Consider the following 45,739-nt stretch of genomic DNA (forward strand, 5'->3'; position numbering starts at 1 on the left):
GCAACGGCGCCAGCACGTGGTCGAAATGGTCCGGCCAACCGGTCACCAATGCCGCCGCACCCAAACCTGTCACCGCGCCCGCAGTGCCATGCACCAACCCGAGCGCCAATCGGCTGCTTTCGATCCGAGGAAACACCTTCGGCGCGACCCGGCCCGCGATCATGCCGCCCAACGCACCACCTGCGCCCGACAAGGCCGCGACTTTGATCGATGTCAGATCGATGCCCGTCGGATTCTCGCCGTCCGGTCCGATCACGGCGAGGGTTCGATCACCTGACCCGACCTGCAGCGCCTGCACTCCCGCGTCGACACCTACCGGCAGCGCCGCGGCCTTACCCAACGTGACAGGCAACCGGAGCGGCCCCAGCGCCGACAGCCGGGCGGCCGTCTTCATCGCGCCCGCCCTGAACGCCTGCGCCAGGCCCGCACGCATCACCGCGACACTGCCGCGGCCCTCGACCAGCATCGACTCCACCACCGGCACCGCCGCCACTTCTCCGGCAGGACCAGCCGCGGCCGCACCGGACAGCACACTGAAGATCCGCCACGCCAGCTCGATCCCGAAGACGAACATCACACACAGCGTCTTCTCCGCATCGTTGGCTGCGGCCTGCACCTGATCGGCCAGCGCCAGCGCGTCGTCACCGAGCCTGGCCGCCCCGGCCTGGTGCAAACCCAATGTCTCGCGCAGTCGTTCGGCAAGTACGCCCACCGAATCATCTTGTGCCAGTAGGTCTTTCGCATCCTTCGAATGATCGTCCAGCGCAGCTGCCTTCGCCCGGAACTCCGCAGCCATCCGGCGCATTCCGGAAATATCGGCACGTGGCAACTCTCCCCCGAACACCACCATCTCGATCGGACGCCGCACCAGATCGGGCAGGTCCTCGAACGAGTTGCGCAGCTCCACGACCGGGTTCAGCGGCAACGAACCGTCCACCGGCACCGCCTACCCCGGCCGAGAGGCCGCGTCGACCAGCACCGCATGCAGTATTTTCGCTTGAACGCCCGCATCGCTACCGCGCTGCACTACCTCGGCGAACGCGGCGCCGAAGGCTCGACTCACGTCGAATCCGCCTGGGGCCGTGGCATCCCCGGTCAACTCGGCACGCCAGTGCTGGTAACCGTGCACCACCTCGGCGAGTGTGCGGTGTCGTCCCGGCTCCCGACGCAGATACTCCGCGAGCAGGACGCGCTGCGCCTGCCTGCGCGCGAGACCGCCACCGATGCCATCGAGCGCGCGGCCGAACTCACGTAACGTGGCCTCGTAGATACCCAGCTCGGCACCGGTTTCCGCGGTTTCGGTAGCCTCCATCGGCTGCTGCGCGGTCCGCTGGTCGAGAGTGATCGAGCGAGCCGCGCCCCAGGATTCGTGCGGTTCGGCACGCCACCGCACCATGCCCGATTCGGCGCCGAGTTCTGCCACCGCGACGACATCCAGGGCGATCACCGGGTAGTCGGTAAGCACCCGGTCCACCGCGGCCACGAACTCCCGCACCGCCGACACCTGCAGCCCGGGCGTATCGAATCCGGCCACACGCACGTCGTGGTGATCGGCCAACGTCCGCGCCAGCCATCCGACCATGGGATCGGAAGCCGGCCGCCCGCCGGAATCGCGCCGGCCACGCCCGCGCTGCTGTTCGTCGGTGGGCTTGTTCGATCGCGGCGGGGAACCGTAGCGAGGGCTCGAGGGACTCGGCTGGGCGCTCGCCGGTGGGCCGGGTGTCCGGGGCTGTTGCCCGGTCCACGGGGTGTCTCGCCGCCCCATATCGACCACTGGCCGCGGTCCGGCGGCCATGCCCGGCAACCGGCCCGCATTCCGCGCGGCGGCTGGGGGCAACACTGGGGAGGACGGGGGCAACACGGACGAGGGCCGCCGACCGGAGTCGCCGACACGGTCGCCGGATTTGGCACTGTCCTCTCGGCCTGCCCGATCCGACCCCTGGCCTGTCCGATCCGCAGGATCCGGGCGCCGCCGACCATCCTGCGGCGTGGACCGCCCCGAGGAAGCGTCCGGCGACCGCGGACCACCGGGCGCGGATCGTTCGGTGGGCTGCGCCCGGTCCGTGGAATACGGCTGACCTGCCGCTGCCGGAGATGTCGCCGCGGGGTCGTACGTCACCGGTGAGTCCGTACCGGCGAGCGCAGGCGTGCCGCCGGGGCCGTCCGACCGCTGCCGAGCCGTCTCGCCGATGTTCGGGTCCGTATCCTCGGCTGCGGTGCCTACCTGGCGGGCAAGGTAGGCGTCTTGCGCCTCGAATTGGCGTGCGGCGTCGATGATTCCGGCGGCCGTGCCGTGCAGGCTGTCCTGCATTGCCCGCACATCGGCCAGCAACTGATCGGCGTGTGGCTTGAACTCCTTGGCGAATGCGAGGCCGATATCGTCGTCGCCCCAGCTGCCTTCGGACTGTGTCACGCAATCGCGCAAGCCCGCATAGGTCTGCCCCACCCGGTCACCGAGTTCGGCCAGCCGCGCTCCACGATGTCGCAGACTGTCCGGATCCAACCGAACTTCACCGTTCATGTCCCACCCCGTCGGTCAGGCTCGGCCGCTGCTGCGCATTCGGAACCGTCGCTCGAAATCGGCGACGAACACCGACAGCGGCACCGAAGAGGTGGAGCGCTCCACGACGCCATCATCAGCGACATAGAAAACGGCACGGTCCAAAGCCATTTCACCGTCCGGCACCGGCGAACGCACCAACCAGCCCACGCTGATGCGATCGGCCCGCAACGTCGACAGCGAGTAACCGGTGGTGTCGTAACTGCGCTGGCGGACGTGATCCCGTACCAGATCGAGCGCATCCACTTCGCGGATCCCAGTAACGTGATCGGCAACCAGATCCGCGAGCATCAACTGGAAGAGTCCACCGGCGATGTCGACTCCCTCGCCATCGCCGACGACCTGCACCAACGCCTCGCGAGTCACCGCGCCCGCCTGCGCCGCCGAAACCAACAGTTCAGCGGCTTCCGGACTTGCACCCGACCGCTCACCCAGCAGGCTGCCGATAACGCCCGCAACCGTCGAGACCGTCCACGCCGCAGGCAGCGCCGGCGCGCACTCCGGTATCGGAGCGGACTCGCCCCCGTACCATCGACCGTCCTCCCACCAGTAACAAAACGACAGCAATCCGGTTACCGCACGCGGATTGAGCACCGGGTCCGCCACCCAGTCCGGGGCTCCCGCAAACAATTTCGGCATCGCGCCGCTTCCGTTGTACGCGGCCTCCAAGACAGGGGCATCCCACACGCCGCCCGACAGCACCGCCCGGTCACCGGGCAGCCGAGTCAAGGTCGAGCCGCTGCGTCCCGCACTTTCGAAGATGCCCACCGATGGTCCTATCCGCGGGCCCCGCCTCGATCCGACCGCCACGAAGGCCGCAGCCAGCACCGCCCACCGGGCCCACAACACCGCCAGCTCCGGTAGCTCGCCAGCCACGGCCACCGCCCCAACACCGGCACGCCGGTCCGCCCGCATCCCCTCCACGGCAGCCTGGGGCGGCCTCGACTGGCGTTCACCGCGCCCGATGTAAGCCGCCAACCACACCGGCAACCGACCGCGCGGATAGCGTTCCAGGTCAGCCAGATAGGCATCCGGAGTAAACAACTGCTCGCCGGGGAATGGCTCCTGCGCACCTTGATCCGCGACGACATCGACACCGTCCGCGTCGATGCGCACCAGCAACCGCCACCACGGCCCACCTTCCGAACCCGCAGACAGCCGCCGATGCCGACGCACCGTGTCCCACACCGCATCCGAAACCTGGTACCGAATCGACCGGCTGCCATCGTCGACCCTCAACAGCGCCGATTCGGCGACCACGGTCATCGCGAACCATGCCGTCAACTGTTGCCACCCGGGCGGGGCGAGCCCGCGCAGCCCCTCCGCGATCCGATCAGCCAACACCGCGAGATCCTCACCTCCGGAACTGGTCACCGCACCCTCCGATATGCTCGCAACCACGGGTTCTGCTCGCCCGGCACTCCGCTTCGTGGGCGAGGTCAGCGTTCAACTGCGCCATCTCCTCGGCGAGCTGATGCAGCTCCGGTGTCAACCTGCGCAACTCATCGGGATCGACCCACAATGGTGGACCCACCTGATCTCCCTTCGGAACCTCTGCCCGCGCGTGGCGCCAGTCATGTCAACATGCGTGACGACGAGGCACCAATTATCTTCACATCAGTTGATAATCGTGATTGCAACATGCCCGGCGTTGTCTGTCAACGGTCGTCAAGCGATAATGGCTCGTAACCATTTCAGTTGACGGGAAGGCGATCGGTGGACGAAACAGCCTCAACGTTGGCGTCGAGATTGAGCCATCTGTTCGACGTCGTGCGCAGGCCCGACGGTCGCGAGTTCAGCAACGAGGAGGTCGCCACCGCGATCGCGCGCCATCAGGGGGTGAAGTTGTCGGGCTCGTATGTCTGGTACCTGCGTACCGGTCAGCGAGACAATCCGACCTTTCGGCACTTGAGCGCGCTGGCTCGATTCTTCGGTGTTCCCCCTGCGTACTTCTTCGACGACGAGACCAGTCGCGAAGTCGACGCCGAACTGGGTCTGCTGACTGCCATGCGCGACGCAGGTGTGCGTGATGTGGCGCTGCGGGCAGCGGGCCTTTCTGCCGAAAGTCTGGCAGCGGTCACCGACGTGATCAACCGTTTTCGCCGATTGGAGCGACTGCCCGCAGGCTCACCCGGCGACCAATAACACGCGAAGAACTCCGACCTAGCCAGGGTGTCAGACCACAATCGGGTTGTCGGGAGCCGCGTTGCTGACGGGTTCGACGGTAGTGAAAACCGGAGTCGTGCGCGAGGCCGCCAAGTATGGGGTGCCCTCGGTATATCCAGTGCCACTGGCACCGCCGAGCATGCGCACTGCGAGTCGATAATGAGTAGTGCGCCAGCGGAGCAGAGCGGCCGAGAAGCTTGCCATTACCTCTGCCAGCCGCTCCAGTTCGGATCCGGCGATGTCGCCCGAGCGGCTCGCACCGGTGTAGGCATCGTCGAGCGTGCATTCCTGACCGGCGAGGACCCGGCCGCGCACCTCAGGCACCGAGTGGTACGCGGGTGAGTCGACACGCTCGGCGTCCGGGCGCCGACACAGCGACTCGACGAGCTTGTAGCTTCGCGACTGGATCGCGCTGGCGCCCTCGGTAAACTGACGAAACGTCCTGAAGGACTCGACCTGCATCGTGGCAAGCATCGAGAACAGCGGTGCCGCCTCGCGCAATGCAGTCGTCGAGTTGCTGATGAAGTAGACCGCTCGGCTCACTTCGCCGGCCGTCAGTGCCGCCACGGCACCGCGCAGATGCATGGCCAGCAGGGTGAAGGTTGTTTCGAAGGTCTGCAGCACCCGAATAAACAGGTACTCGTCGTGCATGGTGTAGACGGGAAGGATGCTCAGCTCCACCACACGCCGCTCCGCGAAGGACATATCGGCGTGCACGAGTGCGCTGACTTGCTGCGCCCGGTCGACTGCCCCGCCATCGGTCAATCCGCGGTCCAGTGCCAATCGCGCCAACGCTGGCTGGATCGCACGCAATCCATGCCGAATCCGCTTGTCGACCATATCGCGTGGCGGACGCATTGTCGGCAGCACCGTGGTCCGCCCCTGCATCGCGGCTAGTTCGAAGGCTAGAACATCCGCGAGAAGTTGCACTGTGCGCCGATCACACCGAGACTGCGCGAAAAGCGCCAGCTCTATCGGGTCATCGATGACGGGCAACTCGAGCAGCCGCAGGGCCAGGTAAGTCGGATAATCATATCGGTTATCCAGTTTATCCAGCGCACTGTCCAGAAATGCGGATAGGACTCGCACCGGTGGCCAAGGACCACCGAGCCGCGGCAGTATCGCGCGGGCCCGGTCGAGCAGTTCCAACGTATCGGTGGGCACGAAGTGCTTGCCCACACTGTGATACCGGCGAAGGACTGCATCGTAGGGAAATTGTTCGGCGGCCGGCGCACGTAGCCACGACATGAGTTCAGCGGTGGACATCAGAGCCTTTCTATCGATGCAAATATTCAGACGTACGTCGGATGTCGCGCAGCGCTGCGCATAGGGCGATGATGTCCTCGACATTGCTGTAGTAATGAAAAGAAACCCTTACCACGTCGTGACGTGGGCTGACCGCGATGTCATATCCGGCCAGTTGGCGACCGAGTTCGGCGGGGTCGGCGTCGATAATTCCGATATGCGCGCCACGGTGCTCGAGCGGGACGGGGCGTACATGCTCACCTTGTGCACTCAATTGCGCGCGAGCCAGTTCGCCCAGGTGTCGCACGTGATCGCGAACAATTGCGAGATCCAGCTCACCGATAAGTTGCAGTCCTGCCACGGCCGCATAGCATGCAGGCACGGCCGGTGTACCGGTTTCGAATCGAGTCGCCGATGCCGGGTAATCCAATTGCACGGGGTTGAAAGCATGCGGGTCGACTCGCCCGAACCAGCCTGTCAAAGTCGGCATGTGGTCGCCATATTCGGGCGCACGGGCGTAGAGGAAAGCGAGGCCGGGCAAGCCGAGTAAATACTTCGACGTACCCGCAACGAGGAAATCGCAGCCGAGGCTTCCGACGTCCACGGGATCCACACCAACCGCCTGATAGGCATCAACGAAGACTTCGGCACCGGCCGCATGCGCGGCGTGGACGACTTCGACGACCGGCAGCCGGATCGCGTGCTGATAACTGATCAAAGGCACCGAAACCAAGCGGGTTGTTCGGTCGATGAGTGCTGTGAAGCTATCTTCGGTATGACCGGCGTCGACAACCTCGGCGCCGCGCTGCCTCAGGGCCCGCCAGACATGGGCAATAGACGGAAATTCGACTGTTGTGGTGACGATACGAGGGCGAGTTCGCCAGCTCCGCGTAGCGGCGACTTGGAAGGCGCCGATCGATGCGTTGGGCACTACCGCCACTTGGTCGACCCGCGCGCCGATCAGTGCCGCAAACCGATTTCGCGCCACACTGATCTGGTTCTCGAATGCCTCCCAAGCTGCGCCGCCACGAGTCATCTCCGCCAGCATCCGAGCCACGGCGCGGTCGAGTTCCACGGAACGAGCCCCAAGACTGCACGTAGCCAGATGTACTGCGCGTTGCAACATCGGAAAGTGAGATCGGAATGTCTCGGGAGACATCGGCCGACTACTCATCTCCGACTTTCCGGGTAGGTTCGGCATTCGGCTGCGCCATCGGCCCGGTCTCGGTAAGGAGACTTCTGATTTCCCACAGTTCGGGAAAGAACCTGTGCGAGATCAGTTTGGTCAGCATTGCGACCGGCGTGCCCTGTGTGCCGGTGGCTTGATGTCCGATCAACCGTGCGGTGATCTTGAAGTGGCGGACCCGCCACAAAGATACCCGCTCGTCCCATTCAATCAGCGCCTCGGCCAGGCGGTGTATCTCGGAATGCTGTTCGTTCCGATACACTTCGACAAGGTCGATACGCCGATTCTGCACGAACGTGGTGAAAGATTTCCCGATAGTCCGACTATCCCGCCGCACCGAAATCCAGCCCGGCGAATCCGATCCCGAACCGTGGCCGAGAATGGTACGGATAATTTGGAAGTCCCACGGGGACAGATGGCGCATCATCTCCAACTGGTCGGTGATAAGCCCCATTGCCAGCGATGCTCGGGTCAACAAAGCGATTGCGCTGTTCAGATCGGCATTATCGATATCCTCGGCCGCCTTGCATAACTCGGCACAGGCCAGCTTGAGCCACAACTCGGTCGACTGATGGACGATTTGGAAGAGTAACTCGTCACGGTGCACGCTCTCGTCGGGGCGGCGCTGCAAATCCAGCAGTCGATCGGTACGCATGTAACGGGCATAGTCATTATCGCCCTCGCCACTCAATATCTGCTGGGAGTAATCCTTCATCGCAACACCTCGATGCGAAACACTGTCTCGATGCGTCGCCGACAAGGCTGATTTCCATCTGTTATTTTCCAGCCGATCGAGCCTAGCTTGTTGTCACCGGAAATCTGGGTAGCCATATCGACCCATAACGGTTGACCCACATGATCTCCTTCGGAACTCCCGTCCGCGCGTGATGCCAACCGCACGTACGTCGACCGTCACCGGCGATATCGCACTGCAGTCGGTCCCCACCGGCCGCGGTGCCGGGACTGTGTTGTATTCGGTGGACGGCCAGGGTCGTGGCCTCCTCGCGAGGACCCGCCGACGATCGGCCTCCGGTGTGGCTCCTGCCCACTGCCGGTCTTCTCGCCACGACATAACGGGTCTGCCAGCATGTCAACATGTGTGACTATTGGACCTAAATTTGCTTCATACCAGTTGATGAGGCTGATTATTGCCACGGCTGGCACGTCCTGTCAACGGTCGTCAAGGAATAATGGATTGCAACCATTCCAGTTGACGGAAGGCGATCGGTGGACGAGGCAGCCTCAACGTTGGCGTCGAGATCGACCCATCTGTTCGACGTCGTGCGCAGGCCCGACGGTCGCGAGTTCAGCAACGAGGAGATCGCCACCGCAATCGTGCGCAACCAGGGAGTGACGCTGTCGGGCTCGTATGTCTGGTACTTCGACGTGATCAACTGTTTCGAGCGCTGGGAGCGACTGCCCGGCGATCCGTCCGGCGCCCGGTAGACGTGGAGACTGCCATGTGGACTACAGATTTGCGCAAGCGCTGCGAAAGGCGCATCGATGTACTCGGGCTACCGGTTCGTTTCGGTATCGACGAGGTGCGCGAGGGTCTGGCGAGACATGTGAGCAGACGGATCGAACTGATCCCGATGGCCTTGCCACCCGCAAGTCCACTCGGATTGCTGATCACCGACGAGCACGGGCATTCGGTCATCTACGAGGAGTCCGCCAGTCCGATTCACCGCCAGCAGATCATCTTCCACGAATTCGCGCATCTGCTCTTCGGTCACCGGGGTCGGCCGATCGGCGATGATCGACGGCACTGCACGTTCGTGCACGTCGCCCATGAGATCCAAGGACAGGTGCTCGCCAGGTCCTGCGGATCGACCGAGCAGGAGACCGAGGCCGAGATGACGGCCACGCTGCTGCTGCGGCGCGCGCACCGGTCGAGCCAACCGGTCACCGTCGCTGCCGATCCGGCGATCGCCGACATAGTCCGCCGCTTGGATAATTCACTGTGACCCCCGACCCGATTCTCCTGATCTTGCTCACGGCGTTCGCTTGCGGCGCGGTGCTGGCCATCAAGGCTCGCGACATCATGCGGGACTCGGACAACGGGATGCACCGTGCGAGTGCGCTTTTCGTGGGCGCGATCCTGGCAACCATGATGCTCTGGCTCGAATCCGATGCCATCGACCAGCACACCCATATCCAGACACTGGGCATCCTGCTCAGTGACGTCGCGGCTATGCTCGCGGTGTGCGCGAGCCAGATATGGTTCGTATACCTCACGACCCCGATCGAGATCGCGCGCCGCAGGTCACCGCTGTGCTACGCGGGATTCGCTATTGTCGTCGTCGCGATCGTCGCACTGTTCGCCGCGTTCCCGCCGTCGTCCGCGAACGATGCCCAGTATCGGTATCTGTTCATCTGCTACGTCGGTGTCAGCGCCGTCGCGGCGGTAGCGTTCGGGTTCCGCTACGCCGCGCTCACCGCGAAGCCGTGGCTACGGATCGGATTCCGGGTCATCGCATTGGGCGGCATCGCCGTGATCGCGCGCCTGGTCTTCCTCGGATATGTGCTCGTCGCCGCCGATCTCGGCCACCCACCCCGGCCTGTGTACGCCACCGTGGACGGGCTACTCACCGTGACCGGCCTACTCACCGTGATCACCGGTTTGGCACTGCCCTCGGGAGGTGAGTTTCTGGAGGCGCTGCTGCACGCTTACCGATGTCACCGAGCTGAACGACAACTCGGTGCGCTGAGCCGGCACCTGACATCGGCCACCGGCACGGCGAGCGCTGTGCCCCTGCCCGCCGGTCGCGAATGGAATCCTATGCGGGACGCGGAATTTCGGCTCTGTCGTCGGGTCATCGACATTCGGGACGCGCAACTGGCGTTGCGCGGGTATGCCGATCCACGGGCGCGACAACTCGCCGCCGAGCGGTCCGACGCGCTCGGCTTGCCGGACTATGAGCGTGGCCCGATGATCGAGGCGGCCGTCATCGCCGCCGCGATCCAGGCGAAGCGGGCAGGCATACCGCCTCGGCACAACACGACGATGACCCTGTCCGCTGAACATGGTGGCGCTGACACACTGCTCGACGAAGCCAGATGGCTCGGACGTGTCAGCCGCGCCCTGCGATCTTCCGAGATCGTACGTCACAACGCTGAGGTCTAACTGCCACGACAGCGACCGCGACCAATCCACCATCGCGTCGAATCGTATTGAAGCACTTCTTGATTCGGCCACATCCACGACACAGAACGCACCGCTGGCGGAGCCGGTCGAGACGTTGTTACCGGCCTGTCCGAATCTGCGGATAGGCCGGCAGCCCAACGCCTGGCTGCCGGCTTCGATAGCCCGAGCATCGTCGACGTCGATACCGGGCCGAACGCTCGCCGATCGCGCGGATTCGGGTTGAGCAGCTCGTTAGCGGGTGTCGCGTTGACGGGATTCGCGGCGGCGGCGCGGTTGTCGGTCACGACTTTTCGTCTCCGTGATCGTTCCCGCCAGGGGCGGGCGGGAAGACCGGCAGGTCATCCGGGATGCACTGGCCGAGGTTTGGTCGCAATCGTTGGTGGCCGCCAGCGGGTGATCAGCAGCTTCGTGCCCAGTTTGCCGGCCAGGATAGCCAGTCGGTTCGGCACCAGGGCTGCTGTAGCGTCCCTGATGACGTCCACGAACCTGGACGTGGGTTCGGTAACCAGGGTCGCGCGCCCCGACAGCCAGCTGATGAGGGCGACCCGGCGCCGCCGGGCCTTGGAATAGGCGGCTAGATCAGGTGCATAGGCGGCGAGGGTTACGGCGTCCTCGATCGTCATCCCGGCACCTTGCCCGAGCGTGGGATGCATCCCGTGCGCGGCGTCGCCGATGAGCGCCACCCGACCACGTGCCAGCGACTTGGGGACGCGGATATCGAGTAGCTCGTTCTCGAGAACCCGCCGCGGGTCCGCTGCCGCCACCATGGCCGGCACGGGTTCGGGCCAGTCCTTGAAATGGTCGAGACCCTCGACATCGGAGTGAGTGCCCGCGAAGGCGTAGATCCGGTTGCCCGTCATCGGCAGGATGCCGAACTCGGCCCGATACCCCAACACCAGGCCCACCCACTCCGGCGGCGGAGCGTCGACGATCCATCGCCAGCCGGTGATCCCCGTGTGCCGGACCGCGTCCGCCTCCGGCCAGACTTGGCGGCGGGTGAGACTGTGGATGCCGTCCGCCGCGACCACGAGATCGAATTGGGTAGTGCCTTCGGCGGTTTCGATGTCTCCGGACGCGTCGACGCGGACAACCCTGGAACCGGGACGCAGGCACTCCGACGGGAGCGCGTCGACCAGGACAGCGATGAGATCGGCGCGATGGACCACCACGAGATCGTCGCCGCCGATTACGTCATTCACCCGGCCGAGCACCAGTTCGCGCCCACGCCGGCTACGGAGCCCGCCGATGTGGTCCGCCATGGCCTCAGCTCGGATAGGTTCGCCCACCCCGATCAGATCGAGGGCGGCCAGCACGTTCGAGGTCAGCATGACCCCGGCGTCGACCTCGGTGAACTCGGCGGCTCGCTCGTAGACCGTCACCTCCCAGCCAGCCGCTCGCAACGCGATCGCCGCGGTGAGCCCGCCGATTCCGCCGCCGACTATCCCTGCGCGCCTGATACTTTCGGCCAACTACCCCCCTACGACGATGGCATGACCGTGGATGCCAGCACCCACCATATCGACGCTAGTGCCTCATCAAGCAAACTTCGTAGATAATCCGGGTGCCGGATCTTTGAGTTGACGGCGAAGTCGCGGCCGGATGAGGAGTGGGAGCTGCGCGACGATTTCACCTCGACCGCAGTCGAGCTGGCCGACGCACTGCGCAGCCCGGACGAATACGACATCACGACCCCGCATCAACCAGCCGATAGCACATCCCGCAGCGGAACACTTCGACTCCGGGCCACCTGAGGGGCCAGACCGACCCTGACCACCCACCGTAGGAGACAAGTTCCGTCCCGTGGTGGAGACGCGGCAGGGCCCTCGCGATCACTGCGGTAACGGCAGCGCTTGTCGGCGGGGCCGGCGAAGGCGGCGCCGAACTCATCGACTGGTTGTTCAGCTGAACAGCAACGTGCCCGGCGGAGGTAGTACAGGGCTATGCCTTCGGCGCGGATTGCATAGCGCCGCACCACCGCTGGTGCAGCTGCACATGGAAGAGGCCGCCGTCAGGTAGCGGTCCTAGGTTTGTGGGCTATGACGACCGACTCCCCAGACAAGGCGGAGAACCCGGCCCACGTGGAGCTCGAGACGTCAGTGGATGACCTCGGATCGCGACAAGGTGCGAGCAATCCACCGCACGCCCGGCGTCGAATCACTCGACGGTTACGCAAACCGCTTTTCTGTCGGGTGCTCATGAGCCCCGATCACACTGGAGCCCGATCGACGAGCAAGAAGTCCCGGGCCTGATTCGTCTCGCGGCGTCCCCGGACACAGGAGGCAGGACTTGGACGAGACGCTGAACACGGTGACCGATCCCCTGGTCGCCGTGAGTATGCGGCAGTTGGTCAGCGAGATCCTGTTGCGCTACGGGTCGATCGACGCGTTCTGCGCACGGCTGCACCGGCTGCTCGACGAACCCACCGTCCAGATCCCCGCCGTGACCGGCTCCCCCAGCACGCACCCGCAGGGCCGCCACCGGCTGCGGGAAAGGTGAACCCGTGGAATACCCAGCGGCGTAAGCGATTTCACCGGATACAAAGCGATACCGTTCGCCCATCTCAGGGTCGCCGTATCGGCCGAATTTCGGGCGGATATGGCGTAGTGGGCTGGTAGAGAGCGCGGTTTTCGCCTGGTCGCCCAGTACCTGGGCTGGCGACAAGCCGGTCAGCTGTAATTCAAGGAGCTCGACGAGTTGCCGATGTCCGTCTCGCGTGACCAGCTGCGCGTCAGTCCGGCAGCCAGTGCAGCTCGTGTGCCAGGGTTTTGGCGACGGCACGGATGCGGCGGTGTAGTGGTGACTGCACGCGCGGGAGGACCAGGTGGATCGTCAAGGTGGGTGCGCCCCGCAGCGGTCGCCACGTGAGACCGGCCGGTGATGTCGTGACCGCGGCTTCACCGGCCGGGGCGAGGGTGAGCCCGTCGTGTAGGTCGCGCTGAGACATGTCGAAAGAGACTGCGGGCGTGTGGAATCGGGGGTTCGGCCGGGCGTCGCGGAACAGTGCGGACAGCTGATCGTGGATCACGGGGTTGGCCGCACGGTCGGGGAGTCGCAGCGGATACGTGGCCGCGTCGGCGATCTCGATCTCCGGGTGTTCGGCCAGCGGATGATGCTCTGCCAATTGGACCCCGACGCGCGCGCGCCGCAGCAGGAACCGGCGCACGCCACGCCCCGGCTGTTCACCGCGGGTGATCCCCGCATCGATGCGGCCGTCGGCGACCGCGGGGGAGATCTCCGGTGTCGCCATCGGGACCGCGCCGACCTCGAGTCCCGGGCTGCTGCGAATGAGCCTGTCCACCAGGGCCGGTGCCGTCTCGGCCCCCGCGCTGAGGCTGTATCCGATGCGCAGCGTGCCCAGTTCACCGGCCCCCGCGCTCCGGGCGGTGTCCCATGCCCGGTCCAGCGCCGCCAACGCGGGCGGCGCGGACTCCGCCAAAGCCGCACCGGCCGTGGTCAATACGACGCTACGCGTGTTGCGAACCAGCAGGGCCGTACCGAGTTCCGCCTCCAATCGGCGCATCCGGGCGCTGAGTGCGGGCTGTGCGATACCGATCCGTGTGGCCGCGCGGGTGAAGTTCAACTCCTGCGCCAGCACCAGGAAGTACCGCAGGCTCACCGTATCCGGCGCCACGTGCCCTCCCTGTCGATTGATAACGATCCGTTCTGAGTCTATCGCGGACCGGTCTTTCCCTCGACCGCACATCAAGTCCTAACCTGCGCATATGACGATTCAACTGACCGCAGTACCCGTCGCCGGGATCGATCGATCCGAGTGTCAGTTCGAAGTCGGACGTGTCCGGCCGAACACAGGAGGTTTCCATGGCTAAGGGCTACTGGGTCAGTGTCTACCCCGCCATTTCCGACCCTGAGAGGCTGACTGCCTACGACAAGCTGGCCGGTCCGGCTGTCCAGGCTGGGGGCGGGCGCGTCCTGTCCCTCCTCCCGTCCCGTGGCGGTCGAGTCGTCGCCCACGAGGCCGGAATCACGCAACGCGTCGTTCTGATCGAGTTCGACAGCTTTGAACAGGCCGTCGCGGCATACGAGAGCGAGGCATACCAGAAGGCGCTGGTGGCCCTCCCCGACGACGTCGAGCGCGACTTCCGCATCATCGAAGGCATCGACTGACCGGCGGGCCCAGCCATCGCTGGGCATCCGTCACCTGATACGCACACGGTGCTCAACGACGACTCACGCTGAATTCGCCCGCAGCTACGGACATCCGTCGACCGTGGTATATCCGATGCTGGCGCTGTGCACCGTCGTCGGGCTGTCGGTGGAAGACCTCCGCCGACATCTACGCCGACCCACACACCGCCGCGCGGGAAATGCTCGTACCGATCGAACAACCCGGCAGCGACACCCCGGTTACCGTCGCCGGTCAGCCCATCAAACTGACCCGCACACCCAGCCGGGTCTACGGGCGCGGCCCAATGCTCGGTGAGCACGATGTCGACGGCATCATCGCCGAGTGGAACTTCACTTGACGCCATCCGCAAAACCTCTGTCCGACACAAGGATATCCACTGGGCGAGGCGATCTCGGCGCACAACCAACGGAGTAGACCGATGCTCGAGGACCACGTGACTGGAGGCCGGAAGGTCATGACCCCGGACCATCAGATCGGCCTGTTCGCCAGTGGCACAATTGAAGTGCTCGACCCTCTCGTAAGGTTTCGATCCGCCGGTGTGCTGATAGGGCGAGCAGACACTGGCAAACCTCTGGAATTCAAGCACAAACATCGCCCACGGCCGCCATGTCAACGACCAGCTCCACCGACGCGAACCCGACACCCAGGAACTCCAACTCCAAGTGCGACCGTCACCGCCGCGCGGATAGATGGCCGTTGGATCGATCGCCGCCAACCCGACGGGCGATCGATGGCGAGAACGCACGACCGGCGATCGGTGGGTGGGCCGCCGATCGCCTGTCGTAGGTATGGATTTGTCATCGCGACAGCGAGTTGCGCAGATCGGTGATGGTGGCGCGGCGCGCGTAGGCGATCCAGGCGAAGATCGCGGCGAGCACCAGTGGGAAGATCCCCATCAAGGGCTTGTCGGCGATGAAAGCCTGCGTCCCGGCGGCGAGCACGGTGAGGACCGACAGACCCGCGGCAGCCAGGGCACTGAGCCGTGGCACCATCAGGCCGATACCGCCGGCGACCTCCGCAACTCCGATGAAGATGAGCAGCCCGAGGGGGATGGTCAGATTCTCGGGGGCGTTGTCGGTCAGGGCGTTCGGCACAACGAGCTTCGGCCCGCCGGAGGCGATGATGAAGAACAGGCCGAGCAGGATCTGCAGGGTCCACAGGACGCGGTTGCCGATCTTGCCGGGACGGTCGGTGACGTCGCTGGAGAAGTCGGCGGAGGGGTTGGCGGTGGTCATTTCTGGTCCTTCTGGTCGGTCGCGCCGGGTTGGTAGCGCGTTCAACAGATAGGACGGAGCACCGTCCGAGGACTCATCGCTGTCCGCGAAGATTTACCACACCGAGGGCACCGGCACCGAAGCCTGGATGACACCAGCATCGCCCGCAACGATCGACTCATGAGCGATTGACCGGCCCGGGTACCGGCATCGCGACGCTCAGACCGGCGACATGTCCACGACGCCCGCCGTTTTCCAGTTGCCCATGGCGCTGGCTGCCCGCCGCCACATCGCGATGCGATTGGGCCTGCCCGCCCACATACTCGGCGTGACAGGCCTAGACGATGCCGAATACCGGGCGATGCTCCAATTCGGCGACAGCACTGTGCGACTCGCTGAGATTGCTCGCAAATCCGGGCACGCCGTCGAAGCCGTTGACGAGCTGTGGCGCATCCTGCGTCGGGTCGCGGGCACCGAACGACCGGTGCATGTCGGTTCATCGACGATGACGGAAACGAAGTCGACGAAAGCTCCATGGCACTGATTTCGACGGCCGCCTCCCCCGGCCGGAAGTAGCGCAGCTTTCAGATCAGACGCGACCCTCCAGGCTCCATGACCGGACGCGAACGAACGAGGCAGGCCCTACGGCCCGCTCCGTGCAATTCGGAGCAGGCGGCCTTCGCCGGCGGCCGCCGCGCCTGACGGATGGTCTGGTTGGTGATCCGCGCATAGTGGGCGGTCATCCGGGACGACTCGTGATCAGGGAGAACGCGTACGACTTCCTGCGGGACGTCACGGTTGATCAGTCGGCAGGCAAAGGTGTGCCGGGTCCTCATCGAGGATCCCAAGAGAGCAGTTCGACAGCTTATCGACCTGGTTTTCGCAGGTCGATCTGTGTGTTTAACGCATGTGTCCCTCTCCGGGCACAGACACTACGTCATGTCACCCGTTCAACCTGCGGTTATGCAGGAAGGGTGGCTGGCGGCGTCGAGCCGATCGGCGCAGAACCGCAGGTGGGAGCCCTGGGGGTTCAATTCGGGTTCAGCTGAGAAAATCCTGAGTAAACCGGCATGTCGCCCGGTGAATCACGGGCCGTCATATCACGGAATTCTTTCCAGCTCTGCGGATATCGGTCGAGGCCTTCACTCGATCTGAGATACGGCCCCGCTCGCCACGCCGATCAGCGGGACCTTCTGCGGAACGTTCGCCCGTTCGCCTCCTCGGTCGAGACCGCCCGGTCGACGCTCACACGCCGATCGCATGACAGCGCGGGATCAACGGAACTCAGAGTCGTCGTCCCCAAAGGATCCACCTGACTTCATGCCGACGCTGCTCACGCCCTACTGCACCTCCCCCAAAATGCCGCGGAGGGACCTCGGTTCGGCCAGTTCAACTTATGGCTGGCCGAACCACCCGATCCGTCACCGACCTGTGAACAGCTCGGCGGCCGTCGGCGGGTCCGCTCCGCGGCGGCCGCAGGTCAGCGCTGCGACCATCGTGGCCTCGTCGAGAATGGCGGTGAGGACGTGCTTCGGGATGGCACGCAAGGCTTCTCGGTACGCGGCACCGAGCAGATGGTGATCGCGCAGACCGGCGAGAATGCCTGCCGTGAACGCGTCTCCGGCGCCGACCGTGTCGATCACCTCGACGGGGCGGCCGGGGCGATGGATGGGAGTGGCGTCTGCGGCAGTGGCGGCAAGTGCGCCGTCGGGGCCCAGTGTCACGATCACGAGAGCAGGGCCGCGGGCGGACCAGTCGGCGACCACCTCCTCGGGGTTGCGGCCCGGGTACAGCCAGGACAGATCCTCGGCGCTAGCCTTCACGATGTCGGCACGGGCGATCATGGCGTGTACTCGGTCCAGGGTGTTGTCGCGAATCATCAACTGCGGGCGGAAATTCGGGTCGTAGCTGATGGTGGCGGTAGACCGGGCACGGTCCACCAGGCGGGTCAAGGCATCGGCGCCAGGGGGCACGGTCAGCGCCAGTGAGCCGGTGTGCAAGGCCAGCACGCTGCCGTCGAGCGCGGTGGACAGTTCGGAGTCGGTCCACTGCCAGTCGGCCGTGCCGTTGACGCGAAAGTCATAGTGCGGCATGCCATCCGGGTCGACATCGACGATCGCCAGTGAGGTCGGCTCGGTGGCGTCCACGACATGATCGAGGGCGACGGCGTTGTCCCGCAGGTGGTTTCGGATGCGATGGCCCAGCGGGTCGCCGCCCAAGCGGGCCAGCATCCGCACCGGCACGCCCAGCCGGGCCAAGCCGACGGCCACGTTCGCGGGGCTGCCGCCGGGCACCGCCTGGAAGCGATCGGGGGCGCCGGCTAGCACCAGGTCCACCAGCGCCTCCCCCGCGACCGCGATCAGGCCGCGATCGGCCACGGCCTCAGTGGTGGACACGGTTGTTGTCGACCTCCGCACCGGCCATCGCGCCGGTCATGATCGCCACCGCATCGGACATGGAGAATTCGTGCGGGCGGATCACCGCGACTCGGCGGCCGAGCCGCTGGATGTGCACCCGGTCGGCGATCTCGAACACGTTCGGCATGTTGTGGCTGATCACAATGACGGCCAAGCCGCGGTCGCGGACCTCGCGGATCAGATCCAGCACCATACCGGTCTCCTTGACACCCAGCGCTGCCGTTGGCTCGTCCATGATCACCACGTGCCGCGCGAAGGCCGCGCCGCGCGCGACCGCGACACCCTGGCGCTGGCCGCCGGACAGTGTCTCCACCGCTTGCTTCATAGATCGGATCCCGATCTTCAGATTCGACATGTGCTGCTGCGATTCTCGCACCATGCGATCCTTGTCGATCATCCGGAACACCGAGCCGAGGATGCCGCGGCGCCGCAGTTCCCGGCCCAGGAACAGGTTGTCGGCGATATCGAGGGCTGGTGCCACCGCCAGCTCCTGATAGACGGTCTCGATACCGGCCCGGCGGGCGTCGGTCGGGCGCCGGAAGCGCACCCGTTTGCCGTCGAGCAGGATCTCGCCCTCATCCGGGATCAGCGCCCCGGACAGCGCCTTGATCAGCGAGGATTTCCCGGCACCGTTGTCGCCGATGACCGCGAGGATCTCGTTCGGCAGCAGGTCGAAATCCGCGCCGTCGAGCGCAGTGACCTGACCGTAGCGTTTCACCAGGCCCTTTGCCTGCAGCACCGGCTGTACCGCGGCCTGAGCTCCGTCGCCTGCGGTGGTGGCGTCGCTTGCGGTGGCTGTCTCGCTCATTTCTGCCTCCTGCGGTTGAGCTGGTCCACGGCCACCGCAGCAATCACCAGGATGCCGGTGATCAGCGTCTGGTAGATCGACGGCACCCCCGTCAGTTGCAGGCCGTTACGGATGATGCCGACGATGAGCGCGCCCAGTAGCGTGCCGATCACGCTGCCACGTCCGCCGAACAGGCTGGTGCCGCCGAGTACCACGGCGGTAATCGAGTCCAGATTGTCGGTCTGGCCGGCATTCGGGTCACCGACGCCGGTGCGGGCCACCAGCAGCAGCGCCGCCAAGCCGTAGATCAGGCCCGCGACCGTGTAGACGGCGAGAAGCACACGACGAGTGTCGATGCCGCTGAGCCGCGCCGCCTCCGGGTTATTGCCTACGGCGTAGACGTGCCGCCCTGCCGCTGTCAGCCGCAGCCCGTACCAGGTGATCGCGAACAACACCAGCATCGCCACCGACCCGTAGGTGATGTCGGTCTCGCCCAGCGGAAATGTCTTGTCGAAGAACGTGAGTGCGCCCGGCAGACCCGAAATCGTCTGTTCCTGCGAGTAGATGTGGGTGAGCGCGAACGCGATGCCATACGTGCCGAGAGTGACGATGAACGGTGGCAACTTGATCAGGCTCACCAGCGTGCCGTTGAGCAACCCGAACGCGGCCGTCAGCGCCAGCCCGAGCAGAATCGCCAGTGGCACAGGCAAACCCGTGTCGACGGCCAGCTTGGCGATCGCGATGTTGCCCAGCGCCATCACCGCACCGTTGGACAGATCGATACCGGCGGTGAGGATGATCAGCGTCTGGCCGATCGCCAGCGTGCCGACCACCATCACCTGCTGCACGATCAGCGAAAAGTTGTCACCGGCCAGGAATCGGTCGGACTGGGCGGTGAAGTAGACCACCGCGATCAGGATCGCGATCACCGGTCCGACGTTCGGCACCGACAGAATCCGGTTCAGCGCTGTGTGTTTCGGCTCCGGCGGTGCGGGAGACGTTGTAGTTGCGGTCATGCGAATCCTCGCTCGTCGACGAAATCAGGTGGACCGGGCCGAGCGCACACCGGGACAACGAGGGCCGTCACCGTCCCGGCATACGGCGCAGCGTCCTTCGCCGTCCCGGCGTGCTTTCCGGCTGGGGACGGGCGTTCTCAGCCCCAGCAGTTGTCCAGGCCGTACTGCACGTCCTTGGAGTCGACGCCGGCCTGCGGCTTGGCGGTGATCAGTGTGACGCCGGTGTCGGTGTAGCCGCTGGTCTTGTTGCCGTTCCTGGCGTAATCGACGATCGCCTGCACGCCCGCACTGGCCATCTTCAGCGGGTACTGCTGCGAGGTCGCCGCGATCTTGCCGTCGCGGACCGCCTGCACGCCGGTGCACCCACCGTCAACGGAGACGATCATCGCCTGGTTCTCCTTGCCGGCGGTCTTCAGCGCGGTGTAGACACCCAGCGCGGACGGCTCGTTGATGGTGTAGACCAGGTTGATGTCCGGATCCTTCTGCAGGCAGGTTTCCATCGCCGTCTGCGACTTCGCTTGGTCGCCCTGAGCGGGCTGCGCACAGACCACGTTCGGGGCGGTGACGTACTGCGTCATGTCCTGAGTGGCCTGCGCGGCGCCGTAACCGGACAGGAATCCGTTGTGCCGCAATACGCCGACGGTCACGCCGGGGTTGAGGTCGATCATCGCGATCTTCACCGGCTTGTCACCCTGGACGGCCTTGGCATAGGTGCCGATCAATTGGCCTGCAGTGAAATTATTGGTGGCGAACAGCGCGTCGACCGCACTCTGGGGATCGGTCGGGGTGTCCAGGGCAATCACTTCGACGCCCTTGGCACGGGCCTTCTCGACTGCGGGGACGATCGCCTTCGTATCGCTGGCAGTGAGCAGGATGCCCTTGGCTCCCGCATTGACCATGTTCTCGATCGCCGTCACCTGGCTGGCGTTGTCACCGTCGAACTTGCCTGCGGCGGTGAGCAATTTGACGCCAGCGGCATCGGCCTGCTTCTGGGCACCCTCCTTCATCTTCACGAAGAAGGGGTTGGTGTCGGTCTTGGTGATGAGCCCGACGACGACCTGCCCGTTGTTGCTGTTGCTCGCCCCCTTGCCGCAGGCGGCGACGGAGAAGGCCAGAGAGGTGACCGCGAAACAGACGGCGGCGATGCGGACGACACGAGAGGACATCGGTGTACTCCTGCAGGTACTACTTAGACAACGTTGTCAGAGACCATATAGCGTGATCTACGCCACGTCTAGACGTTTCTTCTAGCATATTTGACGGTTCTCGGACCGAACACGAGCGAACGGAGAGGGTTGCCATGTCAGCGTTGTCAGAATCCCAGGCGCCACGCCGGGGCGCCACCATGCGCGATGTGGCGGCGCTGGCGAGGGTGAGTATCAAGACGGTGTCGCGCGTGGTCCGCGGCGAAGGCGGCGTATCGCCGGAACTGGCCGCGCGGGTCACCGATGCGGCAACCATGCTCGACTATCGGCACAACCTGGCGGCCAGCACGTTGCGCGGGCACGGCCAGAAGACCGCCGCGATCGGTCTGGTACTGATGGATGTCGCGAACCCGTACGCCTCGGCGCTGCACCGGGCGGTCGAGGATTTCGCGCACAGCCGGGGCACCCTCGTCTTCGCGGTGAGCAGCGACGAGAACCCGGCCCGCCAGCGCGAGGTGCTGGACGCCCTGCTGTCCAGACGAGTGGATGGGCTGATCGTAATGCCGGTGGGCACCGATCACGGCTCTCTGCTGCACGAGCAGCGTCGCGGTACCCCGGTCGTATTCGTGGACCGCATGCCGGCCACCACCGAAATCGACAGCGTCACAGTCGACAATCGCACCGGCTCCCGCCTTGCCGTCGAACACCTGGCCGCCGCAGGCCACCGCCGTATCGCCTATCTCGGTGACCTGCATACGATCTGGACCGCTGCGGAACGTTACGCCGGCTACATCGAGGGCCTCGCCCACACCGGCATCCCCCTCGATCCGGACCTGATCTGCGCCGACCTGCACTCCGCGGCGGCCGCCGAGGCCGCCGCTGGGGCGCTGCTCGACCGCCCGGACCGCCCCACCGCCCTGTTCGGCGCCCAGAATCTGGTGACCGTTGGTGTGCTGCAAGCGATCCGGAAGCGTGGCTTGCAAAACCGGATTGCTGTTGTCGGTTTCGACGATCTGCCGCTGGCCGAACTGCTGCAGCCAGCGCTCACCGCCATCACCCAGGATCCGGCGACGATCGGCCGCGTCGCCGCCGAAATCCTTTTCGCCCGCCTGGATGGTGACGACGGACTCCCCCGCCACGAGGTGATACCCACCCGCCTACTGGTCCGCGGTTCCGGCGAGATCTCTGCAGACCTTCGGTCACCTCACAGTCAATAGCCAGGATGCTTCATACTCATTGCACAGCTGGTGTATATAACCGACGACACAGCTGTCGGCAGCGCGTAAAGGACGCTTGGCCGCGGCCAACACCTTTCTGCGGGTGGCGTCCTGCTGCTGTGCCCTCGCCAGACGAACCCTCGGTCCCTTCACTGTTCACTTGCTTCCTGCGGCACCGCGCAGCGTAGTGACACGTATTGCTGACAAAGAGACGCTATTCCAGCTTCAAGTCATACTCGTGGAATGTGGTATCGCAAGTGCCTATTGGCTCAATAGGCACGCGGCCTGCAGCGCGTACACGAACCGAGTGCGACAGTGGCGTTGGCGAGTGCGCCGACTGCCTCGTCGAGAGGTAGGGCGATGTCGGCGGGCGGGACGCGACCGCCGGGGGCCGGAGATCACGCACCGGATCGTTCGACCGCGCCGTGCGCCGCTGCGACCATAACCAACCCTGCATGCCGTGTCACCTGATGTCGCGGGCTCGTTCCGCCGTATGCAAACCAGCTCGCTCACCCAACTGGACGCTCGGGTCACCTTTTGTTCTATCGTGGTTCACTTCTTTTGCCGCGGAACGGCTTCCGTCGTGCTTTGTTTGTAGCTAGGTTGTTCGTGGCCGCTGCACGAGGCGGCCATGGCGAGGTCCGAGTGCGGGAGGTTCGGCGGGGTGGATCCGGTGGCATTGGTGGCGGCCGCGGTAGCGGCGGGTGCCACCGCGGGCTTGACCGATACCGCGAAACAGGGAGTGCTCGACTCCTATCAATCGCTGCGCGGATTGATCACCCGCCGGTATCGCTCTGTGGACGTGGGTGTGGTGGAGGCACGGCCGGAAGCCGGTTCGCGGCGAGTGGTGCTCGCCGAGGAATTGGCGCGGGCAGGCGCCGCGGACGATCAGGAGTTGCTGACGGCGGCGCATCAGCTCCTACAGCTGATCGAGGAGCACTCGCCACAGGCCGCCCAGGCCGTGGGTGTGACGTTGACCCGGGTCCGAGCCGGTGAGCTGAAGATCACCGACATCGAGAGTAGCGGAAGCGGTGTGATCGCCACGGACACAACAGTGTCCGGAACACTGAAGATCGAAGGGCTCCGGGCCGGTGTGCAGGAGCCGCCACACCCTTCGCAGGCGCGGCGGTAACCGGGCATTCCGCTGCGCCCACATTCATGGCGCCTGTCTCCGCGACTGGGGTGACGGTCGGCGGGGACTTCATCACCACCTATCGGTTCGCGGGCGCCTCGCCGGTGGTCACTGAGGCACCCCTCGTCGAGCTGGTGGAGCGGCGGGGAGCGGGGGGCGGACTCCCGCTGATCACCGAGCTGGATCCCTACATGCTGGGGGCCACACCGTCGCGCTTCGGCGAACCCGGCCGGTTCGGTGGTGCCGACCCGTATGTGCCGCGCACCCACAACGCGGTCGATATCCGCTTGGCCGCGGCGTTGTCCGGTGACCGCCTCACGGTGGTGGTCGGCCCTTCGAAGGCAGGCAAGACACGCAGCCTGTTCGAAGCCGTCAGCAAGGCGCTGCCCACGGCCAGAGTCCTGGTGCCCACCCCCGAGTCGCTCGCTCAGATACCGGCCTGCGCGGAGTTCGTCGACTGCCCGGAGCAGATCGTGGTCTGGCTGGACAACCTGGACAGGTTCGTCACGACCAGTCGGCCGCTGACGCTGTTGACACTCAGCCGCCTCACCGCGCGCGCGGCACCGACCGTCGTGGTCGCTACGCTGCGGTGCGAAGCTCGCGACCGATTGCACTATGGCAGTGAGGATCTCGCACACGACACGCGGGTGGTGCTGCAGCAGGCCATCCAGATCGATCTGTCCTCGACCAGCAACAGTCTCATCGAGCACGCCGATGCCGCGGCCGCCTACCCGTCGCTGAACCTGGACCGGTACGGACTCGCCGAAGTCCTCGCCGGCGCACCCGAACTGCTGAAGCACTACGACGATTCCCGCTACCGGAATCCCGTGCTGCACACCGTGATCCAAGTCGCCGTGGACTGGGTCCGCGTCGGGCGCACGGACCCGATCCCCGAACCCGTCCTGGCCGAACTCGCCATGGCGATCGCCGAAGAGCAGTACCCCGAGCTCGAGGTCGGTACCGATCAGGTGCAGGACGCGATCGTCGCCGCCCGTACTCCCTCCCCGAGTGTCGGGCACGTCGCGCTCCTGCTCACCGATCGCCTCCCCGACCGCTCCCGCGCATACCGGCCGTTCGATTACCTCGTCGCGGCAGACGACGGTCAGCACCGCTCGCCACGCCCTATCTCCACCGATTTCTGGCACTTGGCCACCGAGAACGCCGACGTCGATGTGCTGGTTTCCGCAGGCTTGACTGCGTTCTTCCGGGGCCGGGCATCGGTCGTGGAGAAACTTTGCCGCCGCGCCGCCGAGGCCGGTGATCTGAACGCGATGTTCAACCTCGGAGTCCTGCTGTACGAGCGCGGCGACACGCACGAGGCCGAAGCATGGTGTCGACGCGCCGCCGACGCTGGCGATCTGTCCGCCATGTTCAACCTCGGCGTTCTGTTGCACGAGCGCGGCGACACGCACGGCGCCGAGACCTGGTGGCGCCGGTGCGCCGAAGCCGGAGATCTCAATGCAATGTCCAATCTCGGTGTCCTGCTTCGAAAACGCGGAGAAGCGGAGGAAGCCGAGACTTGGTACCGTCACGCCGCCGCGGCTGGTGACCTGTCCGCCATGTTCAATCTCGGTGTCCTGCTGGGTAAGCGGAGCGAACTGGCGGAGGCGGAGATCTGGTACCGCCGCGCAGCCGCCCGCGGTCATACGTCGGCCGAATTCAATCTCCAGGTCCTGCTCAACAAGAAGCCGCCCGAAGCACCGGTCGGGTGCGCCACCGACACCACAGAACACCCTGCGGGCAGACCGCAGAGCGCGCTGACACTTCCGGCGGCATGGGCGTGGGCCGAATACTGGGCGGCCCGACGTAGATTGAAGCCGAGGCCGGACGCCGACAGCTCCACATCCACGCCCGGTTAGCCTTCAGCACCCGCGAGGACGACCAACCGACTCCGCTCGCTGCCCGTTCCTGTTCAACCTGTACACCCCGCCGCCCGGCAACTCGTTGCGGTGGCCATCCCCCGCCCCGGTGATGACGACGCCACCGAATTCGCCCCTCCGCGAATTAGAGGAGGCCCTGCAAGAACTGCGCTCGCGGTGGAGTCTGCGGAAGATCCTGCGGGTGGATGCCCGCTCGAACTCTCATCGGCGCTGACCTGCGTGTTCTCGGCTGACCGCCGATAATCGTTTGAGCAGATCAGGGGGCGCGGGTGTCCGACGGCGCGTTCGGCGATGCGCATTGGTGATAGACACCTACAATAGGCGCTGGCCGAAGTCGTTGCGGGACCGATCTCGTGGAGGCGTCATGACCAGAGCTCTAATCATCGTCGACGTACAGAACGACTTCTGCGAGGGCGGTTCAGTGGCCGTCGCAGGCGGAGCCGCGCTGGCCGAACGGATCAGCGAATATCTGCGTGCCAGCGACTACGCCGCGATCACCGCCACCCGTGACTACCACATCGACCCCGGTGCGCACTTCTCCGACAACCCAAACTTCGTCGACACGTGGCCGCCGCATTGCCGGATCGACACCGCCGGCGCCGACTTCCACCCGAACCTGGACACCGCGCCCATCGACGAGGTCTTCTTCAAAGGCGCCTACGCCGCCGCCTACTCCGGATTCGAGGGCGCCACCGAGGACGGCACGGCCCTCGCGGACTGGTTGCGCGCCAAGGGCATCGACACCGTCGACGTCTGCGGCATCGCCACCGACCACTGCGTTCGCGCCACCGCCCTCGATGCCCGCACCGCCGGCTTCGACACCCGGGTGCTCCTGGGCCTGTCCGCCGGCGTCTCCCCCGCCAACATCGAACGGGCCCTGGACGAACTCCAGGCGGCGGGCGTGGAGATCGCCGAAAACATCGACAGCTGACGGACACCCTCATCGGGCCGTCGTGTGCGGGCCCGTAGTCGGGCCTGCCGGCCCGCCTCACGCGCCCGCGGGCTGACTCGCATTGTCCCGAACACCAGAGGGCCGATGAGCAAGAATCTGCTTTAGACCAGGAGTTCTACCATTGAACGACATCGGCCTGGCAGCGGCGCTGGCTCGTATCGCGCCGACCACTAACCTTCTGATCTGTAGTCCCGGAATCGGTGCGAGCGGTTGTACTGGCCTGCGCGATCCGCGAACGCGGCGAACTGCGCGCTACCGCTTCACGCCAGTCACGGTAGCTGGCTGATCGGCGTCCATCGCTGGCAGCCTTCGGCAACCTTTTCAGTGTTCCTCGCCGATGTCCTCGGCGTCGGACCTCCAGGTCTCGAAGATCCGCAACCCGAGCAGTCCGAGCATCGCAACGAGCGCGAAGTCGAACCGGTGGGCGGAATCGCGCGCCGCGGTGAGCAGCGCTTCGAACTGTAGATGCGAAGGTCCGAGTGTCGGTGATTCGTTCGGTACTCGGGGTCGGCGGACGTACTCGGCCGGCGAGTGGTCCTTCGCGCCGTCGATGACGCACGTGCGCTAGAACCCGGTCACTACCGCGGTACGGCGGGGCAACGGTGGAGGGTTTGAACCGGCGGGTCTCCTGCATCCACCGCACGTACCGTTCGATCTCGGCGCGCACCGCTAACACCGGCAGGAGATGACGTTCGGTGCACCAGGTGAAGTAGAGGCGCAGATCAGATCCGCAATGGATACGGGAGCTGCCGGTGAACCGGGCCAGGTAGGCCGCGCTGGCCAGCCGCAGTACGAGATCGTCACCGGCGAAGGTGACGTCGATATCCGATGACGTACTCATGCTCCACGATGCCCAGAACACCAGCCGGATTCGCTCGGGTCGGGGCATCTCCGGACGTTTCGGTCGAGCGCTCGTAGGTCATCGGCTGGGACGTAGTCCGGCTCCGGCGATGGAGTTTCGGAGATAGGTATGCCGGACACCGGTCAGCTCGCTCTGCTCGGCGCGCAGTCGAGGACCTGTCCTGCATCTAGGATGTTCATGTAGGTCGGGCTGGCAAATTGTTTGCGCTTCAGGCTGATTGAGAGTTGTGCGCCGAGGACGCGCCCTCACCGTGGGTGCTGCGCATCGTGCGGCGCGCGAGGTTGGAGCGCCTGGGACGAGCGATGCAGCTGTCTCGTATGGAAAGGGGTGCCGTGGAACCCCACGAAGATGAGACGTTGCGCGGGTTGACCGAGGTGGTGCTGGGCGAACTGGCTGCGGGCAGGGTGCGGCGTGGCGGGCCGTTGCCTGCTGGTGGTCCGGCGGCGGTGAAGGTTTGTGTGACCGGTCGGGTCGGGTCGGTACTGCCGCAGGTTGGGATCGGCGCGGAGGTCGCGCTGCGGGAGCTGACGCGTGCGTTGGTGCTCGGGTCGGCAGACCCGACCGAGGCGTGGTGTGTCGGACACTTGCATTGCGCACCGTTGCCGGTGGCTGTCGCGGCCGATCTTGCCGCGTCCGCGCTGAACCCTTCGATGGATTCGTGGGACCAGGCTCCGGCGGCGGCGGCGATCGAGGCCGAGGTGGCGGCGGCGCTGGCCGCCCTGATCTACCCCGAGGCGGTGGCACCGGATGCGGTGATCACCAGCGGGGCAACGGAATCCAATCTAGTGGCGGTCCTGCTGGCCCGGGAGACTGCGCGCGCATCAGGGGGGTCCGCGGTGCAAGTGGTGTGCGGTGACAACGCGCATCACAGCGTGGCGCGGGCGGCCTGGCTGCTGGGCTTGCCCAAGCCGATCACGGTCAATTGTCCGACGGGGGTGCTGGCAGCCGCCGAGGTGGGGCGAGTCCTCCGCGGGCATCGGCGGTGGCCGGTGTTGGTGGTGGCGACCGCCGGTACCACCGATGCGGGATTGATCGACCCGCTGTCCGAACTGGCGGATGTGGTTGCCGCGCACGGTGCTTGGCTACACGTGGATGCCGCCTACGGTGGACCGCTGTTGTTCAGCGACGAACTGCGGTCGCGGCTGGCCGGTGTCGGCGCGGCGGATTCGGTGGCTTTTGATCTGCACAAGTTTGGTTGGCAGCCGGTGGCCGCGGGTGTGCTCGCCGTCCGCGATGCCGCTGTGTTGGCCGGGCTGGCGCATCGCACCGAGTATCTCAACGCCGACGATGACCTGACAGCGGGGCTGCCCGACCTGCTGGGCCGATCCATCCGTACCTCCCGGCGTCCCGACGCATTCAAGATCGCGGTGACCATGCGGGCGTTGGGCAAGGCGGGCCTGGCTGGATTGGTCGAGCATTGCGTGTGTGCGGCGGAGAAGTTCGCGCAGATCGTCGACACGCATCCGCGGATGCGGCGCCGCCCGGGCGCGGTGGGCATCAGCACTGTCCTGTTCCGGCCGGTCGTCGCCGACGAGTTGGGCTTCGAGGAGGGTGACGCGCTCGTTTCGCGGGTACGCCGGGAACTGCTTGCCGAGGGGCGCGCGGTGCTCGGTCGCGCCCGCGTCGCCGACAGCGACGGCCGTATCAAGCTGTGGCTCAAGGCAACTTTGCTGCATCCACAAACCAGCGGCGACGATCTCGCACCGCTGTTGGACCTCGTCGCCGACCTCGCCGGTTGAGGGGCGGATATGCTGCCCCCCGGCAACGACCGCACGGCACTGTGGACCTCCGCCGAGCGTTACCTCGGTGCCGGCACCCGCAACTACAGCCGCTACAGCGCCGAGATGCCGGTGTCGGCCGACTACCACCCCCAGGGCAGCGCGCCCGGATTTCAACTCCCGACATTCTGGGTCGACTCCGAACACGGTGAATACCGCCGCACCTCGGCCTCGTCACCGCTGCATGAGATCTACTCCCGCAACGACCGCTTGCTGCTCCCGGTCCATCCCGACACATTGGCGTTACCGCACCTGCCGGGCCGTGACCAACTCCTCACCATGGCTGCCGGACCGGTGCTCGACGTGATGCCGCTGGCGAACGCCCGCACCGTCCTCGTGCTCGGCGCCGACGGCGTCCCCACCGCACCGCATTTTCTGAAACTGCACTTCCCGCAACGGATCTCCCGCTTCCAGCGGACCATGAACGCGCCCGACCTCGGCCACGAGCTGTGGACCACTACGCAGCTGCACACTGCGGGCCTGCCCGTTCTCCGCGACCTCGGCGGCGGCTTGTTCGGCAGAGACCTCGGCACTGCCTGGGGCTACCTCGTCCGGGATTCACTCGTCCGCGACGGGCACGATTTCGACTACACAGTGCCGCTATTCGCCTTGTATGGCAACGATATTCGGTCACCCGACCGCCAGCCGTTGCTGCACCGTTTGGTGATTCGGGCCGGTGTCGAACCCGCGGCATTCCTGGCCGAGCACATCATCGAGCCGATGATCGCGTTCTGGGTACGGGCCGTGTTCTCCACCGGCTGCCTGCCCGAATTGCACGGACAGAACACGCTACTCAGCTTCACCCGCGACGGTCGCCACAGTCGAATTGCCTACCGCGACGGAGGGATCTACACCCTCGCCCCGCTACGCCACAGGTTCGGGCATCCCGCCGACCTGCCCCCGATGGACGTCGTGCCACGCGATGTCGCGGTCGACTGCGCTCACCTGATGAGCCTGGTCTACGACAGCTTCATGGGCCACCACGCCCTCACACGCTTGAACACATTGGCCACCGACCTGTTCGGCTTCGATCCCGACCTGCTGCCATCGCTCGCACGCAAAACATTCGCAGACAACGACGGAACCCAACTCGCCCTTCCCCACACCGTGTACTACTACGACGACACCTGCCCACCCGACCAAGGCTGGCGCCTCGCCGACACCGGACAAACACCGACCTGGCGATAACACTCGGCACACACCCGCTCCCCGGCGCGACCTAATCCGCTAATCGGCATTTCAGTGCATTGTGGGAGGCTGAACCGTTGGCCGGCGTCGTTCGCGGGCCGCAGCCGCAAGACTCGATATTGTGGTTCGCGCGAGCCACCGCTCGAGGTCGGCGGTCCCCGGAGCCGTGCTGGACCCTGGGCCGGTGGTGGCTGCCGTTCCGCACGCAACGGCGGCGGCGAGGCATTTCGCCGGCGGCCAGCCGGCGAGCAGACCATGAACGAAACCGACGTTGAAGCAGTCACCGGCTCCGGTGGTATCCAGAGCCGAAATCTCTGGTGCGGCAACGTCATAACGTTCTCCGTCGTGTGCCGCGGCGGCTCCGGCGCTGCCGAGTTTGATCACCACGGTCGGCACAAGTTCGTTCAGCCGCGATATCGCATCGTCCATGGTCGGCGCCCTGGTCAGCCGCAGTGCTTCCTCGGCGTTGGGCGCGAAGATATCGGTGGAAGCCAGCGCGGCTCGCACTCCGGGGGTGTCGACATCGACGTCGATGTCTTGGCAGTCCATCACTACGGTGGTGCCGAGGTGGCGGGCGAGCTCCAACGCGTGCACGGTGTCGGCGTCGTAGCGTAGTTGCGGCACCATCAGGACACGTGGTCGGTATTGCCGCAGCAGCGACGATAGCGGTTGCGGGGAGCTCGGGTCCTGGAAACTGACCATCGCACGCTCCTCGGGCGTGGACAGGGCGACGGTCAGGCTGCGTAGCGGGGTCGGCTGATGTCGGAAAGCGCTCTCGTCCACTCCTTCTGCGCGTGCCGCGTGCAGGACATGGGCGCTGAAGGGATCGGTGCCGAAGTCGGTCGCCCACACAACATCGTGCCCGAGCCGATGCGCGGCCATAGCCAGGGTGTAGGCGCCACCGGGCATCATTGTGAACCCATCGGCGAAGACCTCTCGGCCAGGTCGGACGGGCGCGGGTAGCCCGTGGAAGATCAGATCCACAAAATAGGCGCCCACCACGAGAATTTCCCGCCCGCCCGGCTCGTCTGTGCCCATCCGATGAGCGTACCGGGGGTGACGTGGCATATGTGGGAGGTCGAGACGGTCACGGCGGCACAGGGATTCACGCTGCGGGTGTTAGCTTTGGATTGGTGATGAGGATCCTGGTCACCGACTTGGACGGTACGTTGCTGGGCGGGGAGATCGCCGACCAGCGTCGGCTGTGCGCGGTGTTGGCCCGCCATCCCGAGGTGACGGTGGTTTTCGCCACCGGCCGCGGCGTGGCGTCGGTCGCCGAGGTGCTGTGTGATCCGCTGGTGCCGAGACCACGCTGGATCATCGCCGATGTCGGTGCCACCGTGGTCGACGGCACCGACCTGCGGCCGGTCGGCGATATTCAGGCCCATCTTCGTGCCGGATGGCCTGGGACACAACAAGTTCGGCAAGCGTTGAGCCGCTTCGGGCAACTGACATACCAGCGGGTGGCGCAGGACGGGCGCTGCTCGTACCACCTGGCACCGGGCCAGCTGACCGATGAACTCACCACCGCTGTCCAGGCGCTCGGATGCCGGTGGCTGTACTCCGCGGACCGCTACTTCGACGTCATGCCGCCCAACGCATCCAAGGGCAATGCTGTGGCGGCGCTGGCCGAAAAGCTCGGTTGGCCAATGGATTCCGTCCTGGTGGCCGGTGATTCGCTCAACGATGCATCGCTGTTCGAACTGGGCACACACGGCGTGATAGTCGGCGCCGCCGAGCCCGCCTTATACCGGGCGGTTCCCCTCGCCGCGCGTATCCGTCGCCCCGAACGTCCGGGCGCGGGCGGGATTCTCACAGCACTGCACGCGCTGGGGTGGGTCTCACCGGACAACTGCACCGAGGACCGGCACTGCCTGATAGTCGGCTATCACCGACCACCGGTCCCCCGAAGTGAGCAACGATCACCGTCCAGCCCCAACGGGATTCTCCCCAGCCTGACCGCCCTGTTCGCCCAAGGGTTACCGGGCATCTGGGTCGCCGCTCAGGTCGGCGAGGACGGTGTCGACGCACGCGAGCACGAGGCCCCGTTGTCACTACTGCCGGTAACCCCCGACGAATGGAGCGGCTACTTCCATCGCGCATGCAAGGACACACTGTGGCCGATCCTCATGTCCGAGCCGCATCGCATGCGCTTCGACACCGCGGCCTGGACCCACTATCGCGTGATCAACCAGCGATACGCCGAGCGTATCGGCGATCGAGCAGCGCACGGCGCGACCGTATGGCTACACGACTACAACCTATGGCTCGTCCCCGGCCTGCTTCGCCGAGTCCGCCCTGATCTGCGCATCGGACTGTTCCACCACACTCCGTTCCCGCCGCCGGTGGTGTTCGCCGCCCTGCCCACCGCAGACGAAATTCGTTCCTCGCTCATACAGTTGAACTGGGCTGGATTTCATACCAATGCCTTCGCCGACAACTTTCGACAAACCCTGGCCGGCCAGCCCACACTGCCGACCTTGGGTGTCCATCCGCTGGGTATCGACCGTCCAGCCATCGAAACACTCGCCCGCAGCCGCGCCTCGCGCACACAGCCCAGCCGACACCCATTGGTGCTCTCCGTCGAACGTCTCGATTACACCAAAGCCCCCGTACACAAGGTCGAGGCCATAGCGGCGTTGCTGGAGCAACGGCCGGACCTGCACAGCCGATTGGTGTTCCGGCTCGTCTGCCCACCACCAGAACCAGGCATCTCCGCCTACGACACCACTCGCAGCGCTCTCGAGCGACGCACCACCGAGATCAACGACGCCTGGCGTGTCGGCAGTTGGCAACCGATCGACTACATCCCGCACAACCTGCCGCTCTCCGAGGTGATGGACCACTACCTGGCCGCGGACGTGTTCTGGGTGACCTCCCTGCAGGACGGCATGAACCTGACCGCAAAGGAATTCGTCGCCGCCCAGTCGGCAGTGGCCGGACCCGGCTCCCGGCCCGGGGTGCTGGTGCTGTCCCGCTACGCCGGCGCCGCAACAGAACTCGGCGACGCCGCCCTACTCACCGACCCGCATTCCCCCGAAGACCTCACCGCCACACTCGCCCGCGCACTGTCCCTCGACCACACCGAGCGCCGCACTCGCGCGAAACGTCTGGCACACCTCTTAGGCCACGACCGCCCCATCGACTGGGCAACCCGCATCATCGACGCCATCCGTGTCCGCACCCCCGACCCGGCCGCAGCGCCGATCACCTACCAGCCGTCCTGATCGCGCAACTCGGCAGATTCGGACATCGCGAAACACGCGGAAATCGGCTACTTTTCGAGCGTTCCGACGTTGCCGATGACCAGCAGTTTTCGGTGTTGCAGCAGGTTGGCGTACTGGTCGATACCCCCTCCGGACACAGACGAATCGAGCCTGCGTCTGCTCGAAGGTGTCTTTCGTGATGATCAGGTCGTGCGCGGGCTGATCGGAAAGGACTCAGTCGGTTTTCGGGTCCCATGCCAGCCGGGTTCGTGGCCGAGGGCGACATCGTCCACGTCGCTGAGCGACTCCTGTTTGCCCTGCTTGTTCCACACCTCGTGACCGGTGTAGCGGGGATCGCCCGAACAGCACTCGTGGACCAGACAGCACCCGACCGATATGAATTGCGCGTGCGGTCTCGGGTTGAGGGACACAGGCTCTCATCGACTGTCAGGCGCTGCGCAATAGCGAAGATGCCTATACCCGAGAGGAACTCGCCACCGCGGATACTCCGGATGTCCGCGGTCGACCTCCCGCTGACCTCCCTCGCCGGCGACGTCCAGCCGATCCGGCAGACCGTCGCCCGGATCGACGCCTGCGCACCGGGCACCGGGTTGCAGAACGAATTCGTGGCGGGTCGGGTTCGTGGTATCTCCTACCCGCTCGAGGAAATCGATTGCGGTGAACCATTCTTCACCGGTCAATCGCATGCCTGGTGATCACACCACGCACCGGGCTGACAGGAAGGTACCTGGGTAATCACTTGGCGGCGTTCGCGCGATGCCGATCGGATGGTGGCCCGCCGCGATGTTCACTTGTGCGCGGGCGGCAGGTATTTACGGTCGATGAGGGATTGCAGCGCGTTACGGAAGGAGTCCTCGGTGTCGATCACTGTGGTGAATCCGGCTCGCCGCAGCTGGACGGTGCTCACGAACGCGCGCGGTCCGGCGGTTGCGCCATAGGCGAACGCGAAGTCCGCGTGCTGGTCACCGTAGCCGACCAGGTCGCGCAGGTCCGGGGTGCGCAGGTCGTACTTCGCGACGATCCGGGCCCAATCCTTCACTGAGCTAGCACGAGATCCTCGCCATGAAATGAACCCCACCCGGCCCATCCCGCGCGACGATCAGAATTCTCAGAGGGCAGGAGTGAGCGGGGCAACTCTGTCATCTTGCGGCTGAAACCTCTGCGACTGGCGCTGGATGCGCACCAACTGTGCGACGCGTCCGGAGTATTGCGATTGCCACGACGACCGTCCATGTTTGCACAGCGAACGCCGCGACTCGTTCCATGCCGCCGATCCCGATAACGGGACCGTGCTGGGCGAAGAACAGAAACACCGCGAGCACCGCGACGGTGGCGATGACAGCAGTGACGGGCCGGATCCTTCCGAATGGAGTCCCTCGCGGTAGAAATCCAGCGCAGACGAGTCCGATATTGCCAAATCCCATGATGAACAGTGCACCCAGCAGGTGAAGGTTCTCGTCGACGTCTGCGGGAACGAATCCCACCATGAGCCACCCGAGAGCGCAAATGCCAAGCAGGATGCGGGCACTTCGCGAAATCGCTCCTCGCCCCCAGAAGACACCGGTCAGCAGCAGGCCGGCCAGCAGCAGAACGCCCTGGGCGACGAAGGACACGTTCATGACGCTATGCAGCGGCGAGCACACATACCGGGGACGGGACTCGTCCCAGATCTGGCAATGGACGTTACCCAGGTCGCTGATGTTGTTGTCTTTCCAGCTGTAGGGCGTACTCCAATCGCCTCCTGCGATCAGTTGCGCGACCAGGAACTGTGCGGCGCCGACCAGCCATGCCGCGGCGCCGACCTTGGCGGTCGTCGTTCCGCGGTTTTCGGACGCGGACGGGCGGGCCCCAAATCTCGAGTTCAAATTCATCTTCCTGTTGTCATGAGGCGGTCGAGGACTGTTTTGTTCCAGAGTTTCGTACGACGGCCGGTTGTCGCTGCCGCGATCAACAATCACATCCACGTCAAAGCCCCTGCCGGCCCGTCCTGAGCGCGGTTACGATGTCGATCACTCCGACCACTACGAGCACGGCGCCGAGTGGCCCACCCCGGAACCCGAAGAATTCGGTGTCCCGCGCGAAAAGCCACAATGCTGCCCCGGTGATGAGGAGCAATAGCCCGAAGACGGCCGCGAGTCGTATCTGCATGCTGCAATCGTGCCGCCTCGCCGGGTGCCATTCATCGGCCGAAAGGCGTTGTGCACGTCATCATTTCGTAGGACGATCCCGGTGATCCGTTTGTGCTGCGATGGAGCCGTGCTGGCTGGTGACGTCGAATTCCTCTGTGCCTGCGAGGTTATCGGGGTCGAGGTCGGGGCATTGCAGAGGCAGCACGCCCAATGCGACTAGGTTCGTGCGATGGATGCGTTCGAAGCTGCGGGCGACGACGGCACGGACTCCTAGCAGTCGAGTGACTTTCGCTGCCCAGTCCCGTGCTGAGCCGGTTCCGTCGAAGGCCCGCCGCCCGGACGGAGGCGTGGGTGGCGCGAATTGGCCGTTCCGCCATAGGTTTTCATAATCGGTTGGTAGCATACGAACGGCTGTCCGGCCACTACGTCGAAGGCAGACAAGGGGCGTTGATGGAAGTGGAGGACGTCCACCATTCATATGGCAGGCGGTCGGTGCTGCGTGGCATCGACATTGTGTTACCTGCGGGGACGCTGGTGGGAATCGTCGGTGAGAACGGTGTGGGCAAGTCGACGCTGTTGAAGGTCCTGTCCGGAGAGCTGCGACCTGACCGCGGTGTGGTCCGGCACCATGGGCGGTTCGGTTACTGCCCCCAGCAGGTGGTCCTGAACGACGCCTTCACGGTTCGTCAGCACCTGGATTTCTTCGCCGCGGCCTATGCGATCCCGGATCTGCGGCGGGCCGAGCAGACCATGGAGATCTTGCGGTTCTCCGAGTATGCCGGTGAGCGGGTCGCCACGCTGAGCGGCGGCACGCGGCAGAAGCTCAACCTGACGCTTGCGGTGATGCATGATCCGCAGGTTCTGCTGCTCGACGAGCCGTACCAGGGTTTCGACTGGGAGACGTATCTGCGTTTCTGGGATCTGGTCGCAGAGTTCCGTGACACCGGCCGGTCGGTTCTGGTCGTCTCGCATCTAGCCCACGACACCGACAAGCTGGATGAGGTGTGGCGGTTGCACGACGGCGTCCTACAAGGCACACAGGAGAAGGCCGGATGAGCGAGAGTGCGCGGCTGTTCATGATCGCCACGCGTTATGGCCTCATCGAGCATGCTCGTAACCGGTTCGCCATGCTGTTGGTTGCTGTCTTCGTCCCCATATTGATCACTCTGGTGCGCGTGGCCGTCACCGACATCGAGGTTCCGTTCCGGCTTCGGGACACCGGTCTCGTTCTGCACGCCAACGGCAATGAGCTCGCCCAGATCAGCGGCGCCCTGACCGCGGTGTCATTGATCATCGGGTTCATGATGTTCGCGGCGACTTTCAGCAGCGGAGCATTCGATCGGCGTCTGTCGATGGCCGGATATCCTCGGGTTGCGCTGGGTCTGGCGAAGATCGCCTGCCTGGTGGTGGCCTCGGTGGTGGTCTGCGCGTACGCCACCGCAGTGATCTGCTGCTACTGGTCGCCTCGGCAGCCTGTCCTGCTCGCTGCTGCGCTTTTCTGCGCGGCGATGACCTATGGAGCACTGGGTGTCGCCCTAGGCGCGCTGCTGCGCCGCGAGGTGGAGGGGATGTTCGCCATCGCGATGATCAGCTGCTTCGACATGGCCGTGCAGAACCCTATCGCCAGCATCGGGGCGGACAGCGAATTCGTGCGCTGGCTGCCCTCCTATGGGGCCATGCAGGCTGCGACCGCGGCCGGTTTCTCCGATACCACGCCATTCGCGGGCTTCGCCGTGCAACTGGCCTGGTTCACCGCGAGCGCCCTCGTCGGATTGGTCGCTTTCCATCTGCGCACCCGCTCGTCTCTTCGATCCACGATGTGGATCCGCCTTCCCGGACCGACGAGGTCCGAACAGTCGGCGAAGCACTGAGGGTGTGTCCCGCGCGGCCACCACGGTGGATCGGATCGCGCGGGACACACCCGGCTTGTCGGCTACGCGGGCTTACGGCGCGATAGGAGCCGGTTCGTCGGCCCGGAAGTAGACCTCACGGCGCAAGCGTTCCAAGTCCGGCGCTGCGGAAGTGGAGGTTTGCTCGTAACGATCGCTCTCACGCCCCCAGAGCCCCACACTCGTCATGTCCACATACATCTTCGCGTAGTCCTTTCCTCGGCCCGACAGGCCGGGAAGCACGCGGAGGAGCGCGGGGACATAGTGGATCACCGCCTCGAGCTGGGCGCGCTGCTCCGCCACCTGGCGCTGCACCTGCTCGACGGCTTCGCGGCGGGTGCAGCCGGTCTCGTGACGGACCGCCCTGACCAGGTTGTAGGGGACTTGGTCTGCCTCGTCCTGATCCAGCCCCACCAGGTCGTTCTCCACAAAGGTCACCCAGAAGGCGAGTTCCTCGAGACGGCGGATCACGGGGTGGTTGCGCAGCTTCGACGGCAATTCCCGGTCCTGGCGCACCTCCATACAGGCAAGGGCGGTTTCGATCCCACTGGTCGACATCCGCAGCGGCAGGTAGTCGGCCGTGGCGGGGATGTAGCCATTGATGCGATGGTGCGCTTCGCGTTCGGCGGCTTCGAACCACTCCTCGATGCCGTCGAGGAACCGCTCCTGCCAGCGGGTCGTCCGGCCCTCGCGCAGGCGCGGCCACAAACTCGCCCAAGCCGTCGGGATCGCGCCGGACCGCCACGGTGTCTCCGGGTCCTGACGCAGCATTGCCACCATGCCACGCCTCAGCGCGGTGACCGCTTCCGGGTCCCTCAGCTGCGGATCCTCGAAGAGGTCGTCCCACACAAGGACCAGCACGGCCATGCCGTAGGCGGTCTGTTCACGGGCCGCGTCCGCTGCTGGGGCCAAGGTTTGTGCCGGGATCCGGATCGCTCCTGTCCATCGGTGGTAGTCGGCCTCGGCCGGGGAGACGGCCAAGCCGGTGTCCACCAGCCAGCTTTTCAACCATTGCGCCAGCTGCGGCGAGAGCCCATCACCGTGGGCTCGGGATGGCCGCGTCGGCTGCTGGGGAACCGCGGAACCAGGAGTTCGCCGGTCGAGTATGGATCGGGCATAGGCGGTCATCGCGTGGCGGGCGCTCGGGTCAACGGGCACAGCGGCAAGCTGACCGGCAGCCTGGTCCATGAATTCATCGGCTCTCGCTCGCGCTTCGTCCACGGCGCCGGAGGTGATGACGAGCTCGCGGGCACGTTCGGCTTGCTCACGCGTCATCGTTCTGCGCAGCAGGCGGGCAAGGTCCCGGTCGCGCGCAGCCGCGCGGATCACCGGAAGTGTGTAGATGCCCGCAGGCAGATCCGCGTTGACGGGTTTGCCCATTTCTTCGGCGGTCGAGGTCAGATCGAGAATGTCGTCATGCAGCTGGTAGGCCAGCCCGAAGTGTCGACCGAACAGGGCCAGCGCCTCTTCTGCATCGTCGTGGCGGCCCGCCTGCATCGCGCCCACCCGGCATGCCAGCGAGAGCACCGCCGCCGTCTTACCGTCGATCGCGTCCAGGTAGGACTGCTCGCCGCGGGAGGCCACGTAGAGGTCGGCGGCCTCGACCACCATGCCCGCGCACATCTGCTCACCCGCCATCGCTCCCGCGAGAACTTCGCGCTGGCCGAGTTCGGCCAGCATGCGCACGCTCGTGAGCATCACCGAGTCCCCACCCAATACGGCCATATGCGAACCCCACACCACGTTGACACTGGGACGGCCTCGACGCTCGTATGCGTGATCGATGACGTCGTCGTGGTAAAGCGAGCCCACATGCAGCAATTCGACGGCAGCAGCGGCGCGCACCACCCGGTCGTCGGCCGGGGCCGCGGGATCGGTGAGCAGGTAGTACGACAATAAGGTCAGAGTGGGACGAACCAGGCGGCGAGAAGTGTCCGGCCATTCGTCTGTGAGGGTGGTGAGTTCGGGCCTGCCCTCCAGCCGAACGGGTCCGAGAACGTCACGGACGCGGTCGAGGTCCGCATCCAGATGCGGGAAGACAGCGGAATCGATTTCACGTGGCACGCGGGCGCTCCTGACTGGTTACATCGGTCATCTCCAACACCGCCGATCAATGGCAATTTGACACCACCCTGGCGCGGAAGATGTTGGTATCGGCCAATTTTGATGCCTTCCCAACTTGGGTGATGTCGGTTGGTGAGGCCGTGGGGGCGAGTACCGCCCCGATCGCCGGTGCCGGGGACAACCCGATCAGCCAGGGAGAACATCCTCCCAAATGAGCTACCCGGCGGTCGCCGAGTTGGCTGTTCCGCGCGTGAAATCCGTTGTGCGAATATATGTTTCGGTGGTGGCGAAGACGGGTCGCCCGAAGCGGGCCGGGCCGACGGCAACCGGGACCGACCGTCGGAAATTGGTGTTGGGACCGCTAGCGGTTGCTGTCCGCACGCCAGGACCGGGCCGCGGCCGACGCCGCAGGACCGCGTGATCCCGCGAGCCGGGTCCGCCACTGGTAGTGGAGTTGATCGAGGACCTCGAAACCATCGACGCAAAGACCAGGGCTGCGGACTAAGAGTTGCGGCAGCTCGACCTCGACCTGGGAGCTCCGTGGATGGACGTGCGCGGCATCGGACCGTCCAGTGTGGTAAGGCTTCTCGCCGACACCGAGTTCGCGGCGGAGTTCCTCGTGCCCGAACACACCATCAGTCGCGAACTGGACGTCCCCGTCGGCCCCGCCTCCTGTCCATCAACCCTGACGGCGGTTGCTCACGAATGTTGACGGGCGCGTTGCGGAGTCACGAATTCAAGGCAGCACCAGCGGTTATAGTGGAATTATCGATTGCGGGGCGAGGGGAGCCTGCGGATGTCTGACATGTCGAAAGTTGAGCTGTACGCGGCAATCCGCCAGGATCTCCGTGCCGGCCTGTCCAAGCGCGCCATCGAGCGCAAGCACAGGGTCGGGTGGCGTACGGTGGCCAGAGCGACGGAGTCGGTGTGGCCCGAGCCGCGTAAGGAGTATCCGCCGCGAGCACAGAAGCTCGATCCCTACAAGCCGTTCATCGACGATGTGCTGCGCGCCGATCTGGATGCGCCTCGTAGACAACGACACACGGCGACCCGGATCTATCACCGTTTGCTCGAGGAGCACGGCATGAGGGACGTGTCCTATCAGCGAGTCAGTGCCTATGTCCGCGAACGCAAACCACAGCTCCAGGCGGAACAGATGACAGCCCGTCTCCGCTCCGAACGGCTCATCAAGGCCGCCGGGTTCCCTCGCTCTAAAACGTTGCGTGACTTCGATTTCAGTGCCAACACCAGTGTCGACCCTGCCATGATCCGCGCTCTTGCTAAATGCGACTGGGTCAAGGAAGGGCTGCCGTTGTGCTTGATCGGCGCCTCCGGCACCGGGAAATCTCATCTGCTCATCGCCTTGGGCACCGAGGCGGCGAAAGCCGGATACCGCGTCAGATACACCCTGGCTGCCAGGCTGGTCAACAAACTGATCGAAGCCGCCGATGGCAAACGGCTCACCAACACCATCGCCCGCTACAGCGGCGTCGACCTGCTCTGCATCGACGAACTCGGCTACACAGAACTGGATAGACGCGGCGCCGAATTGCTGTTCCAGGTATTGACCGAACGCGAGGAGAGGAAGTCGGTCGCGATCGTCTCCAACCGCGGCTTCGCCGACTGGTCCGAAACCTTCCCCGACGCTGAGCTTCGCGCCGCCATCATCGACCGACTTACCTTCGGCGGCACCATCATCGAGACCGGCACCCGCAGCTACCGATATGCCCATACCAAGGCAACCGAACCCACCGACAAACCCCGCTGACCCGCCCGCGCCTCGACTCACGCGACGATGCTGTCGCGCCCGCCGCTGCGTCGGCTCAACAAACAGCTCGTCGGCGCCCCGCTTCGGCTCCATCGGATAGCCCGGACCGTATGCGAGAAACAAATGTTCCAAATTCAGAAACGGCACGCACCGCCGATGCCGTCAAAATTCACGAATAACTCGACATGAAGCGCCGTCGACATTCGCAATAAAACGCCGTCAGCATTCGTGATAAAACGCTGTCGACATTCATGATAAAACGCTGTCGACATTCGTGGGAATTCCATTGAAACCATCCATGACCTGCCTGAACTCGCGGCTTCTGCCCGAAATAAACTATTGCGCTCCTATTTTTGCAGACGTATGTTTGCGGGTGGGTTTCTGTCCATTTAACTTTCAGCGAGGGAAATGTAGCCGAATCACAATTATGAAGGAAGTGGCAGCGCGAACCTAGCTTCGCCTGCTACTTGAAATGCAACTCCGTCACCGGCAATCGGTGGCCGCATTACTCACCGCTGGCAACGTCATCGGCGATATCGCTATGGCAGCGGTCAGGCTCTCGTGCCCTGCCCGGGCCGCCCCCCCACCAGCAGCACAATCTGCCCCGGCCCACTGCCCCAGGGTCGGACCAGGGCTCTGATCGACTCTCGAAGGAAGTTACTCATGACGACCATCACGTCCATCTCCCCGACTGCGGGCCCCGCCCCGGGCGGTACTAGCGTCACGGTGACCGGCACCGGGTTCACCGGCCCGCTCACCGTGCGGTTCGGCACCACCGCCACCACCTTCACCGTGAATTCCAGTACGCAGCTCACCGCGATCGCCCCCGGGGGGACGGGCACGGTGCAGGTCACCGTCACCGGCTCGAGTGGTACCAGCAACGGGGTGCCCTACACCTATCTCCCGGTTCCTTCCCTGACCAGCGTGAGTCCCACTCAAGGTCCCACCACTGGCGGGAACACGGTCACCCTCACCGGCACCAATCTCTCAGGTGTCACTGCGGTCAGCTTCGGTGGTACGGCGGCAACCTCCTTCACGGTCGTCTCGAACACGCAGATCACGGCTGTCGCTCCTGCCGGAACCGGCTTTGTGCAGATCACCGTCACCGCCCCGGGCGGAACCAGCAACGGGGTGACCTACACGTATGTCGTCGTACCCACCATCACGTCCATCTCTCCGACCGCGGGACCCACCTCGGGCGGTAACAGCGTGACGATCACCGGCACCGGGTTCACCGGCCCCTTGACCGTGCGCTTCGGCAGCACCGCGACCACCTTCACCGTCAACTCCGCTACCCAGATCACCGCCGTAGCCCCCGCGGGTGCGGCCGGGACGGTGCAGGTCACCGTCACCGGCTCGGGTGGTGCCAGCAACGGGGTGTCCTACACCTATGCCGGGGTTCCCACCCTCACCAGCATCACTCCCAATTCAGGATCAGTGGTCGGCGGGACGACGGTCGTCCTCACCGGGACAGGGCTATCCACTGCCACAGCGGTCAAATTCGGTGCCACACCGGCAACCTCGTTCACCGTCAACTCCGCCACCCAGATCACCGCCGTCGCCCCCGCCGGAACCGGAACCGTGCAAGTCACCGTAACCACCGCCGGTGGAACCAGTAACGGTGTCTCCTACACCTATGTCGCGGTTCCCACCCTCACCACAGTGGTCCCGAATACGGGGCCGGTAACAGGTGGAACAACGGTCGTCCTCACCGGGACCAACCTGACCGGGACCACGGCGGTCAAATTCGGTGCCACACCGGCGCTCTCGTTCACCGTCAACTCCGCCACCCAGATCACCGCCGTCGCCCCCGCGGGTGCGGCCGGGACGGTGCAAGTCACTGCCACCACCGCTGGTGGAACCAGTAACGGTGTCTCCTACACCTATGTCGTTGTTCCCACCCTCACCACAGTGGTTCCGAGTGCAGGGCCGGTGGCCGGTGGAACAACGGTCGTCCTCACCGGAACCGGGCTGACCGGAGCGACGGCCGTCAAATTCGGTGCCACACCGGCGATCTCGTTCACGGTGAACTCCGCCACCCAGATCACGGCGGTCGCGCCCGCCGGAACCGGAACGGTGCAAGTCACCGTAACCACTGCCGGTGGAACCAGTAACGGTGTCTCCTACACCTATGTCGCGGTTCCCACCCTCACCACGATCGTTCCGAACGTGGGACCGGTGGCCGGTGGAACAACGGTGGTCCTGACTGGGACCAATTTGACCGGGGCTACTGCGGTGAACTTCGGTGCCACACCGGCAACGTCGTTCACCGTCAACTCCGCCACCCAGATCACGGCGGTCGCCCCCGCCGGAACCGGAACGGTGCAAATCACCGCCACCACTGCCGGTGGAACCAGTAACGGTGTCTCCTACACCTATGTCGCGGTTCCCACCCTCACCACAGTGGTTCCGAGTGCAGGGCCGGTGGCCGGTGGAACAACGGTCGTCCTGACCGGAACAAACCTGACCGGAGCCACGGCGGTGAACTTCGGTGCTACACCGGCGACCTCGTTCACCGTCAACTCCGCCACCCAGATCACCGCCGTCGCCCCCGCCGGAACCGGAACCGTGCAAATCACCGCCACCACTGCCGGTGGAACCAGCAACGGTGTCTCCTACACCTATGTCGCGGTTCCCACCCTCACCACAGTGGTTCCGAGTGCAGGGCCGGTGGCCGGTGGAACAACGGTCGTCCTCACCGGAACCGGGCTGACCGGGACCACGGCGGTGAACTTCGGTGCCACACCGGCGATCTCGTTCACCGTGGATTCCGCCACCCAGATCACGGCGGTCGCCCCCGCGGGTGCGGCCGGGACGGTGCAAGTCACTGCCACGACAGCGGGTGGAACCAGCAATGGTGTCTCTTACACCTATGTCGCGGTTCCCACTCTGACCACGGCGGTTCCGAGTGCAGGGCCGGTGGCCGGCGGTACGACGGTCATTCTGACCGGGACGAACCTGACCGGAGCCACGGCGGTGACTTTCGGTGCCACACCGGCGCTCTCGTTCACCGTCAACTCCGCCACCCAGATCACCGCCGTTACCCCCGCTGGAACCGGAACGGTGCAAGTCACCGCCACCACCGCGGGTGGAACCAGCAACGGTGTCTCCTACACCTATGTCGCGGTTCCCACCCTCACCACGGTGGTCCCCAGTGCAGGGCCGGTGGCCGGTGGAACAACAGTGGTCCTGACCGGGACCAATTTCACCGGGGCTACGGCGGTGAACTTCGGTGCCACACCGGCGCTCTCGTTCACCGTGAACTCCGCCACCCAGATCACGGCGGTCACGCCCGTAGGAACCGGAACGGTGCAGGTCACCGTAACCACCGCGGGTGGAACCAGCAACGGTGTCTCCTACACCTATGTCGCGGTTCCCACCCTCACCACGATCGTTCCGAACGTGGGGCCGGTTGCCGGTGGAACAACAGTGGTCCTGACCGGGACCAATTTGACCGGGGCTACGGCGGTGAACTTCGGTGCCACACCGGCAACGTCGTTCACCGTCGATTCCGCCACCCAGATCACGGCGGTCGCCCCCGCGGGTGCGGCCGGAACGGTGCAGGTCACTGCCACCACCGCTGGTGGAACTAGCAATGGCGTCTCCTACACCTATGTCGCGGTCCCCACCCTCACCACGATCGTTCCGAACGTGGGACCGGTGGCCGGTGGAACAACAGTGGTCCTGACCGGGACGAACCTGACCGCGGCGACGGCGGTGACTTTCGGTGCCACACCGGCGATCTCGTTCACTGTCAACTCCGCCACCCAGATCACGGCGGTCGCCCCCGCGGGTGCGGCCGGGACGGTGCAGGTCACCGCCACCACCGCTGGTGGAACCAGCAACGGTGTCTCCTACACCTATGTCGTTGTTCCCACCCTCACCACAGTGGTTCCGAGTGCGGGCCCGGTGGCCGGTGGAACAACGGTGGTCCTCACCGGAACAGGGCTGACAGGAGCCACGGCGGTGAACTTCGGTGCCACACCGGCAACGTCGTTCACCGTGGATTCCGCCACCCAGATCACCGCCGTTACCCCCGCCGGAACCGGAACGGTGCAGGTCACTGCCACTACTGCCGGTGGAACCAGCAATGGTGTCTCCTACACCTATGTCGCGCTACCCACCCTCACCACCGTGGTACCGAACGTGGGACCGGTGGCCGGTGGAACAACAGTGGTCCTCACCGGAACAGGGCTGACAGGAGCCACAGCGGTCGACTTCGGTGCCACACCGGCAACGTCGTTCACCGTCGACTCCGCCACCCAGATCACGGCGGTCACGCCCGCAGGAACCGGAACCGTGCAAGTCACCGCCACCACAGCGGGTGGAACCAGCAACGGTGTCGGCTACACCTATATCGCGCTACCCACCCTCACCACAGTCGTTCCCAACGTGGGACCCGTGGCCGGTGGAACAACGGTCGTCCTCACCGGGACGAACCTGACCGCGGCGACGGCGGTGAACTTCGGCGCCACACCGGCAACCTCGTTCACCGTCGACTCCGCCACCCAGATCACCGCGGTCACCCCCGCGGGTGCAGCCGGAACCGTGCAAGTCACCGCCACGACCGCTGGTGGAACCAGCAACGGTGTCGGCTACACCTATATCGCGCTACCCACCCTCAC

The 45,739-nt window shown here is 65.3% G+C and carries 41 protein-coding genes and 1 pseudogene (1 of these 42 running past the window's edge); 21 read left to right on the top strand and 21 right to left on the bottom strand.

Features of this window, described 5'->3' with window-relative positions:
• The 3 genes in view from ACIBI6_RS33360 to ACIBI6_RS33370 are tightly spaced (at most 15 nt apart) and all read right to left on the bottom strand, a layout consistent with a single transcriptional unit that may run on beyond the window.
• Positions 1-937: the 5' portion of a helix-turn-helix domain-containing protein gene (locus ACIBI6_RS33360; protein ID WP_396958874.1), read on the bottom strand. 18,569 nt of this gene lie to the left of the window's left edge; 937 of the gene's 19,506 nt are visible here — the first part of the coding sequence; the start codon lies at positions 935-937; its stop codon lies off the left edge, out of view.
• A gap of 9 nt (positions 938-946) precedes the next feature.
• Positions 947-2,521 carry a hypothetical protein gene (locus ACIBI6_RS33365; RefSeq protein WP_364342184.1) on the bottom strand — a complete coding sequence of 525 codons (1,575 nt, stop codon included), beginning with the start codon at positions 2,519-2,521 and terminating at the stop codon, positions 947-949.
• A 15-nt stretch (positions 2,522-2,536) separates the two neighbouring features.
• On the bottom strand, positions 2,537-3,934 hold the full coding sequence (locus tag ACIBI6_RS33370) for a hypothetical protein (RefSeq protein WP_364342187.1): 1,398 nt from the start codon (positions 3,932-3,934) through the stop codon (positions 2,537-2,539).
• Between the two features lie 342 nt (positions 3,935-4,276).
• Here ACIBI6_RS33370 and ACIBI6_RS33375 point away from each other — a divergent pair, with 342 nt between their 5' ends.
• Positions 4,277-4,705 carry an XRE family transcriptional regulator gene (locus ACIBI6_RS33375; protein ID WP_364342190.1) on the top strand — a complete coding sequence of 143 codons (429 nt, stop codon included), beginning with the start codon at positions 4,277-4,279 and terminating at the stop codon, positions 4,703-4,705.
• Between the two features lie 30 nt (positions 4,706-4,735).
• Here ACIBI6_RS33375 and ACIBI6_RS33380 read toward each other — a convergent pair whose 3' ends face one another.
• The 3 genes from ACIBI6_RS33380 to ACIBI6_RS33390 form a co-directional block, all read right to left on the bottom strand.
• Complete coding sequence (locus tag ACIBI6_RS33380; RefSeq protein ID WP_364342193.1) at positions 4,736-5,992, bottom strand: tryptophan 2,3-dioxygenase; 1,257 nt, start codon at positions 5,990-5,992, stop codon at positions 4,736-4,738.
• Positions 5,993-6,002: 10 nt separating this feature from the next.
• Positions 6,003-7,046, bottom strand: coding sequence for an aminotransferase class V-fold PLP-dependent enzyme (locus ACIBI6_RS33385; protein WP_396958875.1), 1,044 nt, complete (start codon positions 7,044-7,046; stop codon positions 6,003-6,005).
• Positions 7,047-7,137: 91 nt separating this feature from the next.
• A complete protein-coding gene (locus ACIBI6_RS33390; protein ID WP_396958876.1) occupies positions 7,138-7,872 on the bottom strand; it encodes a tryptophan 2,3-dioxygenase family protein in 735 nt (244 codons plus the stop codon).
• Positions 7,873-8,384: 512 nt separating this feature from the next.
• On the opposite strand from ACIBI6_RS33390, the gene ACIBI6_RS33395 reads away from it, so the two are divergent.
• From ACIBI6_RS33395 to ACIBI6_RS33405, 3 genes are read left to right on the top strand one after another with little or no spacing between them, the layout of a single operon-like run.
• Complete coding sequence (locus tag ACIBI6_RS33395) at positions 8,385-8,603, top strand: hypothetical protein (protein ID WP_396958877.1); 219 nt, start codon at positions 8,385-8,387, stop codon at positions 8,601-8,603.
• A gap of 14 nt (positions 8,604-8,617) precedes the next feature.
• On the top strand, positions 8,618-9,121 hold the full coding sequence (locus ACIBI6_RS33400) for a hypothetical protein (protein ID WP_396958878.1): 504 nt from the start codon (positions 8,618-8,620) through the stop codon (positions 9,119-9,121).
• Complete coding sequence (locus tag ACIBI6_RS33405) at positions 9,118-10,281, top strand: MAB_1171c family putative transporter (RefSeq protein ID WP_396958879.1); 1,164 nt, start codon at positions 9,118-9,120, stop codon at positions 10,279-10,281. The genes ACIBI6_RS33400 and ACIBI6_RS33405 overlap by 4 nt, the downstream gene beginning before the upstream one ends.
• A gap of 359 nt (positions 10,282-10,640) precedes the next feature.
• Here the strand turns inward: ACIBI6_RS33405 and ACIBI6_RS33410 are convergent, their stop codons facing one another.
• A complete protein-coding gene (locus ACIBI6_RS33410) occupies positions 10,641-11,771 on the bottom strand; it encodes an FAD-dependent monooxygenase (RefSeq protein WP_396958880.1) in 1,131 nt (376 codons plus the stop codon).
• A 108-nt stretch (positions 11,772-11,879) separates the two neighbouring features.
• Here ACIBI6_RS33410 and ACIBI6_RS33415 point away from each other — a divergent pair, with 108 nt between their 5' ends.
• Entirely contained in the window at positions 11,880-12,053 is a 174-nt protein-coding gene (locus ACIBI6_RS33415; RefSeq protein ID WP_364342214.1) for a hypothetical protein, read from the top strand.
• Positions 12,054-12,588: 535 nt separating this feature from the next.
• Positions 12,589-12,798, top strand: coding sequence for a hypothetical protein (locus ACIBI6_RS33420; protein WP_364342217.1), 210 nt, complete (start codon positions 12,589-12,591; stop codon positions 12,796-12,798).
• Positions 12,799-13,030: 232 nt separating this feature from the next.
• On the opposite strand, the gene ACIBI6_RS33425 is transcribed toward ACIBI6_RS33420, so the two are convergent.
• Complete coding sequence (locus ACIBI6_RS33425; RefSeq protein WP_364342220.1) at positions 13,031-13,933, bottom strand: LysR family transcriptional regulator; 903 nt, start codon at positions 13,931-13,933, stop codon at positions 13,031-13,033.
• Between the two features lie 188 nt (positions 13,934-14,121).
• Between ACIBI6_RS33425 and ACIBI6_RS33430 the strand changes: the two genes are divergently transcribed.
• Together ACIBI6_RS33430 and ACIBI6_RS33435 are read left to right on the top strand one after the other, a co-directional pair.
• A complete protein-coding gene (locus tag ACIBI6_RS33430; RefSeq protein ID WP_396958881.1) occupies positions 14,122-14,427 on the top strand; it encodes a DUF1330 domain-containing protein in 306 nt (101 codons plus the stop codon).
• Between the two features lie 200 nt (positions 14,428-14,627).
• Positions 14,628-14,786 carry a hypothetical protein gene (locus tag ACIBI6_RS33435; RefSeq protein WP_396958882.1) on the top strand — a complete coding sequence of 53 codons (159 nt, stop codon included), beginning with the start codon at positions 14,628-14,630 and terminating at the stop codon, positions 14,784-14,786.
• A gap of 460 nt (positions 14,787-15,246) precedes the next feature.
• Here the strand turns inward: ACIBI6_RS33435 and ACIBI6_RS33440 are convergent, their stop codons facing one another.
• Positions 15,247-15,684 (bottom strand): DoxX family protein, encoded by a 438-nt coding sequence (locus ACIBI6_RS33440; RefSeq protein ID WP_364342227.1) that lies wholly within the window; start codon positions 15,682-15,684, stop codon positions 15,247-15,249.
• A 211-nt stretch (positions 15,685-15,895) separates the two neighbouring features.
• Here ACIBI6_RS33440 and ACIBI6_RS33445 point away from each other — a divergent pair, with 211 nt between their 5' ends.
• Entirely contained in the window at positions 15,896-16,207 is a 312-nt protein-coding gene (locus tag ACIBI6_RS33445; RefSeq protein ID WP_364342230.1) for a hypothetical protein, read from the top strand.
• A gap of 40 nt (positions 16,208-16,247) precedes the next feature.
• Here ACIBI6_RS33445 and ACIBI6_RS33450 read toward each other — a convergent pair whose 3' ends face one another.
• The 5 genes from ACIBI6_RS33450 to ACIBI6_RS33470 form a co-directional block, all read right to left on the bottom strand.
• Positions 16,248-16,499: a tyrosine-type recombinase/integrase gene (locus ACIBI6_RS33450; protein WP_396958883.1), complete on the bottom strand. Its 252-nt coding sequence runs from the start codon at positions 16,497-16,499 to the stop codon at positions 16,248-16,250.
• Between the two features lie 585 nt (positions 16,500-17,084).
• Positions 17,085-18,059: a carbohydrate kinase gene (locus ACIBI6_RS33455; protein ID WP_364342236.1), complete on the bottom strand. Its 975-nt coding sequence runs from the start codon at positions 18,057-18,059 to the stop codon at positions 17,085-17,087.
• Positions 18,046-18,888 carry an ATP-binding cassette domain-containing protein gene (locus tag ACIBI6_RS33460; RefSeq protein ID WP_364342239.1) on the bottom strand — a complete coding sequence of 281 codons (843 nt, stop codon included), beginning with the start codon at positions 18,886-18,888 and terminating at the stop codon, positions 18,046-18,048. The genes ACIBI6_RS33455 and ACIBI6_RS33460 overlap by 14 nt, the downstream gene beginning before the upstream one ends.
• Positions 18,885-19,883 carry an ABC transporter permease gene (locus ACIBI6_RS33465; RefSeq protein ID WP_364342242.1) on the bottom strand — a complete coding sequence of 333 codons (999 nt, stop codon included), beginning with the start codon at positions 19,881-19,883 and terminating at the stop codon, positions 18,885-18,887. The genes ACIBI6_RS33460 and ACIBI6_RS33465 overlap by 4 nt, the downstream gene beginning before the upstream one ends.
• Positions 19,884-20,020: 137 nt before the next feature.
• Entirely contained in the window at positions 20,021-21,049 is a 1,029-nt protein-coding gene (locus ACIBI6_RS33470) for a sugar ABC transporter substrate-binding protein (RefSeq protein ID WP_364342245.1), read from the bottom strand.
• 134 nt (positions 21,050-21,183) lie between these two features.
• Between ACIBI6_RS33470 and ACIBI6_RS33475 the strand changes: the two genes are divergently transcribed.
• The 6 genes from ACIBI6_RS33475 to ACIBI6_RS33500 all read left to right on the top strand — a co-directional run bounded on the left by ACIBI6_RS33475 (position 21,184) and on the right by ACIBI6_RS33500 (position 30,037).
• On the top strand, positions 21,184-22,245 hold the full coding sequence (locus tag ACIBI6_RS33475) for a LacI family DNA-binding transcriptional regulator (RefSeq protein ID WP_364342248.1): 1,062 nt from the start codon (positions 21,184-21,186) through the stop codon (positions 22,243-22,245).
• A 631-nt stretch (positions 22,246-22,876) separates the two neighbouring features.
• Positions 22,877-23,377: a hypothetical protein gene (locus tag ACIBI6_RS33480; protein ID WP_396958884.1), complete on the top strand. Its 501-nt coding sequence runs from the start codon at positions 22,877-22,879 to the stop codon at positions 23,375-23,377.
• Between the two features lie 26 nt (positions 23,378-23,403).
• Positions 23,404-25,236 carry a tetratricopeptide repeat protein gene (locus tag ACIBI6_RS33485; protein ID WP_364342254.1) on the top strand — a complete coding sequence of 611 codons (1,833 nt, stop codon included), beginning with the start codon at positions 23,404-23,406 and terminating at the stop codon, positions 25,234-25,236.
• A gap of 385 nt (positions 25,237-25,621) precedes the next feature.
• Entirely contained in the window at positions 25,622-26,188 is a 567-nt protein-coding gene (locus tag ACIBI6_RS33490) for an isochorismatase family protein (RefSeq protein ID WP_396958885.1), read from the top strand.
• 1,215 nt (positions 26,189-27,403) lie between these two features.
• Positions 27,404-28,810 (top strand): pyridoxal-dependent decarboxylase, encoded by a 1,407-nt coding sequence (locus tag ACIBI6_RS33495; protein WP_364342260.1) that lies wholly within the window; start codon positions 27,404-27,406, stop codon positions 28,808-28,810.
• 9 nt (positions 28,811-28,819) lie between these two features.
• On the top strand, positions 28,820-30,037 hold the full coding sequence (locus ACIBI6_RS33500) for a hypothetical protein (protein ID WP_364342263.1): 1,218 nt from the start codon (positions 28,820-28,822) through the stop codon (positions 30,035-30,037).
• Positions 30,038-30,088: 51 nt separating this feature from the next.
• Here the strand turns inward: ACIBI6_RS33500 and ACIBI6_RS33505 are convergent, their stop codons facing one another.
• On the bottom strand, positions 30,089-31,075 hold the full coding sequence (locus tag ACIBI6_RS33505) for a carbohydrate kinase family protein (RefSeq protein WP_364342266.1): 987 nt from the start codon (positions 31,073-31,075) through the stop codon (positions 30,089-30,091).
• Between the two features lie 98 nt (positions 31,076-31,173).
• Between ACIBI6_RS33505 and ACIBI6_RS33510 the strand changes: the two genes are divergently transcribed.
• Positions 31,174-33,264, top strand: coding sequence for a trehalose-6-phosphate synthase (locus ACIBI6_RS33510; RefSeq protein ID WP_396958886.1), 2,091 nt, complete (start codon positions 31,174-31,176; stop codon positions 33,262-33,264).
• A 416-nt stretch (positions 33,265-33,680) separates the two neighbouring features.
• Here the strand turns inward: ACIBI6_RS33510 and ACIBI6_RS33515 are convergent, their stop codons facing one another.
• The 5 genes and pseudogenes from ACIBI6_RS33515 to ACIBI6_RS33535 form a co-directional block, all read right to left on the bottom strand.
• Entirely contained in the window at positions 33,681-33,950 is a 270-nt protein-coding gene (locus ACIBI6_RS33515; RefSeq protein ID WP_396958887.1) for a dioxygenase, read from the bottom strand.
• A 101-nt stretch (positions 33,951-34,051) separates the two neighbouring features.
• Positions 34,052-34,303, bottom strand: a complete 252-nt coding sequence (locus ACIBI6_RS33520; protein ID WP_396958888.1) for a hypothetical protein — start codon at positions 34,301-34,303, stop codon at positions 34,052-34,054.
• A 100-nt stretch (positions 34,304-34,403) separates the two neighbouring features.
• Positions 34,404-35,228 (bottom strand): DUF998 domain-containing protein, encoded by an 825-nt coding sequence (locus ACIBI6_RS33525; protein WP_396958889.1) that lies wholly within the window; start codon positions 35,226-35,228, stop codon positions 34,404-34,406.
• 1 nt (position 35,229) lies between these two features.
• Positions 35,230-35,412, bottom strand: coding sequence for a hypothetical protein (locus ACIBI6_RS33530; RefSeq protein WP_364342278.1), 183 nt, complete (start codon positions 35,410-35,412; stop codon positions 35,230-35,232).
• Between the two features lie 117 nt (positions 35,413-35,529).
• A pseudogene (locus ACIBI6_RS33535) lies at positions 35,530-35,712 on the bottom strand (hypothetical protein); the annotation flags it as partial.
• 74 nt (positions 35,713-35,786) lie between these two features.
• On the opposite strand from ACIBI6_RS33535, the gene ACIBI6_RS33540 reads away from it, so the two are divergent.
• Positions 35,787-36,449, top strand: coding sequence for an ABC transporter ATP-binding protein (locus tag ACIBI6_RS33540; protein ID WP_364342284.1), 663 nt, complete (start codon positions 35,787-35,789; stop codon positions 36,447-36,449).
• A complete protein-coding gene (locus ACIBI6_RS33545) occupies positions 36,446-37,264 on the top strand; it encodes a hypothetical protein (protein ID WP_364342287.1) in 819 nt (272 codons plus the stop codon). Before ACIBI6_RS33540 ends, ACIBI6_RS33545 begins: the two co-directional genes overlap by 4 nt.
• 72 nt (positions 37,265-37,336) lie before the next feature.
• On the opposite strand, the gene ACIBI6_RS33550 is transcribed toward ACIBI6_RS33545, so the two are convergent.
• Positions 37,337-39,346 carry a polyprenyl synthetase family protein gene (locus ACIBI6_RS33550; RefSeq protein ID WP_396958890.1) on the bottom strand — a complete coding sequence of 670 codons (2,010 nt, stop codon included), beginning with the start codon at positions 39,344-39,346 and terminating at the stop codon, positions 37,337-37,339.
• A 544-nt stretch (positions 39,347-39,890) separates the two neighbouring features.
• Between ACIBI6_RS33550 and ACIBI6_RS33555 the strand changes: the two genes are divergently transcribed.
• The 3 genes from ACIBI6_RS33555 to ACIBI6_RS33565 all read left to right on the top strand — a co-directional run.
• On the top strand, positions 39,891-40,058 hold the full coding sequence (locus ACIBI6_RS33555; RefSeq protein ID WP_364342293.1) for a hypothetical protein: 168 nt from the start codon (positions 39,891-39,893) through the stop codon (positions 40,056-40,058).
• A gap of 93 nt (positions 40,059-40,151) precedes the next feature.
• On the top strand, positions 40,152-41,114 hold the full coding sequence (istB, locus tag ACIBI6_RS33560) for an IS21-like element helper ATPase IstB (RefSeq protein ID WP_396958891.1): 963 nt from the start codon (positions 40,152-40,154) through the stop codon (positions 41,112-41,114).
• Between the two features lie 663 nt (positions 41,115-41,777).
• On the top strand, positions 41,778-45,739 hold a 3,962-nt coding region (locus ACIBI6_RS33565), incomplete at its 3' end, for a beta strand repeat-containing protein (protein WP_396958892.1).

The sequence above is a fragment of the Nocardia sp. NPDC050412 genome, from assembly GCF_044458825.1.
Taxonomy (GTDB): domain Bacteria; phylum Actinomycetota; class Actinomycetes; order Mycobacteriales; family Mycobacteriaceae; genus Nocardia.

Excerpts from the sequence above, each read along its gene's own strand:
- ACIBI6_RS33365 (WP_364342184.1), bottom strand. The coding sequence starts at position 2,521 with ATGAACGGTGAAGTTCGGTTGGATCCGGACAGTCTGCGACATCGTGGA.
- ACIBI6_RS33380 (WP_364342193.1), bottom strand. The coding sequence starts at position 5,992 with ATGTCCACCGCTGAACTCATGTCGTGGCTACGTGCGCCGGCCGCCGAA.
- ACIBI6_RS33390 (WP_396958876.1), bottom strand. The coding sequence starts at position 7,872 with ATGAAGGATTACTCCCAGCAGATATTGAGTGGCGAGGGCGATAATGAC.
- ACIBI6_RS33400 (WP_396958878.1), top strand. The coding sequence starts at position 8,618 with ATGTGGACTACAGATTTGCGCAAGCGCTGCGAAAGGCGCATCGATGTA.
- ACIBI6_RS33430 (WP_396958881.1), top strand. The coding sequence starts at position 14,122 with ATGGCTAAGGGCTACTGGGTCAGTGTCTACCCCGCCATTTCCGACCCT.
- ACIBI6_RS33435 (WP_396958882.1), top strand. The coding sequence starts at position 14,628 with ATGCTCGTACCGATCGAACAACCCGGCAGCGACACCCCGGTTACCGTC.
- ACIBI6_RS33440 (WP_364342227.1), bottom strand. The coding sequence starts at position 15,684 with ATGACCACCGCCAACCCCTCCGCCGACTTCTCCAGCGACGTCACCGAC.
- ACIBI6_RS33445 (WP_364342230.1), top strand. The coding sequence starts at position 15,896 with ATGTCCACGACGCCCGCCGTTTTCCAGTTGCCCATGGCGCTGGCTGCC.
- ACIBI6_RS33450 (WP_396958883.1), bottom strand. The coding sequence starts at position 16,499 with ATGAGGACCCGGCACACCTTTGCCTGCCGACTGATCAACCGTGACGTC.
- ACIBI6_RS33460 (WP_364342239.1), bottom strand. The coding sequence starts at position 18,888 with ATGAGCGAGACAGCCACCGCAAGCGACGCCACCACCGCAGGCGACGGA.
- ACIBI6_RS33465 (WP_364342242.1), bottom strand. The coding sequence starts at position 19,883 with ATGACCGCAACTACAACGTCTCCCGCACCGCCGGAGCCGAAACACACA.
- ACIBI6_RS33470 (WP_364342245.1), bottom strand. The coding sequence starts at position 21,049 with ATGTCCTCTCGTGTCGTCCGCATCGCCGCCGTCTGTTTCGCGGTCACC.
- ACIBI6_RS33475 (WP_364342248.1), top strand. The coding sequence starts at position 21,184 with ATGTCAGCGTTGTCAGAATCCCAGGCGCCACGCCGGGGCGCCACCATG.
- ACIBI6_RS33480 (WP_396958884.1), top strand. The coding sequence starts at position 22,877 with ATGGCGAGGTCCGAGTGCGGGAGGTTCGGCGGGGTGGATCCGGTGGCA.
- ACIBI6_RS33485 (WP_364342254.1), top strand. The coding sequence starts at position 23,404 with ATGGCGCCTGTCTCCGCGACTGGGGTGACGGTCGGCGGGGACTTCATC.
- ACIBI6_RS33490 (WP_396958885.1), top strand. The coding sequence starts at position 25,622 with ATGACCAGAGCTCTAATCATCGTCGACGTACAGAACGACTTCTGCGAG.
- ACIBI6_RS33500 (WP_364342263.1), top strand. The coding sequence starts at position 28,820 with ATGCTGCCCCCCGGCAACGACCGCACGGCACTGTGGACCTCCGCCGAG.
- ACIBI6_RS33505 (WP_364342266.1), bottom strand. The coding sequence starts at position 31,075 with ATGGGCACAGACGAGCCGGGCGGGCGGGAAATTCTCGTGGTGGGCGCC.
- ACIBI6_RS33510 (WP_396958886.1), top strand. The coding sequence starts at position 31,174 with ATGAGGATCCTGGTCACCGACTTGGACGGTACGTTGCTGGGCGGGGAG.
- ACIBI6_RS33515 (WP_396958887.1), bottom strand. The coding sequence starts at position 33,950 with ATGCGATTGACCGGTGAAGAATGGTTCACCGCAATCGATTTCCTCGAG.
- ACIBI6_RS33530 (WP_364342278.1), bottom strand. The coding sequence starts at position 35,412 with ATGCAGATACGACTCGCGGCCGTCTTCGGGCTATTGCTCCTCATCACC.
- ACIBI6_RS33545 (WP_364342287.1), top strand. The coding sequence starts at position 36,446 with ATGAGCGAGAGTGCGCGGCTGTTCATGATCGCCACGCGTTATGGCCTC.
- ACIBI6_RS33555 (WP_364342293.1), top strand. The coding sequence starts at position 39,891 with ATGGACGTGCGCGGCATCGGACCGTCCAGTGTGGTAAGGCTTCTCGCC.
- istB (WP_396958891.1), top strand. The coding sequence starts at position 40,152 with ATGTCGAAAGTTGAGCTGTACGCGGCAATCCGCCAGGATCTCCGTGCC.